This is a genomic window from Mycoplana sp. 10N416 (assembly GCF_056394765.1).
Genome location: NZ_JBFTIM010000011.1, coordinates 57,065 through 113,563 on the forward strand (window position 1 = coordinate 57,065; position 56,499 = coordinate 113,563).

The window sequence follows — 56,499 nt, forward strand, 5'->3', positions numbered from 1 at the left end:
GGATGAACCTGGATTTCCAAACGCTTTATCTCATCATACTGCTCAACTCGCTCGTCCTGTGCGTTACTTGGTCAGGTTTCGTGTGGACGCATCGCAATATCAGTGGCGCCGGCTACTGGTTCGCAGGATGCCTGTCGACAACGATGGGCGGCATTCTGTTCGCCATCGAGCCGACAACCTACGGCCACCTGTCCATTGTCGCGGCCAACAGCTTCACGGTTTTCGGCTTCTGCCTGGCATGGGCCGGCATCAGGCGCTTTCGAGGCCAGCTCGTCGACTGGCGTTCCATCCTGGTCATCGTCCTGGCCGGTGCCGGGGTCCTGGCTGCGGTTGGCGGCAATCGACCCGCCATCAATGTGGTCATTGCGGCAATCCAGCTCATTCCCATGGTCTTAGCCACCATCGCTCTGGCGGCCTTTCGCCGGCCAAGCCTGGGAACGATCGCCGCGACTTCCGGCTTTGTTGTCGCCTTGATGGGTCAAGGCACCGAGATGGTGCTCAACGTCCTGCGACTGACCGGAAGCCTGTCGACAGAGGCGTACTATGAAGTTGCGGCATTGTTGCTGGTTGCTGCCATCTTCGGCGCAACCATCTGGAACCTCGGTTTTGTGCTGATGGCCGTCGATCGCTTGGCGTCCGATCTCAACAGGCTCGCTTCTTTTGACGAACTTACGGAGCTACCCAATCGGCGCAACTTCATGGAGACCGCCCACTGTATGAGAGCCGATGCGGAGCGTGTTGGTGCCGGGTACGGTGTGATGATGATCGACATTGACCGATTCAAGACCATCAACGACACCTATGGCCACGCGGCAGGCGATGCGTGCTTGCAGCATTTTTCCACGATCGCTGGCCAGTTCGTGAGGCCCGACCGGTTTTTGGGGCGTCTGGCGGGTGACGAGTTCGGAATTGCCCTTGTCGTCAGAGATCCCGTTGCCGCGCGGTCATTCGCCGAACAGTTTGCACGGACTGTCGCCGCAAGCCGGTTCCGTTGGCAAGGTGAAATCATCCAGATTTCCATCAGTGTCGGCGTTGCACTCAGGTCGGCTGGCAACGGCGACATGCTCAAAGATATCATCGAAGAGGCGGACGTGGCACTTTACGAAACCAAGCGCCGCGGACGCAATGGCTTCACCATGGCCCCCGGGGCCACTGCCCGGAAAGGGTCATGGACCGCACCAGTTCCGGTGACTGCCAAGGCAGCCCGACGGGCATGATGCATGACAGCCGGAAGCAGCGGTGACATGTGCGTATTTTGTGGTGCACCCTTCAACAATGCATGCAACAAAGGATTCATCTAAGGCGATCATGAACCGCGATCAGGAACGCTCGACGGTCGACGGAACTGGAAGAAGGACAAAGCAGACGACATGACACGCAGCATCAGATCGCTCTCGTTCGTCGCCTCGCAGGCGCCGGAGGCGCAGGAGGCGATGGCCGAACTGGTGGCGCGATACGGCAATGCCAGGCCGGACGAGGCAGACGTGGTCGTGGCGCTCGGCGGCGACGGCTTCATGCTGCAGACGCTGCACGCCATGATGAATTCCGGCAAGCTGATCTACGGCATGAACCGAGGTTCGATCGGCTTCCTGATGAACCGCTACAGCATCGACGCACTGCCGGAGCGGGTGGCAAAGGCCGAGGAAAATATCTGCCGTCCGCTGGAGATGCAAACGATCGACGCCGCCGGCAACAGGCGCGAGGCGCTCGCGATCAACGAGGTCTACCTGTTCCGCCAATCCTACCAGGCGGCCAAGTTGCGCGTCGCCGTCGACGGCCGCACCCGGCTGGAAGAACTGATCTGCGACGGCTTGCTGCTGGCGACACCGGCCGGCTCGACCGCCTACAATCTCTCCGCGCACGGGCCGATCCTGCCGCTGGAGGCCCCGCTGCTGGCACTCACCCCCGTCAGCCCCTTCCGCCCGCGGCGCTGGCGCGGCGCGCTGCTGCCGAACCACGTCACCGTGGAGATCGACATTCTCGAACCGGAAAAGCGGCCGGTAAACGCGGTGGCCGACTATACCGAGGTCAAGTCGGTGTCGAAGGTCACCATCACCGAATCGGAGAACTCGACGGCGATCATCCTCTCCGATCCGGACCACTCCTGGTCGGAACGGATCCTGTCGGAACAGTTTCAATATTGAACTGGGGCCGCCACCGCGTCAGCCGCCCATCAAGGCTCTGATTTTCCGGCAATCACGCAATCACCGGAGAGTGCTTCCGCTCGATGCAGTGGCCACAGACAGAAAAGGCCCCCGCAGGGGCCCTCTCCATTCATCTTCACCGGATCAGGCGAGATCCTCGACCGCCGCATCCGCGCCGCCATTGACGCGGTGGGCGAGCGCCGCCTCCATGAACTCGTTCAGATCGCCGTTCAACACGTCGTCCGGGGCCGTGCTTTCGACACCGGTGCGCAGGTCCTTGACCAACTGGTAGGGCTGCAGAACATAGGAGCGGATCTGGTGCCCCCAGCCGATGTCGGTCTTGGAGGAGGCCTCCGCATTCGCCGCTTCCTCACGCTTCTTCAGCTCCGCCTCATAGAGGCGGGCGCGCAGCATGTCCCAGGCCTTGGCGCGGTTCTTGTGCTGCGAGCGCTCCTGCTGGCAGGCGACGACGATGCCGGTCGGAATGTGCGTGATGCGCACCGCCGAGTCGGTCGTGTTGACGTGCTGGCCGCCGGCGCCCGATGAGCGGTAGGTGTCAATCCGGCAATCGCTCTCGCTGACCTCGATGTTGATCGAATCGTCGACCACGGGATAGACCCAGATCGAGGAGAACGACGTGTGGCGGCGGGCGTTGCTGTCATAGGGCGAGATCCGCACCAGCCGGTGCACGCCCGATTCGGTCTTCATCCAACCGTAGGCGTTATGGCCCTTGACGAGGATCGTCGCCGACTTGATGCCGGCTTCTTCGCCGTCGTGGATTTCCAGCAGTTCGACCTTGAAGCCCTGGCGCTCGGCCCAGCGGGTGTACATGCGCAACAGCATGTTCGCCCAGTCCTGGCTCTCGGTGCCGCCGGCACCGGAGTGCACCTCGACATAGGTGTCGTTGCCGTCCGCCTCGCCCGACAGCATCGCCTCGACCTGACGGCGGTTGGCCTCCGTGCGCAGTTCCTTCAGCGCGTTCTCGGCATCCTTGACGATGTCGGCGTCGCCCTCTTCCTCACCGAGTTCGATAAGGTCGATATTGTCCCTCAACTGCTGCTCGAGCGCGCGAAGGCCGTTAATGCCGTCATCAAGCTGCTGGCGTTCGCGCATCAGCTTCTGCGCCTCGCCGGCGTCGTTCCAGAGGGTCGGGTCCTCTGCCTTGTTGTTCAACCAGTCCAGTCGTCTTATCGCCTGGTCCCAGTCAAAGATGCCTCCTCAGCAGGCTTATGGCCTGCTTGATTTCGTCGACTACGTTTTCGATTTCCGCGCGCATGTCCGCCTTCTTCGATTGTTTGTGAATTGGCTGGTGAGATAGTCATAAGGGGCGCAGAAGTAAAGGCGAGCGTCCGAGAACGCCCGCCCTTTTTACCCCGCCCGGACCGTTGGCTAGAACAGCCCGCTTTGCCCACCAGTGACGGCCTGATTGGCCTGCGGCGAATTCTTCAGGATTTCCTCCGGCTCCATGTATTCCTCGCCGCCGATGACGGAGAAGACGTCGGCCGGACCCGTGCCGGGCTTGAACGCCTCCATGATCGTGTCCGGCTCGCCCTCGTAGGCCTGCATGCCGGTCTTGCGGTTCACCGCGATCATCTGCATGCCTTCAGGGATCAGGAACTTGCTCGGCGGCGTTCCTTCCGTGGCCGCCTGCATGAAGGTGTTGAACAGCGGCGACGACAATGAGCCGCCGGTTGAGCCGCGCCCCATCGGGGCCGGGTTGTCGAAGCCGAGATAGAGCCCGGTGACCAAGTCCGGCGTGTAGCCGACGAACCAGGCGTCCTTCTCGTCATTTGTGGTACCGGTCTTGCCTGCCACGGGGCGATCGAGCTTGATTTTGCCCGCCGCCGTGCCGCGCGTGACCACGCCCTCCATCATCGAGGTGATCTGATAGGCGGTCATCGGATCGAGCACCTGCTCACGATTGTCGATCACATTCGGCTCGTCCTGGTTTTCCCAATTGTTTGCATTGCAACCTTCGCAGGTCCGCTCCTCGTGGGTGTAGATCGTCTTGCCGTAGCGGTCCTGGATGCGATCTACCAGCGACGGCTTGATCTGCTTGCCGCCGTTGGCAAAAACGGCATAGCCCGCCACCATGCGAAGCACGGTGGTCTCGCCCGATCCGAGCGAGGCGGCGAGGACCGGATACATCTTGTCATAGACGCCGAAGCGCTCGGCGTATTCGGCGACGATGTCCATGCCCATGTCCTGGGCAAGGCGCACCGTCATCAGGTTGCGCGACTTCTCGATGCCGAGGCGCAGCGTCGACGGACCGGCCGCACCGCCGCCGTAGTTCTGCGGACGCCAGACCTGGCCGCCGGCGACGATCTCGAGCGGCGCATCCATGATCACCGATGCCGGCGTGTAGCCATTGTCGAGGGCTGCGGCATAGACGAAGGGCTTGAAGGAAGACCCCGGCTGGCGCATCGCCTGGGTCGCGCGGTTGAACTCGGACTGCGCATAGGAAAAACCGCCGACCATCGCCAGCACGCGCCCGGTATGCGGATCCATCGCCACCAGGCCACCCTGAACCCGTGGCGGCTGGCGGAGACGATACGTGCCCTGCACCTCGGTGGGCTCGACATAGACGACGTCGCCGGGAGAGAAAACGCCTTCCGGCGACTTGGCCGACTTGCGGTCGCCTTTGGACGACCGGTACGCCCACTTCATCTGTTCGGCGGAAATGCGGCCGGTCACGCGTTCCTCCGCCACCTTGCCGGAGGGCTCCTTGCGCGGCTGCAGGCCGATGTCGGCACCTTTGCCGTCGGTCGCAAGGACCACCGCCAGCTTCCATTCCGGCACATCGCTGAGGGCGTTGACCTTGCTGAGCTCGACACCCCAGTCGCCGCCGATCTCGATCGTCTTGATCGGCCCGTGGAAACCGCGGCGCTCGTCATAGCTGATCAGACCGTCCTGCAGGGTCTTGCGGGCGATCACCTGGAGGCGCGGATCAAGTGAGGTGCGCACCGACAGGCCACCTTCGTAGAGCGCGTTGTCGCCGTAGCGCTCGATGATCTGCCGGCGCACCTCTTCGGCGAAATAGTCCGAGGCGAAGAGATAGGAGCCGCGGTTGCGCGGCGTGACGCCAAGCGGCTGCTTCTTGGCTTCGTCGCCCTCGCTCTTGGTGACGTAACCGTTCTCGACCATGCGGTCGATCACCCAGTTGCGGCGCTCGATGGCTGCGTCGGCCCGGCGGAACGGATGATAGTTGTTCGGTCCCTTCGGCAGGGCTGCCAGGTAGGCCGTCTCGGCGATCGTCAACTCCGTGACGGACTTGTCGAAATAGGTCAGCGCCGCGCCGGCGATGCCATAGGAGTTCATCCCGAAGAAGATCTCATTGAGATAGAGCTCGAGGATACGGTCCTTCGTGTAGGCCTGCTCGATGCGGAACGAAAGGATCGCTTCCTTGACCTTGCGGTCGATCGTCTGGTCCGACGAGAGCAGGAAGTTCTTGGCGACCTGCTGGGTGATGGTCGAGGCGCCGACCGGCCGGCGACCGGACCCCATCTGCTGCACGTTGACGACGATCGCCCGGAACAGGCCGGTCACGTCCACGCCGGGGTGGTTGTAGAAATTCTTGTCCTCGGCCGAAAGGAAAGCCGCCTTCACCCGGTCCGGGATCGCCTGGATCGGCAGATAGAGCCGGCGCTCGCGCGCGTACTCCGCCATCAGCGCGCCGTTGGCGGCGTGCACGCGCGTCGTCACCGGCGGGGCATAGCTGTTCAATACCTCGTAGTCAGGCAGATCTTTCGTGACGTTTGCGAGATAGACCGCGACGATCGCGGCCACACCGAGAAAGAACACGGTGCCAATCCCGAAAAAATATCCAATCAATCTGAACATGTGCCAGTTACCGGTACCCTATTATCTCATCGGCTGGGACAAAAGCGGCGCGCCACGCCAGGCACGTATGCAATTCGGGGGCCGCCCCGTCCCGAAGGCGACCTGAAAATTCGCCCATCGAGTCGCCTCACGTTGCACCCGACTAGGGCCGTGAATGTGAGGAAAATAGGGCTTAATACAAACGCTACCGGAAGACCACGGCACAATTGCATGTGCTGTTACTTTTTCGGCACATCAATTAGGGTAACACGACGTTTTGCCCTCGCGCGGGAAAACGGAGCTCCAAGCACCGCCTCGGCAGATCAACCGCCGTTGGCGACCACGGTCGAGCGATAGCGCTGTACGGCCTGGGCCAGCAGTTCGGCAACCTTCTTCTGCCAGGCCGGATCGAGCAGAAGTTGCTCGTCCTCCTTGTTCGAAAGAAACCCCAGTTCGAGAAGAACAGACGGCACGTCAGGCGCCTTCAGCACCCGGAACCCGGCATGGCGATGGGGATTATTGATGAGGTTGACCTTCCCCTCGAACGAGCCGACCACCTCCTTGGCGAGGCTGATGGAGAAGGCCTGCGTCTCCCGGCGCGTCAGATCGATAAGAATGTCGGCGACCTCCGCCGGCTCACCTTCCAGCGTCATGCCTGCGATCTCGTCGGAGAGGTTCTCCCGCACGGCAAGATTGGCCGCGAGGCTGTCGGAGGCCTTGTCCGATATCGTATACACCGTCGCGCCGCGAATGTCCTTCTGGCGCAGCGTGTCAGCGTGCACGGAGATGAGCAGGTTGGCGCCGCGATTGCGGGCCAACTGCACCCGCTGCGGCAGGGACAGGAACTCGTCCTTTTCGCGCGTCAGGAAGGCCTGCGTCGAAGGCAGCTTGTTTAGTTCAGCCGTCAATTCCTGGGCGAAGGCGAGCGTCAGCACCTTTTCATTCGTGCCGGTGACCGCTCCCTGCGCACCGTTGTCGATGCCGCCGTGTCCCGCATCGACGGCGACCACGAACGACCCGCTGCCGCCTGCGGCGGCACCCGGCAAAAGCTGGTCGCTGTCGGACGCCGCCGGGATCGCGGTAGCATCCTTCCACGTCTGGCCGGCCAATAGTTCCGAGAATGCGGCCGTGGTCACCACCTCCGCATCGACGATCAGGCGGTAGCTGACGCCCCCCTCCTCCTCGCGGACGTCGGAAACGACGACCTTGACCGGATCCCTGGCCGTCAGCACGATCCGCGATCGCCCGGCCGCCATGGCGCCGTAGCGAATGTCGGTAAACACCCCGCGGGCAGCGACATCCTCTTTCTGGAGCGAGAACACGGTTTCCGGCAGGTCGAGCAGGATGCGGTAGGGATTGGCGACGTAGTGCACCGAAACATCCGGCCGCCGGTCGAAGTCTATGACGAGGCGCGTGCGGGTATCGTCTCCGGCAACACGGCCGGAAAATGCGAGCAGCGGAGCATCCGCCACGGGGATTGATGCCGTCGTCACGACCGGCTCGGCAGCGAGCGCCGTTCTGGAAAACCCCGCGAAGGCTGCAGCGATCAGAAGGGCCGCGACCGCGCCCCGGCGCAACGCCTTACCAGCCAACCGCCTCACCTGGCCCGCTCGAAGCACCGCAACCGTCAAACTCCTGCTCTCCTCCAACTGACCGGATATTCCAAGGCGCGTTCAACGCCGATTCGGCAGTTCATGCCAATCCGAACCGGACAAAAGCTGAGCGTCCAAGATGCCGCCGGCATGGTTAACGAGACCTTATCGTTCCCGACCCCATCCCCGAACGGCCGGCCTCCATCCCGCGCGATTGGATCATAATTGTGACGGTCCCGGCTTTTTCCTTGCCATTGTGACATATTGAACATAAAAGCAATTTCAGGAAAGAAGTACAGACGGGATAGGAGCCGCAGACGGGCAGCCAACCATCTGGAATTGGCGCCGCATTTGGCCTCCATCCGCCGTCGCAATGCTTGTTTCCGGGCAAATGGAATCGCGTACTCCGGCGGTGGCCGGACCAAACTCAGGGTGGATTTCCACCACGACCCCTTCGGGTCTTTTCATCGGGCCATATTGGTCTAGAGCATTGGCATTCTCGTTTGGACGTAGATGTTGTCGCTGCGGTATTCGTCAGAAGTAAACAGGCACCGGTACAGTCTAGTACCGGCTGTTGTCTGGCCGCGGCCCGCTCACCGTAGTCAGACGAGAAATCACATATTCGGCACAGCAGGATCCCCCCTCTCCGGCCCACCGTCCCTGAAGGACCGGTCGCCAGGCGGGTTCCGCTCGCGCCGAGGAGCAGAATTTTCATGGCAGACAAAATGCTTATCGATGCGTCTCACGCAGAGGAGACGCGCGTCGTTGTCGTACGCGGCAACCGCATAGAAGAGTTCGATTTCGAATCGCAGCACAAGAAGCAGATCCGCGGGAATATCTACCTGGCAAAGGTGACCCGGGTCGAACCTTCGTTGCAGGCGGCCTTCGTCGACTACGGCGGCAACCGGCACGGCTTCCTCGCCTTCGCCGAAATCCACCCCGACTACTACCAGATCCCGCTTGCCGACCGCCAGGCACTCCTGCGCGCCGAAGCGGAGGAAGCACGCCGTGACGAGGACATCGAGCACGTCGAAACCGCCCCGGTAGCAAAAGCGACGGAAGTTGCCGACGTGGCCGTCCCGGTCGCGGCGATCGCCGAGGCTGAGGCCGAGACTGTCGAAGTTGCAGCCGACACAGCCGCCGGTGATGCCGAGCCTGCTGTCGCTGCGGCCGACGCCGCCGAGTCCGGCGTCGAGGCGGAAGCGATTGCGGTTGAAGCCGAAGTGGAAGCCAAGCCGAAGGCACGCAAGCCCCGCAAGCCGCGCGCAAAGAAAGTTGCAGCGTCAGAGGAAACCGCAACCACCGAAGAGACCACCGCCGCCGAAGACAGCGAAGGCAAGACTCCGTCCGGTGACATGGCTGCCGCCGTCGATACCGACGAGATCTCCGAAGAAGTGCGCAAGCGCCCCAATGACGACGATGATGACGACGACGATCATCACGACGAGAAGGAAGAGATCGAATCGGTCGGCGCCGAGGACGCGATGGAGGAGGTTCCCGATCGCATCGTCCGCAAGCCGCGCAAGCAGTACCGCATCCAGGAAGTCATCAAGCGCCGGCAGATCCTGCTGGTGCAGGTCGCCAAGGAAGAGCGCGGCAACAAGGGCGCGGCCCTGACCACCTATCTTTCGCTTGCCGGACGCTATTCGGTTCTCATGCCGAACACTGCCCGCGGCGGCGGCATTTCCCGCAAGATCACCAACCCACAGGACCGCAAGCGCCTGAAGGAGATCGCCCGCGATCTCGAAGTGCCGCAGGGCATGGGCGTCATCCTGCGCACCGCCGGCGCCAACCGCACCAAGGTCGAAGTCAAGCGCGATTTCGAATACCTGATGCGCCTGTGGGAGAATGTTCGCACGCTGACGCTGAACTCCACCGCCCCCTGCCTCGTCTATGAGGAAGGCAGCCTGATCAAGCGCTCGATCCGCGATCTCTACAACAAGGACATCGGCGAGATCATCGTGGCCGGCGAGGAAGGCTACAAGGAAGCCAAGAGCTTCATGAAGATGCTGATGCCGAGCCACGCCAAGGTGGTTCAGCCCTACCGCGACATCCATCCGATCTTCTCGCGCTCGGGCATCGAAGCCCAGCTCGACCGCATGCTGCAGCCGCAGGTGACGCTGAAGTCGGGCGGCTACATCATCATCAACCAGACCGAAGCGCTCGTTTCGATCGACGTCAACTCCGGCCGCTCGACGCGCGAGCACTCGATCGAGGAGACGGCGCTGCAGACGAACCTCGAGGCATCCGAGGAAGTGGCGCGCCAGCTGCGGCTGCGCGACCTTGCCGGCCTCGTCGTCATCGACTTCATCGACATGGAGGAGAAGCGCAACAACCGCGCCGTCGAGAAGAGGCTGAAGGACTGCCTCAAGAACGATCGCGCCCGCATCCAGGTCGGCCGTATCTCGCATTTCGGCCTCTTGGAAATGTCGCGCCAGCGCATCCGCGCCTCCGTGCTCGAGAGCACGATGCAGACCTGCCCGCACTGCAACGGCACCGGCCATGTCCGTTCGCAGTCTTCGGTCGCCCTGCACGTCCTGCGCGGCGTCGAGGAATACCTGCTCAAGAACACCACGCACAACATCACCGTGCGGTCGACGCCGGACATTGCCCTCTATCTGCTGAATCAGAAGCGCGGCACGATCAACGACTACGAGACCCGGTTCGGCGTGCACATCGTCATCGATGCGGATGCCCATGTCGGCGCCCAGCATTTTGCGATCGATCGCGGCGAGCCGGTGGAAAACCCCGTCAAGATCGAGCAGTTCGTTCCCTTCGCACCGGAGCCGGACGAGGACGACGATATCATCATCGAGGATGATCTCGTCGAGGAAGAAGCCGAAGCCGTCGCCGCTTCGCCGGCGCCTGCCGCATCGTCCGATGAAGCGGGCCGCAAGCGCAAGCGTCGCCGCCGTCGCCGCGGTCGCGGTGGACGCGAGGAAGCCGAGGGCAGCGATACCGCCGCGTTCGGCGGCGAACAGGCCGGTGATGAGGACGAGGTCGAAGGCGACGCCAACGGCGAGGACGAGGGCGACGTTGCCGAGGCCGGCGCTGAAGCACTGAGCACGGCCGAGAGCGAGCAGAAGCGCAAGCGTCGTCGGCGCGGCAAGCGCGGCGGCCGCCGCAACCGCGACGAAGCCGAAACGTCCGCGTCTGGCGAGGCATCAGACGAGGAGTCGGATGAAGTCGAGACCTCGGACATCGCAGCTCTGGAAAATGCGGATGCCGCGGCGGAAGATGCCGTAGAGGGCCAGCCGGCGCCGACCGAAGTGGAAGTCGTTGCCGAGGTTCAGCCTGAGCCGGCCCCCAAGGCACGTCGGACCCGCAAGGCTAAGACGAAGGTCGAACCTGCAGCCGAACCGGCAGAGGCCGTTGCCGATGTCGCAGCTCAAGTTGAGGTCGAAGCGCAACCTGCGGAGGAAACCGCCGCCGAGCCCGCCGTTGAGGAAGCCGCGGCAGCGCTCGACGAGGCCAAGTCGGCACGTGCGAACCGCGACCTTTCGGCCATCGCCACGCCGCCGGTCGTGACGTCGTCGACGTCGCAGGAAAAGGGCGATGACGAACCGGAGAAGCCCAAGAAGGGCGGCTGGTGGCAGCGCCGCGGCTTCTTCTGAGAAGCGCACCAGAACCAATTAGAAAAGACCCGGCCCAGTGCCGGGTCTTTTGCTTTTGAAGAGTTTGGGCTGGCCGGCTGACAGGCATTTCCGGACCGGGCTTGCCGCTTCAGGGCATAACCGGACCGGGGTCTCCCCCTACTTCAGCCAGGTGGCGATACGGTCGGTGGCTTCGACCATCTGCTCGTGCGCCCCGGCAAATGAGAAGCGCATGGTGCGGTGGCCGCCGATCGGATCGAAGTCGTGCCCCGGCGTCGCCGCGACGTTGATCTCGTTCAACATCCGGCGGGCGAACGCCATGCTGTCGTTGGTGAAGCGCCCCACGTCGACATAGGCGTAGAACGCGCCGTCCATCGGCGAGGCGATCGAAAAACCAAGTTCCGGCAGGCGAGTTGCCAGCAAATCGCGGTTGCGACGGTAGCCTTCGCGATGAAGGTCGAGCTCGTCGCTGGCACCGAGTGCAGCCAAAGCGGCCAGCTGCGAGATTTCCGGTGCGGAGATATAGAGGCTTTGCGTCAGGCGCTCGATCGGTCGCACGACGGCTTCCGGCAACACCATCCAGCCGATCCTCCAGCCGGTCATGCAGTAGTACTTGGAAAACGAGTTGATGACGACAGCGTCATCGGTGAGCTCGAGCGCACTCGTCTCCTCACCCGAAAATGTCAGCCCGTGGTAGATCTCGTCGGAAATGAAAGCGATGTCGTTGGCGGAGCAGTAATCGGCGAGCGTCGTCAGGTGGGCGCGGTTCGTGACGGTCCCGGTCGGGTTTGCCGGGCTGGCAAGCAAGATGCCCGAGAGCTTGCCAAATACAGACTGCGCCGCCTCAAGGCTTTCGGGCGTCATGGTGAAATCGTTTTCGGCACTTACCTCGATCTCGATCGTCTCGATGCCGAGCGCGGCGAGAATGTTGCGATAGGCGGGATAGCCAGGGCGCGCGATCGCCACCCGGTCGCCTGGATCGAAAAGCGTCAGGAAGGCCAGGTTGAACGCCGCCGACGAGCCGGTCGTCACGGCGATGCGGGACGCGTCGATCTTGACGCCATGGCGCGTTCGATAGTGTGCGGCGATGCCCTGACGCAGCGCATCGAGACCGAGGGCCTCCGTGTATCCGATGCGGCCATCGGCAAGTGCGGCCCGTGCGGCCTCGAGTGCGGCGCGCGGCGCCGGATGGGCCGGCTGGCCAACGGCCATGGAGATCACCGGATGCCCGGCGGCCCGCCGCCGTGTTGCCTCCGCGAGCACGTCCATCGCGTGAAAGGGTTCGACTGCGCTGCGCCTGGATATCTTCATCGCCGGGTGCTTCCTTGCCTTACTTGAGATTTCTTCGCCCCGGCCTTCCCCTTGCCGGAAGAAACGCCTGTTCACAATCCCGGGAGGCCCGAATTTCGGCCACTTTTGCTGTTTCGTTTGCCTCCACCTCGCCCTAAGGTCGTTATGAATGCACCGCAAGGACCGACACCGTCGCGGGCGATGAAGTTTGGCCGCGCCCGATGTGAATGCGGCCTTCGCAATGTAACGAGGACAGCATGTTTCGCACCACCAAATCGCTTGCCGCAGCGCTCGCTCTCGCCTGCACCGTGTCGATCCCCCTGCCGGCCTTGGCACTCGACGCCAAGCAGAAGGAAGAGATCGGCGCCTACATCAAGGAGTACCTGCTCGCCAATCCGGAAATCCTGATGGACATGCAGGAAGCACTGCAACAGAAGCAGATGCTGGCGCAGCAGCAGCAGGCTGAATCGGCGATTGCCGAAAACCAGAAGGCGATCTTCAACGCCAAGTACGACATCTCGCTCGGCAATCCCGATGGCGACGTCACCATTGTCGAATTCTTCGACTATAATTGCGGCTACTGCAAGCGCGCGCTCTCCGACATGGACGCGATGCTCGAAGCCGACAAGAACGTGCGCTTCGTGCTGAAGGAATTGCCGATCCTTGGTCCGGATTCACTCGCGGCCCACAAGGTGAGCGCGGCCTTCCGCGACCTCGCACCCGAAAAATACGGTGACTTCCACCGTGCGCTTCTGGGCGCCGAAAGCCGTGCCACCGAGGAGAGCGCGATCGAAGTCGCCGTCAAGCTCGGCGTCAGCGAAGCCGACATCCGCAAGGCCATGGCAGAAAAGCCGCATGACGATGCCGTGCGCGATGCCTATACGCTTGCGCAGAGCCTCGGCATCACCGGCACGCCCTCCTACGTGATATCGAACGAGGCCGTCTTCGGCGCCGTCGGCGTTGACGAACTCCGCGACAAGATTGCCAATGTCCGCTCCTGCGGCAAGACGGCCTGCTGAGGGGCCTGCCGCGGACCGTTCGAAGATTGCGCGTGATCCGGTTGTCACAAACAACGTTGGGGTCCGCGCCGATCCGCCATCTTTCCGCCATCCCGGTGCTGTTCAGCCTTGATGGTTGTGGACAAGACCGGCGCAATTCCTTTGGGCTTTCCCTGAAAGAACCGCCGGTCTATACGTAACCCACGATCCAGCAAGCGGAAATCCGAATGGCGTCAACAATCTTCGTCCTGAACGGCCCGAACCTGAATGCGCTCGGCAAGCGCGAGCCCGGCATTTATGGCGGGCATACGCTGGCCGACATCGAGGTGCTGTGCCGCGCGGAGGGCGAGAAGCTCGGTTTCGCCATCGATTTTCGCCAAACGAACCACGAGGGCACGCTCGTCGACTGGATCCACGAGGCAGGCGAGACGGCCGCGGGCATCGCGATCAATGCGGGAGCGTACACGCATACCTCCATCGCGTTGCACGACGCCATCCGCGCCATCCGTATCCCCGTCGTGGAACTGCATCTGTCCAACGTGCACGCCCGCGAGGAATTCCGCCACAAGTCCATGATCGCGCCGGCGGTCAAGGGCGTCATCTGCGGCTTCGGCGAGCAAAGCTACATCCTGGCGCTGAACGCGCTGAAATCCATCACGAAATAAAGAAAAAAAGAGGCTAAATCCAATGGCTGACAAGAAACAGGGCATCGATCAGGCACTGATCCGCGATCTCGCCAACATCCTCAACGAGACGGACCTCACCGAGATCGAAGTCGAGCAGGACGAACTGCGCATCCGCGTCTCGCGCGCCGGCACGCCCCAATACGTCTCGGCCCCTGTTCCAACCGCCCAGTTTGCACCTCCGGCGGCAGTCGCAACGGCCGCTCCGGCCGCCGCTCCCGCTGCCCGAGACAACAAGAATGCCGTCACCGCGCCGATGGTCGGCACCGCATACCTTGCTCCGGCACCGGGCTCCCGTCCCTTCGTTGAAGTCGGTTCAACGGTTCAGGAGGGCCAGACGATCCTCATCATCGAAGCCATGAAGACGATGAACCAGATTTCGGCGCCGCGCTCCGGCAAGGTCACTGAAATCCTTGTCGCCGACGCCGCACCGGTCGAATATGGCGAACCCCTGATCGTCATCGAGTAAGGCCAGAGCGATGATTTCCAAAGTCCTCATAGCCAATCGCGGCGAGATCGCGCTTCGCGTTCTGCGCGCCTGCAAGGAACTCGGCATCGCCACGGTCGCCGTGCATTCGACAGCGGATGCCGACGCCATGCACGTGCGTCTCGCCGACGAGAGCGTCTGCATCGGCCCGCCGCCGTCGCGCGACAGCTACCTCAACATCCACCAGATCGTCGCAGCCTGCGAGATCACCGGTGCGGACGCCGTTCACCCGGGCTACGGCTTCCTTTCGGAGAATGCCAAGTTCGCGGAAATCCTAGACGCGCACGGGATCACCTTCATCGGCCCGACCGCCGAGCACATCCGCCAGATGGGCGACAAGATCACCGCCAAGCAGACGGCGCAGGAGCTCGGCATTCCCGTCGTTCCCGGTTCCGAGGGCGAAGTGAAGCCGGAAAACGCACTGGAGATCGCCCGCAAGATCGGCTTCCCGGTCCTGATCAAGGCGACTGCAGGCGGCGGTGGCCGTGGCATGAAAGTCGCCCGAACCGAGGACGATCTGGAAGTCGCCGTCGCCACCGCGCGCACCGAAGCGGCTGCCGCATTCGGCAACGACGCCGTCTACATGGAAAAGTTCCTCGGCCATCCTCGCCACATCGAGGTGCAGATCGTCGGCGACGGCGCTGGCAACGCCATCCATCTCGGCGAACGCGACTGCTCGCTGCAGCGTCGCCACCAGAAGGTCTGGGAAGAGGCCAACTCCCCTGCCCTGAACGTCGAGCAGCGCATGAAGATCGGCCAGATCTGCGCCGACGCCATGAAGAAGATGAAGTATCGCGGCGCCGGCACGATCGAGTTCCTCTACGAGGACGGCGAGTTCTATTTCATCGAGATGAACACGCGTCTGCAGGTGGAGCACCCGATCACCGAGGCGATCACTGGCATCGACCTGGTGCATGAGCAGATCCGCGTCGCCTCCGGCGCCGGGCTTTCCGTCACCCAGGACCAGATCGAGTTCTCGGGCCACGCCATCGAGTGCCGGATCAACGCCGAGGACCCGCGCACATTCGTCCCCTCGCCGGGCACGATCACGCACTTCCACGCGCCCGGCGGGCTGGGTGTGCGCGTCGATTCGGGCGCCTATCAGGGCTATCGCATCCCGCCCTACTATGACAGCCTGATCGGCAAGCTGATCGTCCACGGCCGCACCCGCGTCGAATGCATGATGCGTCTACGCCGCGTCCTCGACGAATTCGTCATTGACGGCATCAAGACGACGCTACCATTGTTTCAGGAACTGATCGCCAATCAGGACATCGCCAACGGCGACTACGACATCCATTGGCTGGAAAACTATCTGGCCAAGACTGCGGGCTGAGGCACGAAGATGGCAGGGCGACGCGGTAGGTCCCCGGAAGTTACACCGGAACTCTTGCTGCGCGCCTATTCCATCGGGCTGTTCCCGATGGCCGATTCGGCCGACGACCCGGAACTGTTCTGGGTCGAACCGGACATACGCGGCGTGATCCCGCTCGACCGGTTCCACATCTCGCACAGCCTGGCGAAGAAGATTCGAAAAGCTCCCTACGAGATCCGTATCGACACCGCGTTCGAGGCCGTGATGACGTGCTGCGCGGAGGCGGCGCCCGACCGCCCCTCCACCTGGATCAACAGCAAGATCAGGTCGCTCTACGCAACCCTGCATCAGATGGGTCATGCCCATAGCGTCGAGGCATGGGAAGACGGCCAACTCGTCGGCGGTCTCTACGGTGTCTCGCTGGGGGCGGCATTCTTCGGAGAAAGCATGTTCTCCCGGCGCAGCGACGCCTCAAAGATCTGCCTTGTCTATCTTGTCGATCGGCTGAAGCAGAGAGGCTTCCGGCTCCTGGACACCCAGTTCACGACCGAACACCTGAAAACCTTCGGCGCGATCGATGTCCCCAAGGCCGATTACGAAAGCATGCTGGCCAAGGCGTTGGCCTCGCCAAACCTGACCTTCTGAATTCTACTGAAATCGTTGATCGGCATATCTCGCGAAAGCGGGACGGGTTTTGCGACTTGGCGCGCGGAAGCGATTCTGAATAGACGCGACGCGCTCAATTGCCGTCGGTCGACGCTGGCGGCGGAACGTCGGATTTCGCCTTGCACTCCGTGAGCCAGACGTCGAAGACCGGATGCTCAACGGCATTCAGGCCCGGACTTTCAGCGAACATCCAGCCGGTGAAGATGCGGCGGATCTTTCGGTCGAGTGTAATCTCGTTCACCTCGACGAACGAGTCCACCTTCTGCGCCTCGGTGTCGTCGCGGTTGTAGCAGACGCGCGGCGTGACCTGCAGCGCGCCGAACTGCACCGTTTCACCGACATAGACATCGAACGAGGTGATGCGGCCGGTGATCTTGTCGAGCCCGGAAAACACCGCGACGGGATTGGAGATGCGGGCAGCTTCCGCCGGCGCGCCAGCGGACAAGACCGTCATCGCGACCGCGGCAATTGCCGCAGCAGCCCGCGAAACGATCCTGAGCGTGCCGGCCGATGCCATCCCTGTGTCTCCTGCGAATTCCAGTCGCCGGCTTGTGCCGGCACGGTATGCGCTAACCGTCAAATGTGGCGAAAGCGTATCAGTTACCCGGCGTCCAGGCGTCGTAGTCGCCGGTGACCCGCGGACGTTCACCCGGGACGACGAGCGAACCAGGCGGGCGATAGGCCTGGGAGGTGCCGGTCGAATTGGCGCGGTGGTTCTTCTGCCAGTCGCGGGGCTCGTAGTTCTCGTCGGCCGGAGAAACATCCGTGCGGTGGTGCATCCAACCGTGCCAGCCCGGCGGAATGGCCGAGGCATCGGCGTAGCCGTTGTAGATGACCCAGCGGCGCGTCCGGCCTTCGGAATCCTTGCCACCCTGGTAGTAGACGTTGCCGAACTGGTCTTCGCCGACCTTCTTGCCGTTGCGCCAGGTATGGAAGCGCGTGCCGATGGTCTGCCCGTTCCACCAGGTGAAGATCTGCTTGAGAAGGTTCATGATTGCCGTCCTTGGACGGACCTGCCGCCTGCAGGCCCGCTGTCGAAATGATCAATCGCTTATGGCGCGACAAGCCTTGAATGTCCAGCGATTCCCGCCGTTTCCAGCCGGTTTTGCCGCGACAGTTCGCTCCTGCGGCAAAGCCGGGAGTCTCTAGCCGAGCATCTTTTCGTAGATCAACGCAGCGATCCCGGAATGACCGCCGCCGCAATTGGCGGTCTCCCCGACCTTCACAAATCCATGCGCCTCGTAGAAGCCGATCGCCCTGGCATTCTGCGGATCCACCTCGAGCCGCATGACCTTCGCGTCGGGAAAGCAGGTCTCGAGCTCGGCGAACATGTCCTGGCCGATCCCCTGCCCCTGATGCTGCGGCAGGACATAGAGCTGATGCAGGATCGCGACCTTTGGCTCGGTCTTCGACATGGCGGCATAGCCCATTCCGCCGAGTGCCTTGCCGTCGTCGGCGACGACGAATTCGGCATCGCGGCGCGCAAGCTGCACCTTCAAGACCTCGACCGAATGCCACTTGGCCGTGATCTCCTTGACCCGCTCGGCACCGTAGAGCGTGTCATAGGTCGCGTGCCACGCCTCCCCCAGGAGCGCGCTGACCTTGGCCAGATCGCGCTCGGAGGCAGTGCGGACGAAGAACACGGTTATTCCTCGATGCCGAGCTTGGCCTTCACGAGCGCCTGCACGGCCTGCGGGTTGGCCTTGCCGCCAGTCGCCTTCATCACCTGGCCAACGAACCAACCGGCCAGCGAAGGCTTGGCCTTGACCTTCTCGACCTGATCCGGATTGGCGGCGATGATCTCATCGACGGCCTTCTCGATCGCGCCGGTGTCGGTCACCTGCTTCATGCCGCGGCTTTCGACGATCTCCGCCGGTACGCCACCCTCGTTCCAGACAATCTCGAACAGGTCCTTGGCAAGCTTGCCGGAGATCGTGCCGTCCTTGATGAGGTCGATGATGCCGCCGAGCTGACCGGGGGAAACCGGTGTGTTTTCAATGCCTTTGCCGGCCTTGTTCAACGCACCCAGGAGGTCGTTGATGACCCAGTTGGCAGCGAGTTTGCCATCGCGGCCGGCAGCCACCGCCTCGAAATAGTCGGCGATCGCCTTTTCCGAGACGAGCACCGAGGCATCGTAGACGGACAGGCCGAGCTCGCGCACGAAGCGCTCCTTCTTGTCGTCCGGAAGTTCCGGCAGATGCACTCGCAAATCCTCGACATAGGCGTCGTCGAACTCGAGCGGCAGCAGGTCCGGATCGGGGAAATAGCGATAATCGTGCGCGTCCTCCTTGGAGCGCATCGAGCGGGTCTCGCCCTTGTTCGGGTCGAACAGGCGGGTCTCCTGGTCGATCACACCGCCGTCCTCGAGAATGCCGATCTGGCGGCGGGCCTCGTATTCGATCGCCTGGCCGACGAAGCGGATCGAGTTGACGTTCTTGATCTCGCAGCGCGTGCCGAAGCCCTCGCCGGGGCGGCGCACCGACACGTTGACGTCGGCGCGCATCGAGCCCTCGTCCATGTTGCCGTCGCAGGTGCCGAGATAGCGCAGGATCGTGCGCAGCTTGGTGACATAGGCCTTCGCCTCATCCGAAGAGCGCAGGTCGGGCTTGGAGACGATCTCCATGAGCGCCACGCCCGAGCGGTTCAGGTCGACATAGGACATGGTGGCATGCTGGTCGTGCATCGATTTGCCGGCATCCTGCTCAAGATGCAGCCGCTCGATTCCAATCTCGACGTCCTCAAACTGGCCCTGCCGGTCGGGACCGACGGAAATGACGATCTTGCCTTCGCCGACGATCGGATCCTTGTACTGCGAAATCTGGTAGCCCTGCGGCAGGTCCGGATAGAAATAGTTCTTCCGGTCGAAGATCGAACGATTGTTGATCTTCGCCTTCAGGCCAAGGCCGGTACGGATCGCCTGCTTGACGCATTCCTCGTTGATGACCGGCAGCATGCCGGGCATGGCCGCGTCGACGAGCGAAACGTTGGCGTTTGGCGCCTTGCCGAACTCGGTCGAGGCGCCGGAGAAAAGCTTCGAATTGCTGGTGACCTGGGCGTGCACCTCCAGGCCGATGATAACTTCCCAATCGCCGGTGGCGCCGGGAATGTAGCGTTTCGGTTCGGAGGTACGGACGTCGACAATGGTCATGGTGAGCTCTTTGGAAGTCGCTTCAGGTGCCTGATTTTCACTTGTGTCGGTAGACCATATGGGCTGGCGGCGCAAGGCTTTGCCGGTTCGACGGAGTCGGCCAGCACCGCAATCCGGATAGCCGCACGTTAACCCGGCTCGGATAGGCTCGGTGCATGACCGTCCTGCTGAGCCTCGCCGTCCTGCTGTTCGTCAACTTGACGACATTCCTCGTCTTCTGGTGGGACAAGGCGGCGGCCCGCGCCGGCAGGTGGCGCATTCAGGAAAGCACGCTTCTCGGCCTGGCTCTTGCCGGCGGAAGTCTGGGAGCGATCCTCGCCCAGAGGCTTTTACGGCACAAAACACGCAAAGAGCCGTTCCGGTCCCTGCTGAACCTCATCATCGGTGGCCAGCTTGCCTTGGCCATCGCCTGGATTTCGGCACCGAACTGGTTGCCCCAACTGGTTGCGCAGATGCCTTGACGGGCACGCGCCGGCTTCATAGGCTCCGGCCGGAATAGTGGAGCCTTTATGTTCTCTTCGTCTGAGTCCCACTGAGGGCCCTGCCCGCAACTCTCTTGCGCGCATGGGCCGGAAAAAACGTTTCAGCCCGCCCGACCTCGTCTGGCGGATCGTTTTTTCGCGTTCTTCGAGGACGCCTCTCGGACTTCAACAACTATGGACATTTCCCGCGCCGAACAGCGCATTCTCCATCTGCTCGCCCAGGGCGGCAGGATCGAACTCGAACGGGACGACACCCGGACCATCATCAACGTCTATTGCATCACGCGGGACGGCTGGCGCACCGGCGGCCTGAACATGGAGTTGTTTCGTAAACTCAAGCGGCGCAAATGCATCGCATCAAGCGACGGAAAACCCTACCGCATCACCCAGCGCGGACTGGTCCTGGTGCGTTCGCAACTGGACAACCGGTGAGAGGACGTGCGCGGCTTCGGCCGCGCGCGTCAGCGCGCCGTACGCGATGACAGGGACAGGGAACATTTTTGGGTTTTCCCGGCGATCGGGCCGATCAGAAGCCGCCGGGCCCGTAGCCTATGGGCTGGTTGTCGACCAGTTGCCGCCGCAGCCCGACCGATTCCACATCCCGGTCGAGCTTTGGCGAATAGGTCACGGACAGCCAGTTGACCGCGTATCCCTGCTTCCGGAAAAAGGCGAGCGCCGGCGCATTGCGGGCATGGGTCTGCAGGTCCGCCGCCTCGAATCCGGAGCGGCGCATCTCGTCTTCGAGCGTCGCCAGGAGTGCAGTGCCTAGGCCCTGCCGCTGTGCGGCTGGATCGACCCAGAGATCGGTGATCTCCTCGTCCATCTTCTCACGCGCCGCCCATCCGGCGATGGCACCGCGCTCCGCAACGATCACGGTCACCCATTTCGCGGCGAGGAACTGCAGGAAGGCCTCGCGTGCATTGTCTCTGAGTGCATTGAGGTCGGCAACGCCGGTCGCCGCCTGCTCCCAGGCGCGCAGGCCGATCTCAGCAAGTGCTGGAACATCGTCCGTGGTCGCGTATCGGATGGTAATCATGATGCCGGTGCACTCCCGGCCTTATAGAACCATCCGAATCGTCGCATGGCGAAAGCCTGTTACCACCACTTCTGCGGCGCGAAGCGACCGGCGGCCTGTTCGATAACGTGTGCGGTCTTGAACAGCGTCTCTTCCTCGAACGGCTTGCCGATTAGCTGCAGGCCGAGCGGCAGGCCCTTGTGGTCGAGGCCGGCGGGGACAGCGATGCCCGGCAGGCCGGCCATGTTCACCGTTACCGTGAAGATGTCGTTCAGGTACATCTTGACCGGATCGGCGGCGAGATCCTCGTCAGCGATACCGAATGCGGACGACGGGGTCGCCGGCGTCAGGATCGCGTCGACGCCGGCCTGGAAGGCCAGTTCGAAATCGCGCTTGATCAGGGTGCGGACCTTCTGCGCCCGCAGGTAGTAGGCGTCATAGTAGCCGGCCGACAGCACGTAGGTGCCGATCATGATGCGGCGCTTGACCTCCTGGCCGAAGCCGGCGGCCCGCGTCTTCTCGTACATGTCGACGATGTCCTTGCCATCAACGCGCAGGCCGTAGCGCACGCCGTCATAGCGGGCGAGGTTCGACGAAGCCTCGGCCGGAGCGACGATGTAGTAGGCCGGCAGCGCATATTTCGTGTGCGGCAGGGTGATGTCGACGATCTCGGCGCCGGCCTCCTTCAGCCAGGCGATGCCCTGCTGCCAGAGCGCCTCGATCTCTTCCGGCATGCCATCGACGCGGTATTCCTTCGGAATGCCGATCTTCATGCCCTTGACCGACTGGCCGATCGATTTCTCGTAGTCCGGCACCGGCAGGTCGACGGAGGTGGTGTCCTTCGAATCGACGCTCGCCATCGATTTCAGCAGGATGGCCGCATCGCGGACGTCGCGGGCGATCGGGCCCGCCTGGTCGAGCGACGAGGCGAAGGCGACGATGCCCCAGCGCGAGCAGCGGCCATAGGTCGGCTTGATGCCGACGGTGCCGGTGAAGGCGGCCGGCTGGCGGATCGAGCCGCCGGTATCGGTCGCGGTCGCACCGGCGCAGAGGAACGCCGAGACGGCGGCGGCCGAGCCGCCGGAGGAGCCGCCCGGTACGAGGTCCAGGTTGGAATCCTTGGCGCGCCACGGGTTCTTCACCGGGCCGTAGTAGGAGCTCTCGTTCGACGAGCCCATAGCGAACTCGTCCATGTTCAGCTTGCCGAGCATAACGGCGCCATCGTTCCACAGGTTCTGGGAGACGGTCGATTCGTATTTCGGCTTGAAGCCGTCGAGGATGTGGCTGCAGGCCTGGGTGTGGACGTCGCGGGTGCCGAACAGGTCCTTGATGCCGAGCGGAATGCCTTCCAGCGCACCGGCCTTGCCCTCAGCGATACGGGCATCCGACGCCTTTGCCATCTCACGGGCCTTCTCCGGCGTGACAGTGACATAGGCGTTCAGCGCACCGTTGGCGGCATCGATCGCGGACAGATAGGCCTCCGTCAGTTCGACGGCGGTGATCTCCTTGGCACCAAGCTTCTCGCGGGCTTCGGCAATGGTCAGGCGGGTCAGATCGGTCATGGTTCTATCTTTTCGCGGTCACGCAGCGCTGGAGGCGCGTCCAAGCTGCTTCTGATAAAAAACGGAATAGGGGCTGTCCGGATAGTCGAGCACGGGGCCACAGCGGGTGAAGCCGGCCTTCTCGTAAATCGCCCAGGCAGCGGGATGCTGGTCGCCGGTCTCGAGCACGAGCTCGGCAAGGCCGTCCTCTTCAGCGGCCGCGACGATCTTCGCCAGAATCTCGCGTCCGACGCCCCTGCCCTGGCACTCGGGCCGGGTGAACATGCGCTTCACTTCGCCGACATCGGCCGTATGGCGCTTCAACGCGCCGCAGGCCATTGCCCTGCCGTCCTCGCGCGCGATCCAGACGGTGACGCCAGGCTCCGCCATCTGCTCCACCGTCAGGTGGTAGCAGGCCTCCGGCGGCGACAGCGCCAGCAGAGCCTCGTTCAACTCCGCGACCAGTTCGCGCACTTCGTCCTGCAACGGACTTTCGACGGCGATTGAAACGGCCAAGGGCTTACTCCACGACCTTCGGCACGAGGAAGAAGTCGCGGTCGGAGACAGGCGCGTTGGCGACCACATCCGCGGCCTTGTTGCCGTCGGTCACGAGGTCGTCTCGCTCCTTCATCGCCATCGGCGTCACCGAGGTCATCGGCTCGACGCCTTCGATATCGACTTCACTCAACTGCTCAACAAAGCCGAGGATGCCGTTCAGCTCCCCCATCATGCGTTGGGCTTCGTCCTCGCTGACCGCAATACGGGCGAGATGGGCCACCCGCTTGACGGTGGCAAGATCAACAGACATCGGCACTCTCCGGTCGGAAATTTCCTATCCGCTATAATGACCAAGCCCCGGCAGCGCAACGGGGGAATGTGTGCGGGGCGTGGCAGCAGGTCCGGGTTCCGCCTGACTGACCGCCCCGATACGCGCAGCTACCGCGATACCGAGCCGCCCACCTTCGGCACTTCGACTTTGCCCTTCACTTCATCCATCGCCGCGACGAAGGTGTCGGCCGTCTGGTCGATGATGGGGAACGTGCCGTAGTGGCAGGGGATGACCGTGCCGAACTTGAAGAAGCGCTGGCAGGCGAGCGCGGCCACAGCACCACCCATGGTGAAGCGGTCGCCGATCGGCACGAGGCCAATCTGCGGCTGATGCAGTTCGTTGATCAGCGCCATGTCGGAGAAGATATCCGTATCACCCATGTGATAGAGCGTCGGCTCGTCGTCGAAATGCAGCACGAGGCCGTTGGCGTTGCCGAGCGAATGGGAAACACCATCTTCGGAAATTTGTGCGGAGGAATGCAGCGCGTTGACGAACGTGGTGGAGAATCCGTCGAAATGAATGGTGCCGCCGGTGTTGCCGGCCTCGAGCTTGCTGACGCCCTTCGAGCCGAGCCAGGCAGCGAGATCGGCATTCGCCAGGACCGTGGCGCCGGTCTCCTTGGCGATCTTGACCGTGTCGCCGACGTGGTCACCGTGGCCGTGCGTGAGCAGGATATGCGTCAGGCCCGCGGTCGCGTCCCTGCGGGTTGATTCGTCAAAGGACGGATTGCCGGTGAAAAACGGATCGATCAGGATTTTCGCCTTCCCCGTCTCGATGCGGAAGGCCGAATGGCCGAGCCAGGTGATCTTCATGGTATTCTCCCGTTGGACTTCCGCCGCCTTATGCCATAGAGCATGGCGCACCTAAAGCAGCTCGATTGCCTTGACACTCCTCGCGACACAGGTGTCGTGCACCTGTCGCGGTGGGGTCCTTGCCAATTGGCGGATAGCGGCCTGCGGAAACGCAGCCGGCTTTCCGTATGTCCAGACTACCAAGGGAGGCCAACATGGCCAACAGCGACGACGAATATGTGTATGACGAAGCCACCGGCGATTGGCGTCCGGCCTCCGAAGTCGCAGCCGCCGCAGCCGCCAGCCAGCCAATGGCGCGCGATGCTGCTGGCAACGCTCTCGCCGACGGCGATTCGGTCACCCTCATCAAGGACCTGAAGGTCAAAGGCACCAACACGACCATCAAGCAGGGCACGGTCATCCGGTCGATTCGCCTGACCGACAATCCGGAGGAAATCGACTGCCGCCACGAGACGATCAAGGGTCTCGTGCTGCGCACCGAATTCGTCCGCAAGCGGTAGGCGTTACTGCATGGCGACCCTGACCATCGAAGAACTCGCCGCCGTGCTCGACCGCGGCCAGCCGATTGCCGGACTGGACCTCGGCACCAAGACGATCGGCCTTTCCGTTTCCGATCTCGGCCGCAGGTTTGCCACGCCGCGCCCGGTACTCAAGCGGGTGAAGTTCGGCATCGACGCAGACACCCTGCTCGCCTTTGCCGAAAAGGAAGGGATTGTGGCCTTCGTCATCGGCCTGCCGATGAACATGGACGGCAGCGCCGGCCCGCGTGTGCAGGCGACGCGCGCCTTCGTTCGCTCCATGGGTGAAAAGACAGACATTCCCTTCGTCTTCTGGGACGAACGACTGTCGACGGTCGCGGCGGAGCGGACGCTGATCGAGATGGATGTGTCGCGCAAGAAGCGGGCGGAGCGGATCGATTCCGCCGCCGCCTCCTTCATCCTTCAGGGCGCGTTGGACAGGCTCTCGGCGCTCGGCAAATCCTGAGCAGACCCATCTGATCGCAGCTGGCGGCGGCCTTTCCACCAGGCCATGATGCGCTTGCGCCTGCGGAAGGCGATGATGGCAAAGACGAACAGGCTGTCGATGACGATGGCGCGCGCCACCAGCGGCGGGATGCTCTCCGGCGGCATGCCCAGCACATGGCCATAGATCCGGAACACCAGGTCATGGGCATCGCGCGTCAGCATGAAGATGCCGAAGCTCATGTCATAATAGGACAGGCCGTACCAACTGCCAAGGAAAGCGATGGGCGCCGCCCAGAGGATCAGGAACCACTTCATGCCATCCTCTCCTCGCTGATGAACACGGTCCCCATCGCCAGCCCGATCTCGCGCACGGCGGCGAGGCTCAGCAGCACGGCGGTGGGCACGGCTATGTCGAGCGCCAGGGTGGCAAAGAAGGCCGTCATGGCCAGTATCGGTCCCGCTCTCGTCATGGCGCCGCATCTTCACATGGTTAACAAATCCTTAACGACGACACTTTCCTCCCTCCCGTGCGACGACGCAATGCAAACCCTTGGTTAAGGTTAATTTCCACACGCCTGCGGCGTTTGCACAACGCAACCTCATCGTGCATCCAATGAGATAGGGCCGCATCCGGCAAATCAACCTCGGGGATTGCCCTTCTCACGGACACGTGAAATGACCACCGGAAATTCCATGCCGGTCACTCCCAAATGCTCGTCATCTTCGAAAGCACCCTGCCCGTCTTCCTGCTCGTCATTCTCGGCACGCTCCTCAAGCGCTGGCGGAAGATCGACGACGGACTCTGGCTCGGCCTTGAACAACTCGGCTTCTATGTCCTGTTTCCGGCTCTGCTCTTCTCCACGCTGGCGCAGGCGGATTTTGGCGGCATGGCCGCAGCCACGCTTGCGATCACGTCGATCGGATCGGTCACGCTGATGTCCGGCGCGATCCTTCTGTGCTGGCCGCTGTTTCGTGGCGCCGGCGTGTCGGCGCCGGCCTTTACCACGGTGGTCCAGACTTCAACCCGCTGGAACGGCTTCATGGCGCTTGCCATCGCCGGCAAGCTCTACGGAACGGACAGCATGGCGTTGCTGGCGTTGATCATGACGCTCATCATTATCCCGATCAACTTCTACAACATCGCCATCCTCGTCTGGTTCGGCGGCGGGGCGCGCGATATCCGCGTGTTCCTGACAAAGATCGTCACAAATCCACTGATAATCGCGGCCGTTCTCGGCACGCTGTTCAATCTAGCCGGAATCCGCCTTTACCCGCCACTGATGGAGGCGATCGGCCTCATGGGTGAAACCTCGCTCAGCCTTGGCCTCGTCATGGTCGGCGCAGGTCTCAGGATAGCGGACGCACTGAGGCCGCGGGCGATTGCCGTTCTACCGGTCGGATTGAAGCTTCTTCTGATGCCCTTGATGATGACCGGCGCCGCCTGGTTGGCGGGCATCGACGGCGAGGCGCTGCTGACCGTTGCGCTCGGTGCGAGCGTGCCGACGGCGATGAACGGCTACCTGCTGGCCAAGCAGATGGGTGGCGACGCCCCGCTCTATGCCGCCGTCGCCACGTTGCAGACGGCAACGTCCTTCTTCACCATTCCGCTCGTCCTGATGCTGACGGCCTACGCTGCCGGATAAAGGAGGTCGACGATGTAGGCCGAATCGAAGCGCGAATCGAGCATGCCATAGGTGGAGCGCCAGCCCGCGGCCAGACGCGTCTCGAGGAAGGCATCGGCGATGCGCCCGGCACCGATCCGGTTGAGTTCGGCGGCGGCAGCCGACAGGGCCAATTGCTCGACCAGCATGCGGGCGGCCCCCTCGTCGCGGTCGCAAAGCGAGGTGGCTGCGCGCAGCACCTCGACGGTCTTCCGCCCCGAGGGGCCCAGATCCTGGGCAATGCCGGCAAAAACCGACTCGAACAGATCCTTGCCGCGCGACAGCACGCGCAGCACGTCGAGCGCCATAACGTTGCCCGACCCTTCCCAGATCGCGTTGACGGGCGCCTCGCGATAGTGCCGAGCAATCGGCCGCTCCTCGACGTAGCCGCTGCCGCCGATGCACTCCATCGCCTCGTAGATCAGCGCTGGGGCGATCTTGCAGCACCAGTATTTCGTCACCGGCGTCATGACGCGGGCATAGGCCGCATCATCGGCGCTGACCGGAGCGCGGTCGAAGGCTTCGGCGAGGCGCAGCGACAGCGCGGTGGCCGCAGCCACGTCCAGCGCCATATCGGCCAGCACGCGTGTCATGATCGGTTGCTGGATCAAAACCTTGCCGAAAACCTTCCGGCCCCGTGTATGGTGCACGGCTTCGGCAAGCGAGGCGCGCATCATGCCGCTGGAGGCCAGTGCGCAATCGAGCCGCGTCAAGGTCACCATGTCGAGGATGGTGCGGACGCCCGCATCGGGCGCACCGAGCAGGAAGCCGAACGTATCGGTGAACTCGACCTCGGACGAGGCGTTCGAGCGGTTGCCGATCTTGTCCTTCAGCCGCTGGAACCGCAGCCCGTTGGCTGTCCCGTCCTCCAGCAGCCGAGGCACGAGGAAACACCCCATGCCGTCACGCGTCTGCGCCAGCATCACGAAGGCGTCGCTCATCGGCGCCGACATGAACCATTTGTGGCCGCTGAGGCGATAGATCCCCTCGCCCACGCGCTCGGCGGTGGTGGTGTTGGCGCGAACGTCGGTGCCGCCCTGCTTCTCCGTCATGCCCATGCCGATCGTAAGTGCCGTCTTCTGCATGGCGGGGCGATTGGTGCTGTCGTACTTGCGCGACAGGATGCGACCGCCCCATTCGCGCTGCACGACCGGAGACGCGGAGATTGCCGCAACCGATGCGCTGGTCATGGTCAGCGGGCAGAGGTGACCGCATTCGAGTTGAGCGGTGAGGTAGAAGCGGACTGCGCGCGCCTTGTGCGCCCGTCCCCGTTCCTCCGGCAGGTTCTCCCAGATCGACGAATGCAGGCCGCTCGCCATGGATCGGCGCATCAGCGCATGCCAGGCCGGGTGGAAATCAACGACATCCAGGCGCTCGCCGCGGGGACCGTGGGTACGCAACTGCGGCGGCGATTCATTGGCCATCCGCGCCAGTTCCTGCATTTCGGGCGCGGTCACGTGGCGGCCGAGCGCATCGAATTCATCGCGCAGGGATTTCGGCAGCGAGGCCGTCCCGTCGACCAGCAAGGGATCGGACCGATAGGCATTGATGCCCGTCCAGAGCTTCGGCTGGTTCAGGTCGGTAAGGGTTTGTTCGGTCCGGGTCAGTTGAGTCATGATGGGGTTCTAACCTAACTGCTCGCGCTGTGAAACGGGTGAGCGCGAGCGTGGCTGCAAAGAATGCCGGCAAAAGCGCGCTGATCCCGGCGCAAGACCCGCCTGCCGCCTTGCCGCGTGGTTGTTGAGCCTCTATAGACCCGGCTTATTCAAAGACAGTCGAGGCGACCCCAATGGATTCCTTTCCGCATCGCCACCTGCTCGGCATCAAGGGATTGACCGAGCCGGAAATCACCTACCTGCTCGACAAGGCGGATGCCGCCGTCAACATCAGCCGGCAACGGGAAAAGAAAACCTCGACGCTTCGCGGCCTGACCCAGATCAACCTCTTCTTCGAGGCATCGACGCGCACGCAGTCCTCCTTCGAGCTCGCCGGCAAGCGGCTCGGCGCCGACGTCATGAACATGTCGGTTGGCAATTCGTCGGTGAAGAAGGGCGAGACGCTGATCGACACGGCGATGACGCTGAACGCCATGCACCCAGACGTGCTGGTCGTGCGCCACTCGTCTGCCGGGGCCGCGGCCCTTCTCGCTCAAAAGGTCTCGTGCTCGGTCGTCAATGCCGGCGATGGCCAACACGAACACCCGACCCAGGCACTGCTCGACGCACTCACGATCCGCCGTGCCAAGGGCAAGCTGTCGCGCATCATCGTCGCCATCTGCGGCGACGTGCTGCACTCTCGCGTGGCCCGCTCGAACATCCTGCTCCTAAATGCCATGGGCGCGCGAGTGCGGGTCGTGGCGCCGGCGACGCTGCTTCCGAATGGAATCGCCCAGATGGGTGCGGAGGTCTACCATTCCATGGAGGAAGGCCTGAAGGACGCCGACGTCGTGATGATGCTGCGCCTCCAGCGCGAGCGAATGTCGGGTGCCTTCGTCCCGTCGGTGCGCGAGTACTTCCGTTACTTCGGGCTCGACGCCGAAAAGTTGAAGGCCGCCAAGGAGGATGCGCTCGTCATGCATCCGGGACCGATGAACCGCGGCGTCGAAATCGCCTCGGAGATCGCCGACGGCCCGCAGAGCGTCATCGAGCAGCAGGTGGAGATGGGCGTTGCCGTCCGCATGGCCGTGATGGAGACCCTCCTCGTTTCGCAGAACCAGGGACCGCGCGCATGACCCGTCCGACCGTCATCCAGAACGTCCGCATCATCGACCCGTCCCGCAATCTCGACGAGACGGGCAGCATCGTCATCGAGAACGGCCGGATCGCGGCTGCCGGCAAGGAAGCCCTTAACCAGGGCACGCCCGAAGGGGCCCAAATCGTCGATGGCTCGGGTCTCGTCGCCGCCCCGGGCCTTGTCGACGCCCGCGTCTTCACCGGCGAACCGGGTGGCGAGCACCGCGAAACAATCGAGTCGGCCGCGCGCGCGGCTGCCGTCGGCGGCATCACCTCCTTCATCATGATGCCGGACACCGATCCGGTGATCGATGACATCGCGCTGGTCGAGTACGTGCTGAAGACGGCGCGCGACAAGGCGGTCGTCCATGTTCATCCGGCCGCTGCGCTAACCAAGGGGCTGGCGGGAACCGAGATGACGGAGTTCGGCCTCCTGCGCGAGGCCGGTGCCGTCTGCTTCACCAATGGCCGCCATGCGATGCATGACAGCCAGGTGCTGCGCCGGGCGATGACATACGCCCGTGACTTCAACACGGTGATCGCGCTAGAAACCCGCGACAAGTATCTTGGCGCGGGCGGCGTGATGAACGAGGGCCTGCTTGCAAGCTGGCTCGGCCTATCCGGCACGCCGCGGGAAGCGGAACTCATCCCGCTGGAGCGCGACCTGCGGCTAGCCGGTTTGACACGCGCCGCCTATCACGCCGCGCAGATCTCGGTGCCGGAATCGGCGGAGGCGATCCGCGTCGCCCGCAAGCGCGGCGCGAACGTCACCTGCGGCATTTCGATCAATCACCTGACGCTGAATGAGATCGACATCGGCGAATACCGAACCTTCTTCAAGCTCTCGCCCCCCTTGCGCGGCGAGGACGACCGCAAGGCCATGGTCGAGGCGCTCGCCGATGGCACGATCGACATCATCGTCTCCTCACACGATCCGCAGGACGTCGACACCAAGCGCCTGCCCTTTGCCGATGCGGCCGATGGTGGGATCGGCCTTGAAACATCGCTTGCAGCCGCTCTGCGCCTGTATCACAGCGGTGATGTCGGCCTGATGCGCTTGATCGACGCGATGTCTACGCGCCCCGCGCAAATCTTCGGCCTCGACGCCGGCACGCTCAAGCCCGGTGCGATCGCGGACATCGTCCTGATCGACCTGGACGAACCGTGGATCGCCGCAAAGGACGGCTTCGTCTCGCGCTCGAAGAACACGCCCTTCGAGGATGCCCGCTTTACGGGACGGGCACTTCAAACCTATGTTGCGGGCGACCGCGTCCATTCGGTGCGGTAGCATTTCAAAGGTGCGCATCCCTGCAGACGGGACCAAATGGATGCGCGAGGGGCAACAGTGCTGCGATAGATCATGACCGATCGGCAATCTCGGGGGAAACAGTAGAGTGTCCGACCTATTCACATGGCAGCTTGCGCCACTGCCGACGCTTCTGAGCCTCGCCTTCGGCTATTTGCTGGGCTCGATCCCGTTTGGCCTGATCCTGACCCGCATGGCCGGGCTCGGGGATGTCCGCAAGATCGGGTCCGGCAATATCGGCGCGACCAATGTGCTTCGCACCGGCAACAAGAAGCTCGCCGCCGCCACCCTGCTCCTCGATGCTCTGAAAGGCACGGCCGCCGCCGCGATCGCCTCCCGCTTCGGACTGGATGCCGGGCTCGCGGCCGGGTTTGCCGCCTTCATCGGCCACCTCTTCCCGGTTTGGCTCGGCTTCAAGGGCGGCAAGGGGGTCGCCACCTACCTCGGCATCCTGCTCGGCCTTGCCCCGATCATGCTGGCCGTCTTCGCCGCGATCTGGCTGATTGTCGCGTACTTCAGCCGCTATTCCTCGCTCTCCGCCCTGGTTGCAACAGCTGCAACTCCGGTTGTATTGTGGTTTTCCGGCAACGAGAAGGTAGCGGTGCTCTTCGCCCTTCTGACAGCAATCACCTGGTGGAAGCACCGCGCCAACATCGGCCGACTCATGAGCGGTACAGAGAGCAAGATCGGCGACAAGGGCTAGAACCAGGGGGAAACATGTCCGACGGCGCAGGCAGGCAGGGAATTGCGCTATCGGAGAAACAGAGGATCGCCTGGCTGCGCCTGATCCGCAGCGACAATGTCGGCCCCGTCACCTTCCGGGATCTCATCAATCACTTCAGCACCGCCGAGGCTGCCCTGGAAATGCTGCCGGAGCTTTCCCGCCGCGGCGGCGCTGCACGCGCGATCCGGATCGCAAGCCATGCCGACGCCGAGCGTGAATTGGCCCTGGCCTACCGCCATGACGCGGTCTTCGTCGGCATCGGCGAGCCCGACTACCCGGCCCTGCTCCGCAAGACCGACGGAGCGCCGCCCCTTCTGGCGATGAAGGGGAACCTTCGGATCGCCAATGACGTAGCCGTCGGCATCGTCGGCTCGCGCAATGCCTCGATCGTCGGGGCAAAGTTCGCCGGAATGCTGGCGCGAGACCTGGGAACTGCCGGATACGCTGTCGTTTCCGGACTGGCCCGCGGCATCGACACCGCCGCGCACCGCGCCAGCCTTGCGACCGGCACCATCGCCGCAATGGCGGGCGGTCTCGACCAGCCCTACCCGCCGGAAAATATCGGCCTCCTCGGTGAGATCACCTCGGGAAACGGACTGGCAGTGAGCGAGATGCCGTTTGGCTGGGAGCCGAGGGCGAGGGACTTTCCGCGACGGAACCGGCTGATCGCCGGAATGGGACTGGGACTGGTCGTGGTGGAAGCAGCCAACCGTTCCGGTTCGCTCATCACGGCGCGCAACGCGGCAGACTTCGGTCGACTGGTCTTTGCCGTGCCCGGTTCTCCGCTCGATCCGCGCGCCCATGGCACAAATGAGCTGTTGAAGGACGGTGCCATCGTCACGACCAGTGCATCCGACGTTCTGGACGCACTGGCACCGCTTCATGGTGCGGATCAGTTCCAGACCGTGAGCGGCGCGGACGAGCCTGCAGTGGACAGCGGCGACCTCCCCCTTCCCCCGAACGACGGCGATCGCGACCGCATTGCCTCCGCGCTCGGGCCGACCCCGGTTGAGATCGACGAGATCATCCGCCACACCGACCTGCCTGCCGCGACCGTCTATCTCGTGCTGCTAGAACTGGACCTTGCCGGCCGGCTCCACCGTTATTCCGGCGGGCTGGTTGCCCTCGCCATCGATTGACAGCGGCCGCAGACCGGCCAGGATATCACCGGCCTCCAGATAGGCCATTTCGATCAGATAGCGGAGCATCTCGGCGCCCTCGGCATCGGCCACGGCGCGAAGCTCACCGCGCATCTGGCGAATGAAGGCGACTTTCTCCCGCGTTTGCCCACCAGTCGGTACGGGGACCCTCGGTTTGGAATTCATGTCGCGTTCCTGTCTGACTACCGCTTGCATGGCACACGGGAAACGATACAACCTTTATCATAAATTGCAACAGGCGTTAAATCTCCTTTAGGTTGCATTGCATCCGTTATTTTGGCTTCGCCTCTTGACCGGGACGCTTTCCCTGTTCATTTCGAGGCGACGACAACGCCGGCGCGCATCGCATATCAAAAGGGCCATCCCGCCGGGAACGCCCCCGGCTTCAGAGAACGACGATGAATGTTGTAGTGGTAGAATCGCCTGCCAAGGCCAAGACAATCAACAAGTATCTGGGTTCGGGCTACAAGGTCCTGGCCTCGTTCGGCCATGTGCGCGACCTGCCCGCCAAGGACGGCTCGGTGCTGCCCGACCAGGACTTCGAGATGTCCTGGGAGGTCGACGGCGCCTCCGCCAAGCGGATGAAGGACATCGCTGATGCGGTTAAGTCCTCCGATGGACTGATCCTCGCCACCGACCCGGATCGCGAAGGTGAAGCGATCTCCTGGCACGTGCTCGACCTCCTGAAGAAGAAGCGGGTGCTCGGCGACAAGCCGGTCAAGCGCGTCGTCTTCAACGCCATCACCAAGGCCGCAGTGCTCGACGCGATGAAGTCGCCGCGCGACATCGACATCGCTCTGGTCGACGCTTACCTGGCCCGTCGTGCGCTCGACTATCTGGTCGGCTTCAACCTGTCGCCGGTGCTCTGGCGGAAGCTGCCGGGCGCCCGCTCGGCCGGCCGCGTGCAGTCGGTTGCGTTGCGCCTCGTCTGCGACCGCGAGTCAGAGATCGAACGCTTCGTGTCCGAGGAATACTGGAACATCTCGGCATTGCTGAAGACCCCGCGCGGCGACGAATTCGAGGCACGCCTCGTTTCTGCCGATGGCAAGCGCCTGCAGGCGAAAGCGATCGGCAATGCGGACGAGGCCAACCGCCTGAAGGATCTGCTCGAAGGCGCGAGCTATCGCGTCGAGAGCGTCGAGGCGAAACCGACGAGGCGCAACCCGGCGCCGCCTTTCACCACCTCCACCCTGCAGCAGGCGGCGTCCTCGAAGCTTGGCTTCTCCGCCTCGCGCACCATGCAGGTGGCGCAGAGGCTTTATGAAGGCATCGATATCGGCGGCGAGACCGTCGGCCTGATCACCTATATGCGTACCGACGGCGTGCAGATGGCGCCGGAGGCAATCGATGCGGCGCGCCAGGCGATCGGCAGCCAGTTCGGCGACCGCTACCTGCCGGAGAAGGCTCGCCTCTACTCCACCAAGGCAAAGAACGCCCAGGAAGCGCACGAGGCGATCCGCCCGACCGACTTCAACCGCGTTCCCGACCATGTCCGGCGCACTCTCGATCCGGACCAGGCCAAGCTGTACGACCTAATCTGGAAGCGTGCGATCGCCAGCCAGATGGCATCGGCCGAGATCGAGCGCACGACCGTAGAGATCGACGCCGACAAGGCCGGTAAGCATGCCGGCCTGCGCGCAACGGGTTCGGTCATCCGCTTCGACGGCTTTATCGCCGCCTATACCGATCAGAAGGAGGACGGCGAGCAATCCGACGACGGTGACGAGGACGGCCGCCTGCCGGAGATCAATGCACGCGAAAACCTCGCCAAGCAGAAGATCAACGCCACCCAGCATTTCACCGAGCCGCCGCCGCGCTACTCCGAAGCTTCGCTGATCAAGAAGATGGAAGAGCTCGGTATCGGCCGGCCTTCGACCTATGCCGCGACGCTGAAGACCCTGGAAGACCGCGAATACATCGCGATCGACAAGCGAAAATTGATCCCGGAAGCCAAGGGCCGTCTCGTCACCGCCTTCCTCGAGAGCTTCTTCACCCGCTATGTCGAGTACGACTTCACCGCATCGCTCGAAGAAAAGCTCGATCAGATCTCGGCCGGCGAACTGAACTGGAAGGACGTCCTGCGCGACTTCTGGAAGGACTTCATCGCCCAGATCGACGAGACCAAGGAACTGCGCGTCACCAACGTGCTCGATGCGCTGAACGACATCCTTGCGCCGCTGGTCTTCCCCAAGCGCGAAGACGGCAGCGATCCGCGCACGTGCCAGGTCTGCGGGACCGGCAAGCTGTCGCTGAAGCTCGGCCGCTACGGCGCCTTCGTCGGCTGCTCGAACTACCCGGAGTGCAACTTCACCCGCCAGCTCTCGTCCGAGACGAACGGCGACGCGGAGGCGGCTGCCTCCAACGAGCCGCAGAGCCTCGGCAAGGATCCGCACACCGGCGAGGAGATCACCCTGCGCTCCGGCCGCTTCGGGCCCTACGTCCAGCGCGGCGACGGCAAGGAAGCGAAGCGCTCGAGCCTGCCGAAGGGATGGACGCCTGCCAGCATCGACCATGAGAAGGCGATCGCCCTGCTGTCGCTGCCGCGCGATATCGGCGCGCACCCCGAATCCGGCAAGATGATCTCCACCGGCATCGGTCGCTACGGACCATTCGTGCTGCACGATGGCACCTATGCAAACCTGGAAAACGTCGAGGACGTGTTCTCGATTGGCCTCAATCGCGCCGTCTCGGTTCTGGCCGACAAGCAGACCAAGGGCGGCGGTGCCCGCGGCCGGGGAACGCCGGCGGCCCTCAAGACGTTGGGAGACCATCCCGACGGCGGCGCCATCACCGTCCGCGACGGCCGTTACGGCCCCTATGTCAATTGGGGCAAGGTCAACGCCACCCTGCCGAAAGGCAAGGAGGCGGACTCGGTGACGCTCGAAGAAGCGCTGGTGCTGATCGCCGAAAAGGCGGGCAAGAGCGGCGGAACGAAGGCCAAGGCCAAGTCCGCCTCCCCCAAGGCCAAGACCGCCGCCGCGAAAACTACGACCTCCAAGGCCAAAACGACGAAGACCGCCAAGGCGACCGGCACGAAGGCCAAGGCCGCCGGTAAAACCAAGAAGGCAAGCGAATGACGCATGATCCGCGCGACCGGTCGAGGCAAACGAAACGGCCCGGCCGCGCGGGACGCGACCTGCCGCCCGGCGCCGACGTTCCGCTGATCCACGGCGAAATCCCGCCGCGCGAGGTGCTGCTGCGGTTCATCGCCGATCATCCGGACAAGGCCTCCAAGCGCGAGATCTCCAAGGAGTTCGGCCTCAAGGGCGAAAAGCGGGTCGAACTGAAGCAACTGCTGAAGAGTTTTGAGGAGGAGGGCCTGCTGGAGAAGCGGCGCAAGTCGCTGGTCCGTCCCGGCGCACTTCCCCCGGTCGCCGTCCTCGACATCACCACGCGCGACGTCACCGGCGAACTGATCGGCCGGCCGGCCGAGTGGCTGGAGGATGCGGGCGTGGCGCCGGCCGTGGCCATCCGGCAATCGACCGTCGGCAAGACCTCGGGCAAGGGTCCCGTCGCAGGCCTCGGCGATCGCGTTCTGGCCAAGATCTTCGCGGCCAAGGATCGCGGCGGCCCGGCCTATACCGCGCGCATCATCAAGGTCCTCGACAAGCGCAAGAATGCCGGCATGGGCGTGTTTCGCGCGATGCCAGACGGCGGCGGCCGCATCATGCCGATCGAGCGGCGTGGCGAGGAACTGGCCGTCGACAGCGATTTCACCGCCGGCGCGAAGGACGGCGACCTCGTCGAAATCGACGTCGTCCGCATTGGACGCTATGGATTGCCGCGCGCACAGATCAAGTCGGTCATCGGCTCGGTGGCCTCTGAAAAAGCGATCTCGATGATCGCAATCCACGCCCATGGCATTCCCCACGTTTTCCCGGACGGCGTGATCAAGGAAGCAGCCGATGCCGGGCCGGCGACGATGTCGCACCGCGAGGACTGGCGTGACCTGCCACTGATCACGATCGACCCGGCAGATGCCAAGGATCACGACGACGCCGTCTATGCCGAGGCCGATACCAGGCCCGAGAACCCCGGTGGTGTTATCGTCACGGTGGCGATTGCGGACGTCAGCTACTATGTCCGTCCCGGTTCGGCGCTCGATCGGGAGGCGCTCAAGCGCGGCAATTCCGTCTACTTCCCCGACCGCGTCGTGCCGATGCTGCCGGAACGGATTTCCAACGATCTCTGCTCGCTGAAGGAGGGTATCGACCGCCCTGCTCTGGCCGTGCGCATGGTCTTCTCCAAGGAAGGACGCAAGGCAAGCCACACTTTCCACCGCATCATGATGAAAAGTGCGGCCAAGCTCTCGTATCAACAGGCGCAGGCTGCGATCGACGGTGCGCCCGACGACAAGACCGGGCCGATCCTCGAAACGATCCTGAAGCCGCTCTGGAACGCCTACCATATCATGACCGTCGGCCGCGACCGGCGCCAGCCGCTCGAACTCGACTTGCCGGAGCGCAAGATCCTGCTGAAGGAGGACGGCACGGTCGATCGTGTGTTCGTCCCGCCCCGCCTCGATGCCCACAAGCTGATCGAGGAAATGATGATCCAGGCGAACGTCTCCGCCGCCGAGACGCTCGAGAACAAGCGGCAGGCACTGATCTATCGCGTCCACGACGCGCCCTCGCTTGCCAAGCAGGAAACCCTGCGCGAGTTTCTTGCGACATTGGACATCGCGCTCGCCAAGGGCGGGAACATGCGATCGAACCACTTCAACGGCATCCTCAAGAAGGCCGCCGAGAAGCCATACGAGCAGATGGTCAGCGAAATGGTGCTGCGCTCCCAGAGCCAGGCCATCTACAGCCCGGAGAACATCGGCCATTTCGGCCTGAACCTGATGAAGTACGCGCACTTCACCTCGCCGATCCGCCGCTACGCCGACCTGATCGTACACCGGGCCCTGGTCGCCTCTCTGAAGCTCGGTGAAGGGGGACTGACGACCGGTGAAGAGGGGGCGCTGGACGACATCGCCGCGGAGATCTCGACCTTCGAGCGCCGCGCCATGGCGGCGGAGCGCGACACGGTGGACCGGCTGATCGCCCATCATCTCGCCGGCCGCATCGGCGAGGAATTCGACGGCCGGGTGTCGGGGGTCACGAAGGCGGGACTATTTGTCACTCTCCCCGCCTATGGCGCCGACGGCTTCGTGCCTGTATCTACACTCGGCCGTGATTATTATCTGTTCGACGAGGCGCACCAGGCGCTGACGGGAGAAAAGACCGGCCTTGGCTATCGATTGGGGGATGAGGTACAGGTCCGGCTCGCAGAGGCCGTGCCGCTTGCCGGAGCCCTGCGGTTCGACATGTTGAGCGAGGGGCGCAAGATGCCGACCGGCACACGCTCCTTCCACAAGGCGGGTCGGCGCGAACGCGCCGGCTCACGGCGCCAGCCCGGTACGCGCCCGCCGCGCGGCAGACGTTAGAAGACACGGCGTCCACGGCGACGCGCATCTAAGACTTGAAGCCACGCCGACCGCGACCGAAAGTTGGCAGGCGCTAGGCCGGCAAGTGGCGCCGGCAGAAGGACATGGATATGCAGGCGACGTTTCAACAGACGAAAATTGGTCCGGACGCTTCGGGATACGACCGTCCGGTCGGCCGGGCGATCAAACGCGGCCTGCTTAACCGCTGCCCGTCCTGCGGTGAAGGACGCCTGTTCAGGGCGTTTCTCAAGCCGGTCGACGACTGTTCGGTCTGCGGCGAGGAGATGCTGCACCATCGCGCCGACGACCTGCCGCCCTATATCGTGATCACCATCGTCGGTCATATCGTTGTCGCTGGCTACATGATGACCGACCTCATCTTTCCGTTCCCCACCTGGGTGCACCTTGCGATCTGGGCTCCCCTGACACTCCTGGGGGCGCTAGGGCTCATGCAGCCGGTCAAGGGCGGCGTGATCGGCCTGCAGTGGGCACTCAAGATGCACGGGTTCGGCGGCGAGGCCGACAAGCTTGGGGACGGCGTTACGCTTCACGACCCGGCCGCATGACGAAACCTGCCCCCCTGCGGCCGGTGGATGCCGCCTCTGTCCTCCTGATCGACCGATCGCAGGACCGGTTTCGCGTTTTGGTGGGCAAGCGCAGCAGCAAGCACGTCTTCATGCCTGATGTCTACGTCTTTCCAGGCGGTCGCCGTGACCGCCACGATTCGCGCACGCCCGTCAGCGCGCCGCTGCATCCCGCCGCTATCGAACGGCTGGCCTTGCACACACCGGCGCGCACGAGGCAGGCGACGCTGCACGGGCTCGGCGTTGCGGCCCTGCGCGAACTTCACGAAGAGGCCGGATTGACCATCGGCAATCACGTCTCCGGCAAACCGGGCGCGTTGCCGTTTCTCCCCGATCTCTCGGCTCTGCGCTTCTTCGCCCGCGCGATCACCCCGCCGGGCCAGTCGCGTCGGTTCGACACGCGTTTCTTCGCCCTGTTCACCGATGAAGCCGAGATCGACCCGACGGCAGCAGCGGACAGTCACGAACTCCTGGATCTACGCTGGATCGACATATTCGAGCAGTTAGATGTCGATATGCACATGATCACCATCCAGGTGCTCGAAGAACTGAAGCGGTGCCTGCAGGAGGACCCGTCCCTGCCGTTCGGGACACACGTGGCTTTCTTTCGGAACCATCGCGGGCAGGTTGTCCGCAATACGCTTTAAGGCCATGTGCTGATGTCAAAATCGCAGTCCGGCAAAAAGACCCCGGTGGACAGCATTCACTGGCGGTCGCTCTTCGCTGCGATCGCAGCGATTTCGGCCGTCGGAATTGCGATCGGCCTCGGCCTGCCGCTGCTCAGCATCATCATGGAAAAGCGCGGCATTCCCTCGACGCTGATCGGCCTGAATTCCGCGATGGCGGGCATCGCTTCGATGCTCGCAGCCCCCTTCACCACGCAGATCGCGCATCGGTACGGCACATCGACCACAATGGTGACGGCGATCGTCCTGGCCGCCGCCAGTTCACTCGGCTTTTACTTCATCCAGAATTTCTGGCTGTGGTTTCCGCTGCGCCTGGTGTTTCACGGCGCGATCACGATGATCTTCATCCTGTCGGAGTTCTGGATCAACGCCGCCGCCCCGCCGCGCCGGCGCGGGCTGGTGCTGGGCATCTACGCGACCGTGCTCTCGCTGGGCTTCGCCGCTGGCCCGCTCCTGTTCTCCCTGCTCGGCAGCGACGGGCCCCGCCCCTTCGCCGTCGGTGCCTTTGTAATCCTGCTTGCGGCCGTCCCCATTCTGATCGCCCGCAAGGAAAGCCCGACCATCGAGGAAAAGCCTGAACTGCATTTTCTGCGCTACGTCTTCCTCGTGCCCACGGCCACGGCTGCGGTGTTCATCTTTGGCGCGGTCGAAGTCGGAGGCCTGTCGCTGTTTCCGATCTATGCGACGCGCATCGGCTTCAGCGAATCGCAGGCGGCCCTGCTCCTCACCGTCATGGGAATCGGCAACTTCATCTTCCAGATCCCGCTCGGCATGCTCTCCGACCGGATGAAGGACCGGCGCAGCCTGTTGTCGATCATGGCACTGATCGGCCTGATCGGCGCTGCGTCACTGCCGCTCCTGGCGGAAAACTGGCTGTTGATGGCGACGGTGCTGCTGTTCTGGGGCGGCTGCGTGGCCGGTCTCTATACCGTCGGCCTCAGCCATCTCGGATCCCGCCTCCACGGCGCCGACCTTGCAGCCGCCAACGCTGCCTTCATCTTCTGCTATGCTGTGGGCACCGTCGCCGGACCGCAGGCGATCGGCGCGGCCATCGATATGGCCGGCGCGAACGGCTTTGCATGGGCAATCGTGTTCTTCTTCGGACTCTATGTCGCACTTTCCCTTGCCCGCATGGCAATGCGGCCAAAACGGGCTTGACTTTTCGGGCGCGATTTGTAGTTTCGCGCCACATTTAGAGTTCAACGCCGTGGAACCGGACTGGTCGTCCACGGCTTCGTTTTTGTAAAGGCAGGACGACCATGGCCAAGGCTACCACCATCAAGATCAAGCTGCTGTCGACGGCCGACACCGGCACTTTCTACGTCACGACGAAGAACAGCCGCACGATGACGGAAAAGATGACCAAGACGAAGTATGACCCGGTCGTGCGCAAGCACGTCGAGTTCAAGGAAACCAAGATCAAGTAAGCTTGATTTCTTCGGTCCTTAAAAGGGCGCCCGCGCAAGCGGCGCGCCCTTTTTCATGTCCGGCACTCCACCCGACAAGCACCGGACACCACCGCCTTGCAAGCGATCTCGGCACAAAGTCTTTCAATGGAGGATGGTGAAAACCACGACGCCGCCTCCTTTCGGAAGCGGCGTCAAATGGGGGCCGGCTGAGGAAGACCACGGCACGAGGATTCCGCTTATGTCGTCACCAGCCGGCCGACCCCACGACCCAGGAGATGCGGCGGACCTAGCATCATGGGGTAACGTAACCGGTAAGGAGCTCTTACGCTCGCCTTTAAGGAGAGGATTGCGCGGAATTGAAAAAAAATCAACGAAATCTTAGGCGCCGCCGACGCGCCGCCAGCAGCCATGGTTAATTCGTTTGCCTACACCACAGGGAATCAGGCGAAGAAAACGTTATGATTTACAACAATATTTATCGGCGAAATCAACAACCCCCAGATGCATATCGCCGGTACTATATGCCCTGACGCCGGGTAACCCCATCCACCCCGCATTCAGAAGACGTTGAATACATTAACAAACCTAAACAGTATTATAAATTACTAAAAGTAGCCAGGACGGAAAAATTTCGGCGCTCCCTACAACACATGGGTTAGCAACCGCCGCCGGCTTGCTGCCCCTCGGAAACTTGACCCGTGATCAGGTTTCGCCAAGGAAAGCTGTGGAAAACAAATTCTGCAGGGAGACTGTGTTTTATTTGCCACGCAACGCACCGTGCGATTCGATCGGTGAAACGACTGTGCGGGCAAAAGGGCACCGGCGAAGGCCGGCCAGGGATATGAGTTGCTACGCGGCGGCGGCCACAACGCGGTTGCGGCCGCTTCGCTTGGCTTCGTAGAGCGCCTTGTCCGCACGCTTCATCAGCGCGTCGGGCCCATCACCATCCGAAAGAAGCGACGCGATACCAAGCGAAGCCGTCACTTGCAGGGCGGCTGCGACGCCTGGTACCGAGAAGGGTTCCTGTTCGATCGTCATCCGCAGCCGCTCTGCGACCGCTGTTGCCGTCTCAGCCGAGGTATCCGGCATGACAAGCACAAATTCCTCTCCGCCGTAACGGCATGCGAGATCAGCGCCGCGCACGGCGGTCCGCAACCGGTTTGCGAACTCGCGCAGGACCGCATCGCCGACATCATGGCCGTACGTGTCATTGATGAGCTTGAAGCGGTCGATGTCGGTGATGCAGACGGACATCTTGCGACCACGCGCCATCGAGCGGTCCACCAGCAGCTTCAAGTGGCTGTCGAGATAGCGGCGATTGTGCAATCCGGTCAGGCCGTCGATGACCGCGAGCTCGATCGACTGGGTCACGCTGGAGCGAAGCCGGTCGTTGTAGCGCTTCCTGCGGATCTGGGTCAGGCTGCGGGCCAAAAGCTCATTCGGCTCGATCGGGCGCATCAGGTAGTCCGTCACGCCAAGATCGAGCGCGCGAACCACCATGTCGTCATTGTCCTGTTCGGAGATCAGCAGGATCGGCAGGTAGCGCGTGCGCTCCAGCGACCGCAATTGCGAACACAGCCGCAGGGGATCGTACTCGGTGAAATTGGCGTTGACGATGACGAGCTCGAATGGATTTTCCGCAGCCTCGAACAAGGCCGCCTGCGGATCGGACATGCAGGTGACGTCGGCAATCGGCCGGAGCGCGCGGACGATCCGCTCCTGCGAGCTGCCGCGGCCGTCCACGAGCAGGACCGAGCCGGGTTCGTCGCCGAGGGCAGAAACAAGCCCCGCCTCCACGCCAATCGCGTGAGCGGCCGCCGCCCGCCCCCTCAGTTCGTCGGTCAAGGTCTTCAGCCGCACCAGGCTCTTCACCCGCGACATCAGCTGCAGGTCGTTCACCGGCTTGGTCAGGAAGTCGTCGGCACCGGCCTTGAGCCCCCTCACCCGGTCCGAAGGCTGGTCGAGCGCCGTGACCATCACGACGGGGATATGCGCCGTGCGCGGATTGTCCTTGAGACGCTCGCACACCTCGAACCCGTCGATGCCCGGCATCATCACGTCGAGAAGGATGAGGTCGACTTGGGTTCGTTCGCAGATCGCAAGCGCATCGTAGCCGTTTGCCGCCGTCAGCACGTCGAAGTATTCGGCCAGAAGCCGTGCCTCCAGCAGCTTGACGTTGGCGGGAATGTCATCGACGACGAGGATGCGTGCTGTCATCGTCCCGTCCCCGCCTCAGGCGTCGCCCAGATAAGTCTTGATCGTTTCGATGAACTTCGGCACCGAAATCGGCTTGGAGACGTAGGCCTCGCATCCCCCCTGGCGGATTCGCTCCTCGTCGCCCTTCATCGCGAAGGCCGTGACGGCGATCACGGGGATGACGTGCAGTTCATCGTCCTCCTTCAGCCACTTCGTCACCTCGAGGCCGGAGACCTCCGGCAACTGGATGTCCATGAGAATCAGATCGGGGCGGTAGCGGCGGGCGAGATCGAGGGCTTCCATGCCATTTCTGGTCTGGATCGTCGTATAACCGGACGCCTCGATGAGGTCCCGGAAGAGCTTCATGTTAAGCTCGTTGTCCTCGACTATCATCACCTGTTTCGGCATTACACGTCCTTGCCCCTCACTCCAGCTTTGCAACGCCCCCAAGAGAGATATAAGTTGCCGCAATGCCGAATTCACCCAGCACGATCCTTGCGAAGATAGCGGCATTTGGTTGACCAAAAGGTAACTTTTCCGGGAAATTGCCATGCAAAGCCAAAAAGATACATCGGTCCAGGCCGCCGAATCGACGGCGATCGCGGTCCTCGCCTGGCTGGCCGGCGAGCCGGAACTTTTGTCCCGCTTCCTGGCCTTGACCGGTGTCGACCCCTCGGCTGTACGCGCCGCGGCAACCAACCGCGGTTTCCTTGCCGGGCTTGTCGACTTTCTCATGGGCCATGAGCCGACATTGATGGCTTTCTGCGAAGCGACCGGGACGAAACCGGAGCAAGTGGTGCGCGCGCACGCCAGCCTCAGCGGTGGCAGCCACGACGGCGGCTGGTGATGGCCGGGGCCCCGTTCATGCTCGACCACGTTCGCCTTGGCGACAGGCCGCTGCTCGTCTGCGATATCGATGAGGTCGTGCTCGAATACCTTTCGCCGTTCGGCGCCTTCCTGCGGAGCCACGGCCACGATCTGCTGCCACGCTCCTTCCGGCTGCACGGCAACATCATCGACAGCGCAACCGGCGAGGCCACCCTCGATGCGGTCGTCGATGCGCTGCAGGAGGATTTTTTCGCCACCCAAGAGGCCTGGCAGACGCCAGCCGCCCTTGCCGTCGAAACCGTTCAGTCCCTTGGCCGCGATGCCGACGTCGTGTTCCTGACCGCCATGCCGCCCCGCCATGTCGCGGCGCGCCGGCGTCTGCTCGACCGCATCGGCCTCGCCTTTCCCATGGTGGCGACGGAGGAGGCGAAAGGCCCGGTCGTCCACGCCCTGCATGGCGCCCGAAACCTGCCGCTCGCCTTCATCGACGACATCCACTTCAATCATCTGTCCGTCCAGCAAAGCGCACCCGAGGCGCTGCTCGTGCAGTTGATGGCCAACGAGGCGTTCCGCGCGATGGCACCCGACCCGGGCGCGAACGTCCTGCGCGCCACCGACTGGAGCCACGCGGCGCGGCTGATCCGCAGCCACTTCGCAAAACCGGCAGGCGGGTGATGCGAGTGCCGGGCCGCGCCGGCGAGGTTACGAACGGAAATAGCCGCGACTGCCCTCATGCAATGCTGTGGGTTCAAGCGCGGGCTCTTGAGACTCATCAACCAGGACGCTAATCTGCGAATGTTCAACCTTTGTTCTCGACATGCAGCAAGCTGAGACGCGTCATCCTGGTTTTTGTCGCGATTGCCTCGCCGGGCAACCGCCAACGCAACGCCGTTGCCAAAAGTGCGGCAGCCCCCGCCTCGTCTATCATGACGAGCTCTACGCCCTGACGCTCGCCCACATCGATTGCGACGCCTTCTATGCCTCGATCGAGAAGCGGGACAATCCCGAGCTTGTCGACAAGCCGGTGATCATCGGCGGCGGTAAACGCGGCGTCGTCTCCACCGCCTGCTACGTCGCCCGCATCCACGGCGTGCGGTCGGCGATGCCGATGTTCAAGGCGCTGGAAGCGTGCCCGCAGGCAGTCGTGATCAAGCCGGACATGGAAAAGTATGTTCGTGTCGGCCGCCAGGTCAGGACGCTGATGCAGGAACTGACGCCACTCGTGCAGCCGTTATCGATCGACGAGGCCTTTCTCGAACTCAAGGGCACCGAGCGGCTGCACCACGATCCGCCGGCCCGCGTGCTCGCCCGCTTCGCCCAGCGAGTGGAACGCGAGATCGGCATCACGATCTCGATCGGTCTGTCCTACTGCAAATTCCTCGCCAAGGTCGCATCCGACCTGCAAAAGCCGCGTGGCTTCTCCGTCATCGGCCGGACCGAGGCGATCGAGTTCCTGCGAGCGAAATCCGTTCGCCTGATCTGGGGCGTCGGCAAGGCGTTCGCCGAGACGCTGGAACGCGACGGCATCCGCGAGATCGGTCAACTCCAGACGATCGAGGAAAACGAGTTGATGCGGCGCTACGGCATCATGGGCAAGCGGCTCTACCACCTCTCGCGCGGGCAGGACGACCGGGAGGTCCACCTGAACGACGCGGCCAAGAGCGTTTCTTCCGAAACAACCTTCTTCGACGACATCTCCGCCCAGGACGATCTCGTCACTCACCTGCGCCGGCTGAGCGAACAGGTGGCGGTCCGCCTGCGCAAGGCCGACATCGCCGGTCACACGGTCGTCCTGAAACTCAAGACCGCCGACTTCAAGAGCCGCACGCGCAACCGCAAGCTCGAAGACCCGACGATGCTCGCCGACCGGATCTTCCGCATCGGCATGGAATTACTGAAGAAGGAAGTCGACGGCACCAAGTTTCGCCTGATCGGCATCGGCGTCACCGACCTCTGCGATCCGCAGCGCGCCGACCCGCCCGATCTCGTCGACCCGGCCGCCAGCCGGCGCGCCGCAGCGGAAGCGGCGATGAACTCCTTGCGCGACAAGTTCGGCAAGACGAGCGTGGAAACGGGTTACACCTTCGGCAAGGACCGCCGGTAACGATACGCGGCAGTTTTGCTTGCGCGGCGGCGACAATCGGCAATCATATAGGCTTCCTTAAAGGTGAGGCGGTAGCCTCGGCATATCCCCAGTATCGCGTAAGGGACGGGACTCATGCTTTTGCGCCTCGCCACCGGGATCGGACTTCTCGCCCTGACAGCCACCACCGCGCTCGCCGCAGCGATCGAAGGGCCACTGCAGATCATCGTCTCGAGAGACCAGCAGACGCTGAAGGTCTATGACGGCGACAGGATGGTGGCGAGCACGAGCATCTCCAGCGGCATGCCAGGGTTTACCACGCCGACGGGCATCTTCTCGATTCTGGAGAAGAAATCGATGCATTACTCCAACATCTATGACGAGGCGCCGATGCCTTTCATGCAGCGGCTGACCTGGTCGGGCATCGCCTTGCATGCATCGGATCATGTCCCCGATTACCCTGCCTCTCATGGCTGCGTCCGCATACCCGGCAAGTTCGCAAGGGAGCTCTTCAGGATGACTCGCCTCGGCGGCCATGTTCTGGTTGCCGGCCGCGAGGTCGAACCCCGGCCGATCGAGCATCCGGCGCTGGCCCTGCTCAGTTCAGCACACCATTCCTCCGACACGGCGCTGCTGTCGGGTGTGACGCTGCGAGCGGCAATACCGGAGACCTCGACCGACGTCGTCCCCATCGCCATCGGCGAGCCCACCACCACAGAAAGCATCGCGCGCACACCGCCGGCGGAGCGGGTGCGCATCCTCCTGACACGCCGGACCGGAAGCGACACGCTCAAGGACGTGCAGGAAATGCTGAACGGGCTCGGCTACGATGCAGGCGTGCCGGACGGGAAGCATGGCGCACTGACGATCGCTGCGATCCGCGCCTTCCAGGCGGCCGAGGGGCTGGCCGTCGACGGGACCTTCACGCCGGTCTTGGCCGAAGCGGTTTTCCGAAAGGCGGGCCGCGACCTGCCTCCGAACGGCAAGCTCTTCGTACGCAGCAACTTCGATCCGATTCTGGAAGGCAATATCACCATCATCGAGCCGCAAATCGAACTCGGAACGCACTTCCTGCTCGCCCGCGGGGTCGACGGCGGGGACGTCGACTGGCTCGGGGTGACGATGGACAACGACCTGCCCTACGGCGTGCGCAGCAGCCTCGGCATCAAGGATCCAGGCATCATTGAAGTGTCGACCGCAGAGGATCCAATCGTGAGCGCTCTGGACCGTGTTGCCATCCCTGCGGAGTTGCGCCAGCAGATCGCAGCACTCGTCGGCGTCGGCGCGTCGATCACCATATCGGATGCCGGCTACGAGGCGGAAACTGGAAGGGGGACGGATTTCATCACACTGACCAATGCCAACGGCTTCCGCTCGCCGTTCGCCCCTTCGACCACGCCGCGGAAGAAGGAATCATCGGTTCTGACGATCGAGTGAGCTCACCCCTTCGGATGCGTCGGCGCGAATTCGGCGACAAGTTCGTGGCTTTCGCCGGGATAGGTCAAATGAACATGGGTGAGATAGCTGCCACCGCTCCAGGTGCGGCGTTCGATCACCAGGCAGGCGGCCCCAGGGGCGATGCGCAGCAAGTCGGCGACACGTTGTTCGGCGGCAACGGCACGGATCCGATGCTCGGCAGCGCTCCACGGCACCTGTCCAAGCAGCCACTGGCCGGCGGACGCTGTGTCGAAGGCCTCCTCTGCCGCCTCCGGCACGGCCTGCAGATTAATGATACGCTCCTCGAGGCAGAAGGGCCGCGCGCCCGCATGGTGGAGCGCTGAAAGCTCTATGAGCTTTGCCCCCGCCGGCAGGTCCAGCAGCTTCCGGTCGCCAACCTTTGCCGCGCGCTCCAAACGCGCCAGCCTTTCATAGCGGTACGGCAGACCGAGCGAGCGCACCTCCGCCTCGATGTCGTGGATCTCCAGGACCGCCGACTGGGCGTGGGGCTGCGTGACAAAACTTCCGGACTTGCGGCGTCGCTCGATCAGCCCGCGCTTGACGAGTTCGGTGATGGCCTTGTTGACCGTCATGCGCGAGCAACCGTAGTGCTCGGTCAGCTCGTGTTCGAAGGGGATACGGAAACCCGGCGGCCATTCACCCGATAGGATCTTGCCTTCCACCTCCTCGAGGATGCGCCGATGTAACGACGGCTCCCGGGGCACAGGCACATTGATGTCATCCATGTCGGCGACGCACACCTCCCGCTGTTGATCTCTGTACGCGCAACCTACGAGCGCGATCAGTGGATCAATCGACAATGATTATGTATATACAATATTCACAGCAAAGGGAAGCAGAAACAATGTCGGCGGCACATCGGAGATGAAAATGAACGGAGGGGACGGACGCGACGGCGCGCGAGATGCGACTGCCCGCGCCGGCGGCGGCTCCACCGTCACCTCCTTGAGGCTGGCGAGCGAAGCAGCATTGGACAATCCCGGTTATCCTGTCGAGAACCGTTGCGGTATACTGGCTCACAAACGTTGCCATGGAGTACGACCATGCATATCGTTCGCTCAGAGGAATTTCGTCGGATCCGCTGGAACGGCGACGGAGAAACCGCGGAGATCGCCGTGTTTCCGCCGGATGCCGGCCTTTCCGACTTCGACTGGCGTGTGAGCATGGCGACCGTCGCGAACCCCGGCCCCTTCTCCCAGTTTCCCGGGATCGACCGCACGCTGGTGATCGTTGAGGGCGAAGGTATGACGCTGGAGCTCGAGGGGCGGCCCGCAGTCACGTTGACCCGGAAAAGCGATCCGTTCGCCTTTCCCGCCGACGTCGTGACCAACGCCTCGTTGGTGAAGGGTCCGATCGTCGATCTAAACGTCATGAGCCGACGCGGGCGTTGGACCCACCGGGTGGAAAGATGGCACTTCGAAGGCCAACGGCATTTCGACGCCCCGGGCGGCGTGACGATACTGATGTCGCTCGGCGATCTACGCGCAGATATCGGCAGCCACGCCGCCGAACTGCGCCGGTTCGACTGTCTCTTCATCGAGGGCGTCGTGCTGCTGACGACGGACATGCCGGTGGAGGGCTATCTCGTCCGGTTGACGCAAGTCTGAGGTCACGTCTTGCCCGCACGGGCCGAGGGATTTGCCGGCGGTTGGACGGCGCGCGCATAAGTCGAAACAATATCTGCTATAATGCCTATCTATTTCGTTTATGCCGGGCGCGGCGCTAGGCTCACCGCACCGACTGCGAACAACTCAGAAAACAACAGGGGAATAGTCATGCAGAAGAAGCTCGTCGCCTTGGCGTTTGCCGCCACAACCTTGCTTGCCGCGTCCGCCTCCGCCGAAACGCTGAAGATCGGCACCGAAGGCGCCTATCCGCCCTTCAACTTCACGGAACCGTCGGGCAAGCTCGCCGGCTTCGACGTCGATATCGGGCTTGCGCTCTGCGCGAAGATGAACGTCGAATGCGAGGTCGTGGCCCAGGACTGGGACGGCATCATCCCCGGCCTGCAGGCGAAGAAGTACGACATGATCATCGCGTCGATGTTTATCACCGACGAACGCAAGAAGCAGGTGTCCTTCACCGACCCCTACTATCTGGCCGCCATGACCCACGCCGCCCCGAAGGGTGCCAATATCACCGACTTCACCAATGAAGGCATGAAGGGCAAGACGATCGGCGCCCAGTCCGGCACGACGCAGGCCAACTATGTTGCCGCCGTCTACCCCGATGCCGACATCAAGCTCTATCCGACCCAGGACGAGGTGAACCTCGACATGGCCAACGGCCGCCTGGATCTCCAGGTTGGTGACATGATCCCGCTTCTCGACTGGGTGACGAAGAACGAGGACGGCAAGGCCTGCTGCGAGTTGATCGGCGAGCCGATCACCGACAAGAAGTTCGTCGGCGACGGCGTCGGCATCGCCGTGCGCCAGGAGGACAATGCCCTTCGCGAACGCCTGAACCAGGCGCTGAAGGATATCCGTGCCGATGGCACCTACCAGAAGATCAACGACAAGTACTTCGCCATCGACGTCTACACGATGAAGTAAAAAAAGCCTCATCCCGCATGCGGGCCGGCGGCGGAAGCGCCTCCGGCCCATTTTCGTGGCTGCTCGAAAAAACCGTTCTGATTCCCCGTCTTATGCGCTAGCGTCCGGCCATGCCGATCAACCGTCTCGAACGCTTCGCCCACAATCTCGACTGGAACCTGCTTCGCACCTTCGTCGTCCTGGTGGAGGAAGGCAGCATCACGAAGGCAGCGAACCGGCTTCTCCTCCAGCAACCCGCCGTCAGCATGGCGCTGAAGCGGCTGGAGCAGACGGTTGGCTACAAGTTGATCGACAGACGGCCAGGTCGGTTCGAACTGACCGACGCGGGCGGGCGGCTTCACGCGCTCTGCCGCGACATCTTCACATCAGTCGTCCGCCTGCCCGAAGCGATGGAGCCGACCGGCGAAGAGGTTTCCGGCCATATCACCATCCACACCGTCAGCCACGCGCTGAACCCGGAATGGGACAAGGCGCTTGCCTCCTTCTTCCGGCAGCATCCGCGCGTCACCGCCGGCGTCCGCGTTGAGACGACCTCCGATGTCATCCGCTCGGTGGAGCGCGGCATCGCCACGCTCGGAATCTCGGACGGGATAATTCCTGCCGGGCTCGACAGGGAGCCCTTCTGCATCGAGACCTATGCGCTCTATTGCGGGCGCGGCCACCGGCTCTTCGGCGTCGATGGCGTGCGCATCGAGGAACTGCGCGGCGAACCCTATGTCAGCTTCATATCCGACGTGCTGGGCGGACCGCACATGGGGCCGGTCACCGCTGTGCGCGCGGTCGGCTCGTTCGGCCAGGAGGTGCGCGCCATTGCCTTCAACGTCGAGGAGGTCATGCGCCTCGTCGTCGCCAATGCCGGCATCGGCATGCTGCCGGTGCACCTGACCGGCCCCGCCCGGACAGCCGGCGACCTGTGGCAATTGCCGCCCTACGGCGACCTGCCGCAAACGGAAACTTTCCGCATCACCAATCCCAGCGCAACGCTCAATGCCGCCGAGCGAGCCTTCCTCGCCCATATGAGCGACGTCCCGCTCTGGCGGCACCCGAATGCATAAAAAGGCAGCCGCATAAACGGCATTGATAGCCGCCTTCAGGGCTATAAATTTGAACGCGGATCGCGGCGCGCCTAGACAGGCCCAATGGTCGCGCCGACAGTTGCAAGTTCCTGACGACGGCCGCGCCAAAGGGTCGGCCATCGGATGGTCGCAACCGCGCGCAACGAGCCTGGAGGGATATCATGCGGCACTATGAGGTGGCTATCATCGGTGGCGGAATTGCCGGCCTGTCGCTGGCGCACTTTCTGGCCCCTTCGCGAACCGTCGTCGTGCTGGAGCGTGAAACGGCGCATGGCTACCACAGCACCGGCCGGTCCGCGGCCGAATTCACGCTGCGCGACAATGCCCCAGAGGTCAACGCGCTCGCGCGCATCAGCCACGCCTTCATGGAGAACCCGCCGGAGGGTTTTGCGTCCGTACCCCTGTTGACCGCACGCGGGAGCCTGTGGATCGGCACCGTCGGCAAGGAAGAGGCCATCGCACGGGCGCGGCAGGCGGCGGAAGCGGCGGGCGTAGCCGTCGTCCCGCTGACCGTCGAGGAGGCGCTAGGGCGCGTGCCCTTCCTTGATCCCGATTACGTCGCCGCCGCCTATTTCGATCCCGACTATTGGGATATCGATGTGGATGCCTTGCTGCAGGGTTATGCGCGCTCCGCCCGGCGCGCCGGCGCCGAACTCGTGACCGGCGCGGAACTGCTCGGCGCGCGCCAGGAAGACGGGCGCTGGAAGGTGGAAACCTCCACCGGCGCATTCACGGCCGACATCGTCGTCAATGCGAGCGGCGGCTGGGCAGATACTGTGGCCCAGCGCTGCGGCGTTGCACCCACGGGCATCGTTCCGCATCGTCGCACCGCAATCACCGTCGATCTTCACGCCGACATCAATGTCGCGGCGCTGCCGGAGATCAACGAGATCGACGAGATCTACTACTTCAAGCCGGATGCCGGCCGGCTGCTCGCCTCGCCCGCGGACGAGACACCCTGCGAACCCGCCGACGTGCAGCCGGAGGAACTCGACGTCGCCTATGCCGTCCACTACCTCGAGGAAGCCACGGACCTGAAGATCGGCCGCATCGCCAGCAGTTGGGCCGGCATGCGCAGCTTCTCCGCCGACCGGCTGCCGGTAATTGGTCCGGCCAAGGACAATCCCGCCTTCTTCTGGCTCGCCGGCCAGGGCGGCTACGGTATCCTCACCTCGCCGGCGCTGGGCCAATTCGCGGCGAACATGATCACCGAACAGCCGCTGCCGGAGGTTTTTGCGCGCGAGGGAATCGATCCGGGCGTATTTTCGCCGGGTCGGCTCGGCTAAGACCGTCGCACGATAACCCGCAATGAGCTAGCCCGTCCTCAGGTCGACCGGCCGTCACGCGCAAGCCCATGCGCCACCAGCCGGTCGATCAGCTCGGGATAACTAACGCCGCTTGCGGCCATCGCCTTCGGATACATGCTGATGTCCGTGAAGCCGGGGATCGTGTTGACCTCGTTCAGAAGGAAACGCATGTCAGGCGTCAGGAAGAAATCGACCCGCGCCATGCCGTCACAGCCAACCGCTTGGAATGCCTTCGCCGCAACGTCGCGGATCCTGTCCTCGATCTCCCGAGGCAGCTCGGCCGGGACCTTCAGCGCCGCACCATCCTCGTCGATGTACTTGGCGTCATAGCTGTAGAAGCCATGGCTTTCGGCCGGGACGATTTCGCCGGGACGGGAGACAAAGAGGCTGCCATCCGGGCTCTCGAGCACACTGCATTCGATCTCCCGTCCGCGGACGAACTCCTCGGCCAGCAGCTTGCGGTCGTGGATAAACCCTTCGGTGAGCGCCGCTTCGTATTCCGCTTCGCTGGAAACCTTGCTGACGCCGACGGAGGAGCCCTGCCGCGCCGGTTTGATGAACACCGGAAGCCCGAGCACGTCCCGCAGCTCGGCAAAAGTCGGTGCCGCGCCGTCGTGGATCGTGACGGAGCGCGCAACAGGCAAGCCCGCCTCCTTCAGCAGCCGCTTGGCAATATCCTTGTCGAGGGCTGTGGCCGAGCCGAGAATGCCGCAGCCGACCAGCGGCACGCACGCGACCTCGGTGAGCCCCTGCACCGAGCCGTCCTCGCCGTGCTGTCCGTGCAGGACCGGAAACACGATGTCGACCTTCGGCAGCTCGTAAGGTGCGCCATCGGTCGGGATCGCCATCAGTCGCCCATATCCGCCGGAGACGAGGCAAACCTCCGTACCGGTCGACGGCTTCGCCAGTTCGCCGCCGTCGAAACGGCTCATCAGCCATTGCCCGTCACGGCTGACAAATACGGGAACCGCATCATATTTCGCAGGGTCCAGCGCCCGCATGACGTTGGTGGCGGAAAGCACGGACACATCATGCTCGGCCGAACGCCCGCCAAACAGCACGAGGATACGCAGTCGTTTCGAAGAATCAGCCATGAGCGCCCCTTTTGGATTGGTATATGCCTACACCAACATTCAGCAAAAAACGGCGTGATTTGGACGATGTTGAATCAGGTGACGCGGGACTCGATTTGGTGCGCCGCGCCGCACTGAACAAAGCCCTCCCGGCGTTCGACGCCGTTCAAGGATGGATCCCTTTGCGGGAGGTCGATCCCCGAATGAACCGCCGCCAGGACGGCTGCAAAGCCGGTGTCTACGACCGGCTTTGCTGCTGGAAGGCGGGCGCCGGAGCACCCCTCCTCACTTTTCTTCGAGGGCTGCCTGCCCCTCTGCCGCACCGGGAAGGCGGCCGCCTTCCCGGTCCCTCCACCAGCGGGACAGGAAGAGCAGGATCGGACCGCCGATATAGATCGACGACGACGTGGCGACGACGACGCCGAAGATCATTGGCCAGGCGAACGGCTTGACCGTGTCGCCGCCCCAGATCGCCATCGGCAGCAGGCAGACGACAACGGCGACGGAGGTGAAAATGCATCGCATGATCACCTGGTTGATCGACAGGTCGATCAAGTCGGAGAACGGCATCGACTTGTACTTGCGCAGGTTCTCGCGCATGCGGTCGTAGACCACCACCTTGTCGTTGACCGAGTAGCCGATCAGCGTCAGCACCGCGGCAATCGCGGTCAGGTTGAAGTCGATCTGCAGGAGCGAGAAGAAACCGATCATCTTGGTGATGTCGAGGATCAGCGTCGCAATTGCGCCGACCGCGAAATGCCACTCGAAGCGCCACCAGATGTAGAACAGGATCGCCAGCATCCCGAGGCCGACGGCGAGGAAGCCGGATCGGGCAAGCTCGGAACTGACGGTCGGGCCGACAACCTCCGTGCGCTCGAAGCTCGCATCCGGGATCACCTCCGCCACACCCTGGCGCATCTGGTTCAGCGCGGCCGTCTGCACCTCCTCACCACCGGGCTGCCGCTGGACGCGGATCAGAACCGAGGTGCCCTGGCCGAACTCCTGCAGCGCCACTTCGCCGAGGTTCAAGCTGTCCATCTTCTCGCGAACGGTGGCTAGATCGATCGGCGTCTTGGACGTCGCTTCGACCTGGATGCCGCCGACGAAATCGATGCCGTAGTTCAGGCCGGGGTTGAAGAAGAGAATGATCGAGCTGATCGAAAGGACGGCCGACACGCCGATCGCGACAAAGCGGCCGCGCATGAAGGAGAAACTCGGTATGCTCCGAACGGCGCCGATGATCGAATGGATAAAGATCGTCTTCATCTTGCGGCGAACCACCACCTCGCGCATCAGCAGGCGGACGACGGTGATCGAGGTGAACATTGAGATCGCGAGGCCGATGATCATGGTGATCGCGAAGCCGCGAACCGGACCGCTGCCGAACATGAAGAGCAGGATCATGCCGACCATCGTCGTCATGTTGCCGTCGACGATGGTCGCGTAGGCCTTGTTGAAGCCGACGTCGAGCGCCTTCATGGCGCCGGAGCCGGACGCCGTTTCCTCACGGATACGGGCGTTGATGAGGATGTTGGCGTCGACCGCCATGCCGATGCCGAGGATGATACCGGCGATGCCGGGCAAGGTCAGCGTCGAACCGAGCAGGCCGAGAGTGCCGATGGTCATGACGGTGTGCAGGATCAGACCGACGACGGCGATCAGGCCCCAGGCGCTATAGAGGCCGACCATCAGGGCGACGACGAAGGCAAGCCCGGCGAGACCGGTATAGAGGCCCATGCGGATCGAGTCGCTGCCGAGGTTCGGACCGACGGTGCGCTCCTCGATGATCGTGAGCGGGGCCGGCAACGCGCCCGAACGCAGCAATGCCGAAAGGACGGTTGCTTCCTGGGGGGTGAAGTTGCCGCTGATCTGGCCCTGGCCGCCGAGGATCGGCTCGCGGATGACGGGCGCCGTTAGCACCTTGCCGTCGAGAACGATGGCGAAGGGGCGGCCGACATTGGCCTTGGTGATCTCGGCGAACTGACGCGCGCCGGTCGTGTCGAAGGTGAACGAGACGATCGGCTCGTTGGTGCGCTGGTCGAAGCCGGCCTTGGCGTCGGCGAGACGGTCGCCGGAGATCGTGACGCGGTCCTCGACCGCATATTTCTGGCCGTCATTGGCGCCGGGAAGGATGCTCACCCCGCGCGGTGCGACGCCGTTCGGATCGACCGAAGCATCCAGCATATGGAAGCTCATCTGCGCGGTCGAGCCGAGCAACTGACGAAGGCGGGTCGGATCCTGCAGGCCGGGAAGCTGCACGAGGATGCGGTCGCCGCCGACACGCTGGATCAGCGGCTCGGCAACACCGACCTGGTCGACGCGGCGTCGGATGATCTCAAGGCTCTGGTCGACGGCAGCCGTCATGCGGTCGTTCAGGCCGGCCTCGGTCAGAGTGACGTTGATGGTCGTGCCCGAGGTCTGGACGTCGATGTCCGGGGCGCTGGCGCCGAAGCCGAGCGCGCCCGCCGGGGCGGCCAGCTTGCGCACTTCCGGCAGCACCTTGTCGAAGGCTGCCTGGTCGGTGGGCGTAATGACGAGCGTATTGCCGGCCAATCGCGCGCCCGACGCGCGTTCGCCCGCCGTACGCAGGATACCGCGCACGTCGTTCAGCAGGACGTCCATGCGCGCCTTGGTCAGCGCCGCCGAATCGACCTCGAGCACGAGGTGCGAACCGCCCTTCAGGTCGAGACCGAGGGTCACAGGCTTGGCGGGCAGGTAGCTGCCGAACTTCTCCAGCTGCGCCGAAGTCAGGATATTGGGAACGGCAGTCAGTACGCCGAAGAAGATGATGGCGAGATAGGCCACAAGGGCCCATTTGGATGTGCGCATGGAATGTTCCGCTTCATGTGCGATGGAG

Annotated in this window: 53 protein-coding genes; 31 read left to right on the forward strand and 22 right to left on the reverse strand. The window is 63.3% G+C overall.

Annotation, left to right across the window (positions count from 1 at the left end; genetic code table 11):
• Positions 1-2: 2 nt before the first annotated feature.
• Together AC1DDS_RS21010 and AC1DDS_RS21015 are read left to right on the forward strand one after the other, a co-directional pair.
• On the forward strand, positions 3-1,217 hold the full coding sequence (locus tag AC1DDS_RS21010; RefSeq protein ID WP_477480622.1) for a GGDEF domain-containing protein: 1,215 nt from the start codon (positions 3-5) through the stop codon (positions 1,215-1,217).
• 153 nt (positions 1,218-1,370) lie between these two features.
• Positions 1,371-2,144, forward strand: a complete 774-nt coding sequence (locus AC1DDS_RS21015; protein WP_477480623.1) for an NAD kinase — start codon at positions 1,371-1,373, stop codon at positions 2,142-2,144.
• A gap of 144 nt (positions 2,145-2,288) precedes the next feature.
• On the opposite strand, the gene prfB is transcribed toward AC1DDS_RS21015, so the two are convergent.
• The 3 genes from prfB to AC1DDS_RS21030 all read right to left on the reverse strand — a co-directional run bounded on the left by prfB (position 2,289) and on the right by AC1DDS_RS21030 (position 7,540).
• Positions 2,289-3,420, reverse strand: a protein-coding gene (gene prfB / locus AC1DDS_RS21020) for a peptide chain release factor 2 (RefSeq protein ID WP_477480624.1) whose coding sequence is annotated in 2 segments (ribosomal slippage) — positions 2,289-3,350 and positions 3,352-3,420 — 1,131 coding nt in all. Because the reading frame shifts where the segments join, the coding sequence is not laid out codon by codon here.
• Positions 3,421-3,533: 113 nt separating this feature from the next.
• Positions 3,534-5,984, reverse strand: a complete 2,451-nt coding sequence (locus AC1DDS_RS21025; protein ID WP_477480625.1) for a penicillin-binding protein 1A — start codon at positions 5,982-5,984, stop codon at positions 3,534-3,536.
• 302 nt (positions 5,985-6,286) lie between these two features.
• Positions 6,287-7,540, reverse strand: coding sequence for an N-acetylmuramoyl-L-alanine amidase (locus AC1DDS_RS21030; protein ID WP_477480680.1), 1,254 nt, complete (start codon positions 7,538-7,540; stop codon positions 6,287-6,289).
• 728 nt (positions 7,541-8,268) lie between these two features.
• On the opposite strand from AC1DDS_RS21030, the gene AC1DDS_RS21035 reads away from it, so the two are divergent.
• Entirely contained in the window at positions 8,269-11,169 is a 2,901-nt protein-coding gene (locus AC1DDS_RS21035) for an Rne/Rng family ribonuclease (RefSeq protein WP_477480626.1), read from the forward strand.
• A gap of 138 nt (positions 11,170-11,307) precedes the next feature.
• On the opposite strand, the gene AC1DDS_RS21040 is transcribed toward AC1DDS_RS21035, so the two are convergent.
• Positions 11,308-12,459 carry a pyridoxal phosphate-dependent aminotransferase gene (locus AC1DDS_RS21040; protein ID WP_477480627.1) on the reverse strand — a complete coding sequence of 384 codons (1,152 nt, stop codon included), beginning with the start codon at positions 12,457-12,459 and terminating at the stop codon, positions 11,308-11,310.
• A 236-nt stretch (positions 12,460-12,695) separates the two neighbouring features.
• On the opposite strand from AC1DDS_RS21040, the gene AC1DDS_RS21045 reads away from it, so the two are divergent.
• The 5 genes from AC1DDS_RS21045 (at position 12,696) to aat (ending at position 16,566) form a co-directional block, all read left to right on the forward strand.
• Positions 12,696-13,457 carry a DsbA family protein gene (locus AC1DDS_RS21045; protein WP_477480628.1) on the forward strand — a complete coding sequence of 254 codons (762 nt, stop codon included), beginning with the start codon at positions 12,696-12,698 and terminating at the stop codon, positions 13,455-13,457.
• A 206-nt stretch (positions 13,458-13,663) separates the two neighbouring features.
• Complete coding sequence (gene aroQ, locus AC1DDS_RS21050; protein WP_310422185.1) at positions 13,664-14,101, forward strand: type II 3-dehydroquinate dehydratase; 438 nt, start codon at positions 13,664-13,666, stop codon at positions 14,099-14,101.
• A gap of 22 nt (positions 14,102-14,123) precedes the next feature.
• Positions 14,124-14,588, forward strand: a complete 465-nt coding sequence (accB, locus tag AC1DDS_RS21055; protein WP_477480629.1) for an acetyl-CoA carboxylase biotin carboxyl carrier protein — start codon at positions 14,124-14,126, stop codon at positions 14,586-14,588.
• A 10-nt stretch (positions 14,589-14,598) separates the two neighbouring features.
• The gene (gene accC / locus AC1DDS_RS21060) at positions 14,599-15,942 is read left to right on the forward strand and encodes an acetyl-CoA carboxylase biotin carboxylase subunit (protein ID WP_477480630.1); all 1,344 of its coding nucleotides are present in this window, start codon (positions 14,599-14,601) and stop codon (positions 15,940-15,942) included.
• Between the two features lie 9 nt (positions 15,943-15,951).
• Positions 15,952-16,566, forward strand: a complete 615-nt coding sequence (gene aat / locus AC1DDS_RS21065) for a leucyl/phenylalanyl-tRNA--protein transferase (protein WP_477480631.1) — start codon at positions 15,952-15,954, stop codon at positions 16,564-16,566.
• A 94-nt stretch (positions 16,567-16,660) separates the two neighbouring features.
• Here aat and AC1DDS_RS21070 read toward each other — a convergent pair whose 3' ends face one another.
• The 4 genes from AC1DDS_RS21070 to gatB form a co-directional block, all read right to left on the reverse strand.
• Positions 16,661-17,104, reverse strand: coding sequence for a DUF2155 domain-containing protein (locus tag AC1DDS_RS21070; RefSeq protein ID WP_477480632.1), 444 nt, complete (start codon positions 17,102-17,104; stop codon positions 16,661-16,663).
• 79 nt (positions 17,105-17,183) lie between these two features.
• Complete coding sequence (locus tag AC1DDS_RS21075; protein WP_477480633.1) at positions 17,184-17,579, reverse strand: NADH:ubiquinone oxidoreductase subunit NDUFA12; 396 nt, start codon at positions 17,577-17,579, stop codon at positions 17,184-17,186.
• A 153-nt stretch (positions 17,580-17,732) separates the two neighbouring features.
• Positions 17,733-18,230: an N-acetyltransferase family protein gene (locus tag AC1DDS_RS21080; protein WP_477480634.1), complete on the reverse strand. Its 498-nt coding sequence runs from the start codon at positions 18,228-18,230 to the stop codon at positions 17,733-17,735.
• Positions 18,231-18,232: 2 nt separating this feature from the next.
• Positions 18,233-19,735, reverse strand: a complete 1,503-nt coding sequence (gene gatB / locus AC1DDS_RS21085; RefSeq protein WP_310422207.1) for an Asp-tRNA(Asn)/Glu-tRNA(Gln) amidotransferase subunit GatB — start codon at positions 19,733-19,735, stop codon at positions 18,233-18,235.
• A 155-nt stretch (positions 19,736-19,890) separates the two neighbouring features.
• Between gatB and AC1DDS_RS21090 the strand changes: the two genes are divergently transcribed.
• Both AC1DDS_RS21090 and AC1DDS_RS21095 read left to right on the forward strand, forming a co-directional pair.
• Complete coding sequence (locus AC1DDS_RS21090; protein WP_477480635.1) at positions 19,891-20,196, forward strand: DUF1294 domain-containing protein; 306 nt, start codon at positions 19,891-19,893, stop codon at positions 20,194-20,196.
• A 195-nt stretch (positions 20,197-20,391) separates the two neighbouring features.
• Positions 20,392-20,649 (forward strand): YjhX family toxin, encoded by a 258-nt coding sequence (locus AC1DDS_RS21095; protein ID WP_477480636.1) that lies wholly within the window; start codon positions 20,392-20,394, stop codon positions 20,647-20,649.
• Between the two features lie 94 nt (positions 20,650-20,743).
• On the opposite strand, the gene AC1DDS_RS21100 is transcribed toward AC1DDS_RS21095, so the two are convergent.
• The 5 genes from AC1DDS_RS21100 to AC1DDS_RS21120 form a co-directional block, all read right to left on the reverse strand.
• Positions 20,744-21,253 (reverse strand): N-acetyltransferase family protein, encoded by a 510-nt coding sequence (locus AC1DDS_RS21100; protein WP_477480637.1) that lies wholly within the window; start codon positions 21,251-21,253, stop codon positions 20,744-20,746.
• 59 nt (positions 21,254-21,312) lie between these two features.
• Positions 21,313-22,794: an Asp-tRNA(Asn)/Glu-tRNA(Gln) amidotransferase subunit GatA gene (gatA, locus tag AC1DDS_RS21105; protein ID WP_477480638.1), complete on the reverse strand. Its 1,482-nt coding sequence runs from the start codon at positions 22,792-22,794 to the stop codon at positions 21,313-21,315.
• Positions 22,795-22,812: 18 nt separating this feature from the next.
• Positions 22,813-23,289, reverse strand: a complete 477-nt coding sequence (locus AC1DDS_RS21110) for a GNAT family N-acetyltransferase (RefSeq protein WP_477480639.1) — start codon at positions 23,287-23,289, stop codon at positions 22,813-22,815.
• A 4-nt stretch (positions 23,290-23,293) separates the two neighbouring features.
• Entirely contained in the window at positions 23,294-23,581 is a 288-nt protein-coding gene (gene gatC, locus AC1DDS_RS21115; RefSeq protein WP_310422226.1) for an Asp-tRNA(Asn)/Glu-tRNA(Gln) amidotransferase subunit GatC, read from the reverse strand.
• A 128-nt stretch (positions 23,582-23,709) separates the two neighbouring features.
• Positions 23,710-24,414 (reverse strand): metal-dependent hydrolase, encoded by a 705-nt coding sequence (locus AC1DDS_RS21120; protein ID WP_477480640.1) that lies wholly within the window; start codon positions 24,412-24,414, stop codon positions 23,710-23,712.
• Between the two features lie 194 nt (positions 24,415-24,608).
• On the opposite strand from AC1DDS_RS21120, the gene AC1DDS_RS21125 reads away from it, so the two are divergent.
• Both AC1DDS_RS21125 and ruvX read left to right on the forward strand, forming a co-directional pair.
• Entirely contained in the window at positions 24,609-24,914 is a 306-nt protein-coding gene (locus AC1DDS_RS21125) for an alkylphosphonate utilization protein (RefSeq protein WP_310422228.1), read from the forward strand.
• 10 nt (positions 24,915-24,924) lie between these two features.
• Positions 24,925-25,398 (forward strand): Holliday junction resolvase RuvX, encoded by a 474-nt coding sequence (gene ruvX / locus AC1DDS_RS21130; RefSeq protein WP_477480641.1) that lies wholly within the window; start codon positions 24,925-24,927, stop codon positions 25,396-25,398.
• Here the strand turns inward: ruvX and AC1DDS_RS21135 are convergent.
• Positions 25,356-25,694, reverse strand: coding sequence for a DUF6105 family protein (locus AC1DDS_RS21135; RefSeq protein ID WP_310422233.1), 339 nt, complete (start codon positions 25,692-25,694; stop codon positions 25,356-25,358). The two genes, ruvX and AC1DDS_RS21135, sit on opposite strands and share 43 nt — an antisense overlap.
• Entirely contained in the window at positions 25,691-25,849 is a 159-nt protein-coding gene (locus tag AC1DDS_RS21140; protein ID WP_310422236.1) for a hypothetical protein, read from the reverse strand. The genes AC1DDS_RS21135 and AC1DDS_RS21140 overlap by 4 nt, the downstream gene beginning before the upstream one ends.
• A 240-nt stretch (positions 25,850-26,089) precedes the next feature.
• Here AC1DDS_RS21140 and AC1DDS_RS21145 point away from each other — a divergent pair, with 240 nt between their 5' ends.
• Positions 26,090-27,022, forward strand: coding sequence for an AEC family transporter (locus AC1DDS_RS21145; protein WP_477480642.1), 933 nt, complete (start codon positions 26,090-26,092; stop codon positions 27,020-27,022).
• On the opposite strand, the gene AC1DDS_RS21150 is transcribed toward AC1DDS_RS21145, so the two are convergent.
• On the reverse strand, positions 27,007-28,656 hold the full coding sequence (locus AC1DDS_RS21150) for an acyl-CoA dehydrogenase family protein (protein WP_477480643.1): 1,650 nt from the start codon (positions 28,654-28,656) through the stop codon (positions 27,007-27,009). The genes AC1DDS_RS21145 and AC1DDS_RS21150 overlap by 16 nt on opposite strands.
• A gap of 173 nt (positions 28,657-28,829) precedes the next feature.
• On the opposite strand from AC1DDS_RS21150, the gene AC1DDS_RS21155 reads away from it, so the two are divergent.
• From AC1DDS_RS21155 to dprA, 4 genes are all read left to right on the forward strand, one after another.
• The gene (locus tag AC1DDS_RS21155; protein ID WP_477480644.1) at positions 28,830-29,771 is read left to right on the forward strand and encodes an aspartate carbamoyltransferase catalytic subunit; all 942 of its coding nucleotides are present in this window, start codon (positions 28,830-28,832) and stop codon (positions 29,769-29,771) included.
• Positions 29,768-31,060, forward strand: a complete 1,293-nt coding sequence (locus tag AC1DDS_RS21160; RefSeq protein ID WP_477480645.1) for a dihydroorotase — start codon at positions 29,768-29,770, stop codon at positions 31,058-31,060. Before AC1DDS_RS21155 ends, AC1DDS_RS21160 begins: the two co-directional genes overlap by 4 nt.
• A gap of 106 nt (positions 31,061-31,166) precedes the next feature.
• The gene (gene plsY, locus AC1DDS_RS21165; protein WP_477480646.1) at positions 31,167-31,781 is read left to right on the forward strand and encodes a glycerol-3-phosphate 1-O-acyltransferase PlsY; all 615 of its coding nucleotides are present in this window, start codon (positions 31,167-31,169) and stop codon (positions 31,779-31,781) included.
• A 14-nt stretch (positions 31,782-31,795) separates the two neighbouring features.
• Complete coding sequence (gene dprA / locus AC1DDS_RS21170; protein WP_477480647.1) at positions 31,796-32,941, forward strand: DNA-processing protein DprA; 1,146 nt, start codon at positions 31,796-31,798, stop codon at positions 32,939-32,941.
• On the opposite strand, the gene AC1DDS_RS21175 is transcribed toward dprA, so the two are convergent.
• Positions 32,873-33,127 (reverse strand): hypothetical protein, encoded by a 255-nt coding sequence (locus AC1DDS_RS21175; protein ID WP_477480648.1) that lies wholly within the window; start codon positions 33,125-33,127, stop codon positions 32,873-32,875. The genes dprA and AC1DDS_RS21175 overlap by 69 nt on opposite strands.
• A gap of 233 nt (positions 33,128-33,360) precedes the next feature.
• On the opposite strand from AC1DDS_RS21175, the gene topA reads away from it, so the two are divergent.
• The 6 genes from topA (at position 33,361) to rpmG (ending at position 41,087) form a co-directional block, all read left to right on the forward strand.
• Positions 33,361-36,039 carry a type I DNA topoisomerase gene (topA, locus tag AC1DDS_RS21180; RefSeq protein WP_477480649.1) on the forward strand — a complete coding sequence of 893 codons (2,679 nt, stop codon included), beginning with the start codon at positions 33,361-33,363 and terminating at the stop codon, positions 36,037-36,039.
• Positions 36,036-38,390, forward strand: a complete 2,355-nt coding sequence (rnr, locus tag AC1DDS_RS21185; RefSeq protein ID WP_477480650.1) for a ribonuclease R — start codon at positions 36,036-36,038, stop codon at positions 38,388-38,390. The genes topA and rnr overlap by 4 nt, the downstream gene beginning before the upstream one ends.
• Before the next feature lie 110 nt (positions 38,391-38,500).
• Entirely contained in the window at positions 38,501-38,956 is a 456-nt protein-coding gene (locus tag AC1DDS_RS21190; protein ID WP_477480651.1) for a DUF983 domain-containing protein, read from the forward strand.
• Positions 38,953-39,621 carry an NUDIX hydrolase gene (locus AC1DDS_RS21195; RefSeq protein WP_477480652.1) on the forward strand — a complete coding sequence of 223 codons (669 nt, stop codon included), beginning with the start codon at positions 38,953-38,955 and terminating at the stop codon, positions 39,619-39,621. Before AC1DDS_RS21190 ends, AC1DDS_RS21195 begins: the two co-directional genes overlap by 4 nt.
• Before the next feature lie 12 nt (positions 39,622-39,633).
• Positions 39,634-40,818 (forward strand): MFS transporter, encoded by a 1,185-nt coding sequence (locus AC1DDS_RS21200; protein ID WP_477480653.1) that lies wholly within the window; start codon positions 39,634-39,636, stop codon positions 40,816-40,818.
• A 101-nt stretch (positions 40,819-40,919) separates the two neighbouring features.
• On the forward strand, positions 40,920-41,087 hold the full coding sequence (gene rpmG, locus AC1DDS_RS21205; protein ID WP_258162352.1) for a 50S ribosomal protein L33: 168 nt from the start codon (positions 40,920-40,922) through the stop codon (positions 41,085-41,087).
• Between the two features lie 831 nt (positions 41,088-41,918).
• On the opposite strand, the gene AC1DDS_RS21210 is transcribed toward rpmG, so the two are convergent.
• Together AC1DDS_RS21210 and AC1DDS_RS21215 are read right to left on the reverse strand one after the other, a co-directional pair.
• The gene (locus AC1DDS_RS21210) at positions 41,919-43,286 is read right to left on the reverse strand and encodes a PleD family two-component system response regulator (RefSeq protein WP_477480654.1); all 1,368 of its coding nucleotides are present in this window, start codon (positions 43,284-43,286) and stop codon (positions 41,919-41,921) included.
• A 15-nt stretch (positions 43,287-43,301) separates the two neighbouring features.
• Complete coding sequence (locus AC1DDS_RS21215) at positions 43,302-43,673, reverse strand: response regulator (protein WP_108001214.1); 372 nt, start codon at positions 43,671-43,673, stop codon at positions 43,302-43,304.
• A gap of 142 nt (positions 43,674-43,815) precedes the next feature.
• Here AC1DDS_RS21215 and AC1DDS_RS21220 point away from each other — a divergent pair, with 142 nt between their 5' ends.
• The 4 genes from AC1DDS_RS21220 (at position 43,816) to AC1DDS_RS21235 (ending at position 47,613) form a co-directional block, all read left to right on the forward strand.
• Positions 43,816-44,112, forward strand: coding sequence for a DUF3572 domain-containing protein (locus AC1DDS_RS21220; protein WP_477480655.1), 297 nt, complete (start codon positions 43,816-43,818; stop codon positions 44,110-44,112).
• Positions 44,112-44,768, forward strand: coding sequence for a hypothetical protein (locus AC1DDS_RS21225; RefSeq protein WP_477480656.1), 657 nt, complete (start codon positions 44,112-44,114; stop codon positions 44,766-44,768). The genes AC1DDS_RS21220 and AC1DDS_RS21225 overlap by 1 nt, the downstream gene beginning before the upstream one ends.
• Before the next feature lie 142 nt (positions 44,769-44,910).
• On the forward strand, positions 44,911-46,197 hold the full coding sequence (locus AC1DDS_RS21230) for a DNA polymerase IV (protein ID WP_477480657.1): 1,287 nt from the start codon (positions 44,911-44,913) through the stop codon (positions 46,195-46,197).
• Positions 46,198-46,311: 114 nt separating this feature from the next.
• Positions 46,312-47,613 (forward strand): L,D-transpeptidase family protein, encoded by a 1,302-nt coding sequence (locus AC1DDS_RS21235; protein ID WP_477480658.1) that lies wholly within the window; start codon positions 46,312-46,314, stop codon positions 47,611-47,613.
• 2 nt (positions 47,614-47,615) lie between these two features.
• Here AC1DDS_RS21235 and hutC read toward each other — a convergent pair whose 3' ends face one another.
• Positions 47,616-48,359: a histidine utilization repressor gene (gene hutC, locus AC1DDS_RS21240; protein WP_477480659.1), complete on the reverse strand. Its 744-nt coding sequence runs from the start codon at positions 48,357-48,359 to the stop codon at positions 47,616-47,618.
• 318 nt (positions 48,360-48,677) lie between these two features.
• Between hutC and AC1DDS_RS21245 the strand changes: the two genes are divergently transcribed.
• The 4 genes from AC1DDS_RS21245 (at position 48,678) to AC1DDS_RS21260 (ending at position 52,548) form a co-directional block, all read left to right on the forward strand.
• Complete coding sequence (locus AC1DDS_RS21245) at positions 48,678-49,241, forward strand: HutD/Ves family protein (protein WP_477480660.1); 564 nt, start codon at positions 48,678-48,680, stop codon at positions 49,239-49,241.
• A 168-nt stretch (positions 49,242-49,409) separates the two neighbouring features.
• Positions 49,410-50,186, forward strand: coding sequence for an ABC transporter substrate-binding protein (locus tag AC1DDS_RS21250; protein ID WP_477480661.1), 777 nt, complete (start codon positions 49,410-49,412; stop codon positions 50,184-50,186).
• A 110-nt stretch (positions 50,187-50,296) separates the two neighbouring features.
• Positions 50,297-51,241 (forward strand): LysR family transcriptional regulator, encoded by a 945-nt coding sequence (locus tag AC1DDS_RS21255; RefSeq protein WP_477480662.1) that lies wholly within the window; start codon positions 50,297-50,299, stop codon positions 51,239-51,241.
• A 182-nt stretch (positions 51,242-51,423) separates the two neighbouring features.
• Positions 51,424-52,548, forward strand: a complete 1,125-nt coding sequence (locus tag AC1DDS_RS21260) for an NAD(P)/FAD-dependent oxidoreductase (protein WP_477480663.1) — start codon at positions 51,424-51,426, stop codon at positions 52,546-52,548.
• A gap of 38 nt (positions 52,549-52,586) precedes the next feature.
• On the opposite strand, the gene AC1DDS_RS21265 is transcribed toward AC1DDS_RS21260, so the two are convergent.
• The gene (locus tag AC1DDS_RS21265) at positions 52,587-53,663 is read right to left on the reverse strand and encodes a D-alanine--D-alanine ligase family protein (RefSeq protein ID WP_477480664.1); all 1,077 of its coding nucleotides are present in this window, start codon (positions 53,661-53,663) and stop codon (positions 52,587-52,589) included.
• 264 nt (positions 53,664-53,927) lie between these two features.
• A complete protein-coding gene (secD, locus tag AC1DDS_RS21270; protein WP_477480665.1) occupies positions 53,928-56,471 on the reverse strand; it encodes a protein translocase subunit SecD in 2,544 nt (847 codons plus the stop codon).
• Between the last annotated feature and the right edge of the window lie 28 nt (positions 56,472-56,499).

Bases quoted from the DNA above. Each gene is read 5' to 3' on its own strand.
- accC (WP_477480630.1), top strand. From the start codon at position 14,599: ATGATTTCCAAAGTCCTCATAGCCAATCGCGGCGAGATCGCGCTTCGC.
- AC1DDS_RS21025 (WP_477480625.1), bottom strand. From the start codon at position 5,984: ATGTTCAGATTGATTGGATATTTTTTCGGGATTGGCACCGTGTTCTTT.
- AC1DDS_RS21155 (WP_477480644.1), top strand. From the start codon at position 28,830: ATGGATTCCTTTCCGCATCGCCACCTGCTCGGCATCAAGGGATTGACC.
- AC1DDS_RS21235 (WP_477480658.1), top strand. From the start codon at position 46,312: ATGCTTTTGCGCCTCGCCACCGGGATCGGACTTCTCGCCCTGACAGCC.
- AC1DDS_RS21015 (WP_477480623.1), top strand. From the start codon at position 1,371: ATGACACGCAGCATCAGATCGCTCTCGTTCGTCGCCTCGCAGGCGCCG.
- AC1DDS_RS21265 (WP_477480664.1), bottom strand. From the start codon at position 53,663: ATGGCTGATTCTTCGAAACGACTGCGTATCCTCGTGCTGTTTGGCGGG.
- AC1DDS_RS21045 (WP_477480628.1), top strand. From the start codon at position 12,696: ATGTTTCGCACCACCAAATCGCTTGCCGCAGCGCTCGCTCTCGCCTGC.
- aroQ (WP_310422185.1), top strand. From the start codon at position 13,664: ATGGCGTCAACAATCTTCGTCCTGAACGGCCCGAACCTGAATGCGCTC.
- AC1DDS_RS21225 (WP_477480656.1), top strand. From the start codon at position 44,112: ATGGCCGGGGCCCCGTTCATGCTCGACCACGTTCGCCTTGGCGACAGG.
- AC1DDS_RS21200 (WP_477480653.1), top strand. From the start codon at position 39,634: ATGTCAAAATCGCAGTCCGGCAAAAAGACCCCGGTGGACAGCATTCAC.
- AC1DDS_RS21135 (WP_310422233.1), bottom strand. From the start codon at position 25,694: ATGAAGTGGTTCCTGATCCTCTGGGCGGCGCCCATCGCTTTCCTTGGC.
- AC1DDS_RS21230 (WP_477480657.1), top strand. From the start codon at position 44,911: ATGCAGCAAGCTGAGACGCGTCATCCTGGTTTTTGTCGCGATTGCCTC.
- AC1DDS_RS21040 (WP_477480627.1), bottom strand. From the start codon at position 12,459: ATGAAGATATCCAGGCGCAGCGCAGTCGAACCCTTTCACGCGATGGAC.
- AC1DDS_RS21140 (WP_310422236.1), bottom strand. From the start codon at position 25,849: ATGACGAGAGCGGGACCGATACTGGCCATGACGGCCTTCTTTGCCACC.
- dprA (WP_477480647.1), top strand. From the start codon at position 31,796: ATGTCCGACGGCGCAGGCAGGCAGGGAATTGCGCTATCGGAGAAACAG.
- AC1DDS_RS21010 (WP_477480622.1), top strand. From the start codon at position 3: ATGAACCTGGATTTCCAAACGCTTTATCTCATCATACTGCTCAACTCG.
- AC1DDS_RS21160 (WP_477480645.1), top strand. From the start codon at position 29,768: ATGACCCGTCCGACCGTCATCCAGAACGTCCGCATCATCGACCCGTCC.
- AC1DDS_RS21120 (WP_477480640.1), bottom strand. From the start codon at position 24,414: ATGAAGATCACCTGGCTCGGCCATTCGGCCTTCCGCATCGAGACGGGG.
- hutC (WP_477480659.1), bottom strand. From the start codon at position 48,359: ATGGATGACATCAATGTGCCTGTGCCCCGGGAGCCGTCGTTACATCGG.
- AC1DDS_RS21070 (WP_477480632.1), bottom strand. From the start codon at position 17,104: ATGGCATCGGCCGGCACGCTCAGGATCGTTTCGCGGGCTGCTGCGGCA.
- gatA (WP_477480638.1), bottom strand. From the start codon at position 22,794: ATGACCGATCTGACCCGCCTGACCATTGCCGAAGCCCGCGAGAAGCTT.
- topA (WP_477480649.1), top strand. From the start codon at position 33,361: ATGAATGTTGTAGTGGTAGAATCGCCTGCCAAGGCCAAGACAATCAAC.
- AC1DDS_RS21255 (WP_477480662.1), top strand. From the start codon at position 50,297: ATGCCGATCAACCGTCTCGAACGCTTCGCCCACAATCTCGACTGGAAC.
- aat (WP_477480631.1), top strand. From the start codon at position 15,952: ATGGCAGGGCGACGCGGTAGGTCCCCGGAAGTTACACCGGAACTCTTG.
- AC1DDS_RS21145 (WP_477480642.1), top strand. From the start codon at position 26,090: ATGCTCGTCATCTTCGAAAGCACCCTGCCCGTCTTCCTGCTCGTCATT.
- AC1DDS_RS21250 (WP_477480661.1), top strand. From the start codon at position 49,410: ATGCAGAAGAAGCTCGTCGCCTTGGCGTTTGCCGCCACAACCTTGCTT.
- gatC (WP_310422226.1), bottom strand. From the start codon at position 23,581: ATGTCTGTTGATCTTGCCACCGTCAAGCGGGTGGCCCATCTCGCCCGT.
- AC1DDS_RS21215 (WP_108001214.1), bottom strand. From the start codon at position 43,673: ATGCCGAAACAGGTGATGATAGTCGAGGACAACGAGCTTAACATGAAG.
- AC1DDS_RS21125 (WP_310422228.1), top strand. From the start codon at position 24,609: ATGGCCAACAGCGACGACGAATATGTGTATGACGAAGCCACCGGCGAT.
- AC1DDS_RS21090 (WP_477480635.1), top strand. From the start codon at position 19,891: ATGACCGTCCTGCTGAGCCTCGCCGTCCTGCTGTTCGTCAACTTGACG.
- AC1DDS_RS21245 (WP_477480660.1), top strand. From the start codon at position 48,678: ATGCATATCGTTCGCTCAGAGGAATTTCGTCGGATCCGCTGGAACGGC.
- AC1DDS_RS21095 (WP_477480636.1), top strand. From the start codon at position 20,392: ATGGACATTTCCCGCGCCGAACAGCGCATTCTCCATCTGCTCGCCCAG.
- rpmG (WP_258162352.1), top strand. From the start codon at position 40,920: ATGGCCAAGGCTACCACCATCAAGATCAAGCTGCTGTCGACGGCCGAC.
- AC1DDS_RS21195 (WP_477480652.1), top strand. From the start codon at position 38,953: ATGACGAAACCTGCCCCCCTGCGGCCGGTGGATGCCGCCTCTGTCCTC.
- AC1DDS_RS21220 (WP_477480655.1), top strand. From the start codon at position 43,816: ATGCAAAGCCAAAAAGATACATCGGTCCAGGCCGCCGAATCGACGGCG.
- AC1DDS_RS21100 (WP_477480637.1), bottom strand. From the start codon at position 21,253: ATGATTACCATCCGATACGCGACCACGGACGATGTTCCAGCACTTGCT.
- AC1DDS_RS21210 (WP_477480654.1), bottom strand. From the start codon at position 43,286: ATGACAGCACGCATCCTCGTCGTCGATGACATTCCCGCCAACGTCAAG.
- AC1DDS_RS21075 (WP_477480633.1), bottom strand. From the start codon at position 17,579: ATGAACCTTCTCAAGCAGATCTTCACCTGGTGGAACGGGCAGACCATC.
- AC1DDS_RS21260 (WP_477480663.1), top strand. From the start codon at position 51,424: ATGCGGCACTATGAGGTGGCTATCATCGGTGGCGGAATTGCCGGCCTG.
- AC1DDS_RS21175 (WP_477480648.1), bottom strand. From the start codon at position 33,127: ATGAATTCCAAACCGAGGGTCCCCGTACCGACTGGTGGGCAAACGCGG.
- gatB (WP_310422207.1), bottom strand. From the start codon at position 19,735: ATGACCATTGTCGACGTCCGTACCTCCGAACCGAAACGCTACATTCCC.
- secD (WP_477480665.1), bottom strand. From the start codon at position 56,471: ATGCGCACATCCAAATGGGCCCTTGTGGCCTATCTCGCCATCATCTTC.
- ruvX (WP_477480641.1), top strand. From the start codon at position 24,925: ATGGCGACCCTGACCATCGAAGAACTCGCCGCCGTGCTCGACCGCGGC.
- rnr (WP_477480650.1), top strand. From the start codon at position 36,036: ATGACGCATGATCCGCGCGACCGGTCGAGGCAAACGAAACGGCCCGGC.
- accB (WP_477480629.1), top strand. From the start codon at position 14,124: ATGGCTGACAAGAAACAGGGCATCGATCAGGCACTGATCCGCGATCTC.
- AC1DDS_RS21035 (WP_477480626.1), top strand. From the start codon at position 8,269: ATGGCAGACAAAATGCTTATCGATGCGTCTCACGCAGAGGAGACGCGC.
- AC1DDS_RS21190 (WP_477480651.1), top strand. From the start codon at position 38,501: ATGCAGGCGACGTTTCAACAGACGAAAATTGGTCCGGACGCTTCGGGA.
- AC1DDS_RS21150 (WP_477480643.1), bottom strand. From the start codon at position 28,656: ATGACTCAACTGACCCGGACCGAACAAACCCTTACCGACCTGAACCAG.